The sequence below is a fragment of the Shewanella sp. SM73 genome (genome assembly GCF_025653795.1).
In the GTDB taxonomy this organism is placed as follows: domain Bacteria; phylum Pseudomonadota; class Gammaproteobacteria; order Enterobacterales; family Shewanellaceae; genus Shewanella; species Shewanella oncorhynchi.
The window spans coordinates 115,343-173,013 of the sequence record NZ_JAKKRY010000003.1 but is presented as its reverse complement, the minus strand read 5'-3'; the positions used below and the strand labels follow the sequence as shown (position 1 = coordinate 173,013).

The 57,671-nt window shown below is 44.8% G+C and carries 49 protein-coding genes (1 of these 49 cut by a window edge); 23 read left to right on the top strand and 26 right to left on the bottom strand.

The features are described 5' to 3' along the window. The 3 genes from L5M51_RS06120 to L5M51_RS06110 all read left to right on the top strand — a co-directional run. A protein-coding gene (locus L5M51_RS06120) for a 3-deoxy-7-phosphoheptulonate synthase (protein ID WP_028759724.1) crosses the window boundary here: on the top strand, positions 1–335 show its final stretch. 730 nt of this gene lie to the left of the window's left edge; 335 of the gene's 1,065 nt are visible here — the last part of the coding sequence; its start codon lies off the left edge, out of view; it ends in the stop codon at positions 333–335. A gap of 180 nt (positions 336–515) precedes the next feature. Then, complete coding sequence (locus L5M51_RS06115) at positions 516–980, top strand: acyl-CoA thioesterase (RefSeq protein ID WP_173496827.1); 465 nt, start codon at positions 516–518, stop codon at positions 978–980. Positions 981–1,200: 220 nt separating this feature from the next. Beyond that, positions 1,201–1,863, top strand: coding sequence for a response regulator transcription factor (locus L5M51_RS06110; protein WP_028759722.1), 663 nt, complete (start codon positions 1,201–1,203; stop codon positions 1,861–1,863). Between the two features lie 63 nt (positions 1,864–1,926). Here the strand turns inward: L5M51_RS06110 and cysB are convergent, their stop codons facing one another. Then, a complete protein-coding gene (gene cysB / locus L5M51_RS06105; RefSeq protein ID WP_028759721.1) occupies positions 1,927–2,910 on the bottom strand; it encodes an HTH-type transcriptional regulator CysB in 984 nt (327 codons plus the stop codon). A 228-nt stretch (positions 2,911–3,138) separates the two neighbouring features. On the opposite strand from cysB, the gene zomB reads away from it, so the two are divergent. Continuing rightward, positions 3,139–3,918, top strand: coding sequence for a flagellar motor control protein ZomB (gene zomB, locus L5M51_RS06100; protein WP_028759720.1), 780 nt, complete (start codon positions 3,139–3,141; stop codon positions 3,916–3,918). A 242-nt stretch (positions 3,919–4,160) separates the two neighbouring features. Here the strand turns inward: zomB and topA are convergent, their stop codons facing one another. After that, on the bottom strand, positions 4,161–6,803 hold the full coding sequence (gene topA / locus L5M51_RS06095; protein WP_105252683.1) for a type I DNA topoisomerase: 2,643 nt from the start codon (positions 6,801–6,803) through the stop codon (positions 4,161–4,163). A 330-nt stretch (positions 6,804–7,133) separates the two neighbouring features. Here topA and astB point away from each other — a divergent pair, with 330 nt between their 5' ends. After that, positions 7,134–8,468: an N-succinylarginine dihydrolase gene (astB, locus tag L5M51_RS06090; protein ID WP_131523320.1), complete on the top strand. Its 1,335-nt coding sequence runs from the start codon at positions 7,134–7,136 to the stop codon at positions 8,466–8,468. 76 nt (positions 8,469–8,544) lie between these two features. Here the strand turns inward: astB and L5M51_RS06085 are convergent, their stop codons facing one another. Next, entirely contained in the window at positions 8,545–11,055 is a 2,511-nt protein-coding gene (locus L5M51_RS06085; protein ID WP_263171971.1) for a hypothetical protein, read from the bottom strand. Between the two features lie 222 nt (positions 11,056–11,277). On the opposite strand from L5M51_RS06085, the gene L5M51_RS06080 reads away from it, so the two are divergent. The 4 genes from L5M51_RS06080 to L5M51_RS06065 all read left to right on the top strand — a co-directional run bounded on the left by L5M51_RS06080 (position 11,278) and on the right by L5M51_RS06065 (position 15,328). Beyond that, on the top strand, positions 11,278–12,600 hold the full coding sequence (locus L5M51_RS06080) for a dicarboxylate/amino acid:cation symporter (protein ID WP_173496825.1): 1,323 nt from the start codon (positions 11,278–11,280) through the stop codon (positions 12,598–12,600). A 171-nt stretch (positions 12,601–12,771) separates the two neighbouring features. Beyond that, positions 12,772–13,131, top strand: a complete 360-nt coding sequence (locus tag L5M51_RS06075) for a hypothetical protein (RefSeq protein ID WP_028759715.1) — start codon at positions 12,772–12,774, stop codon at positions 13,129–13,131. A gap of 182 nt (positions 13,132–13,313) precedes the next feature. Continuing rightward, on the top strand, positions 13,314–13,988 hold the full coding sequence (locus L5M51_RS06070) for a response regulator (protein ID WP_028759714.1): 675 nt from the start codon (positions 13,314–13,316) through the stop codon (positions 13,986–13,988). Next, positions 13,979–15,328 carry a sensor histidine kinase gene (locus tag L5M51_RS06065; RefSeq protein WP_028759713.1) on the top strand — a complete coding sequence of 450 codons (1,350 nt, stop codon included), beginning with the start codon at positions 13,979–13,981 and terminating at the stop codon, positions 15,326–15,328. Before L5M51_RS06070 ends, L5M51_RS06065 begins: the two co-directional genes overlap by 10 nt. Before the next feature lie 15 nt (positions 15,329–15,343). On the opposite strand, the gene L5M51_RS06060 is transcribed toward L5M51_RS06065, so the two are convergent. After that, entirely contained in the window at positions 15,344–16,039 is a 696-nt protein-coding gene (locus L5M51_RS06060) for a 2OG-Fe(II) oxygenase (protein ID WP_173244477.1), read from the bottom strand. Positions 16,040–16,157: 118 nt separating this feature from the next. On the opposite strand from L5M51_RS06060, the gene L5M51_RS06055 reads away from it, so the two are divergent. Continuing rightward, entirely contained in the window at positions 16,158–17,420 is a 1,263-nt protein-coding gene (locus tag L5M51_RS06055) for an HD-GYP domain-containing protein (RefSeq protein WP_168825389.1), read from the top strand. Positions 17,421–17,609: 189 nt separating this feature from the next. Here L5M51_RS06055 and corA read toward each other — a convergent pair whose 3' ends face one another. The 4 genes from corA to cobB form a co-directional block, all read right to left on the bottom strand. Next, positions 17,610–18,557, bottom strand: a complete 948-nt coding sequence (gene corA / locus L5M51_RS06050) for a magnesium/cobalt transporter CorA (protein ID WP_028759710.1) — start codon at positions 18,555–18,557, stop codon at positions 17,610–17,612. Positions 18,558–18,684: 127 nt separating this feature from the next. After that, positions 18,685–19,056, bottom strand: a complete 372-nt coding sequence (locus L5M51_RS06045; RefSeq protein ID WP_028759709.1) for a hypothetical protein — start codon at positions 19,054–19,056, stop codon at positions 18,685–18,687. 320 nt (positions 19,057–19,376) lie between these two features. Beyond that, the gene (locus L5M51_RS06040) at positions 19,377–19,826 is read right to left on the bottom strand and encodes an ATP-binding protein (RefSeq protein ID WP_173496823.1); all 450 of its coding nucleotides are present in this window, start codon (positions 19,824–19,826) and stop codon (positions 19,377–19,379) included. Then, a complete protein-coding gene (gene cobB, locus L5M51_RS06035) occupies positions 19,823–20,554 on the bottom strand; it encodes a Sir2 family NAD+-dependent deacetylase (protein ID WP_028759707.1) in 732 nt (243 codons plus the stop codon). Before cobB ends, L5M51_RS06040 begins: the two co-directional genes overlap by 4 nt. 257 nt (positions 20,555–20,811) lie before the next feature. Between cobB and fur the strand changes: the two genes are divergently transcribed. Further along, positions 20,812–21,243 (top strand): ferric iron uptake transcriptional regulator, encoded by a 432-nt coding sequence (fur, locus tag L5M51_RS06030; protein WP_028759706.1) that lies wholly within the window; start codon positions 20,812–20,814, stop codon positions 21,241–21,243. Between the two features lie 83 nt (positions 21,244–21,326). Here the strand turns inward: fur and L5M51_RS06025 are convergent, their stop codons facing one another. The 10 genes from L5M51_RS06025 to sdhC all read right to left on the bottom strand — a co-directional run bounded on the left by L5M51_RS06025 (position 21,327) and on the right by sdhC (position 32,362). Next, complete coding sequence (locus L5M51_RS06025) at positions 21,327–21,824, bottom strand: GNAT family N-acetyltransferase (protein ID WP_113940522.1); 498 nt, start codon at positions 21,822–21,824, stop codon at positions 21,327–21,329. A 95-nt stretch (positions 21,825–21,919) separates the two neighbouring features. Continuing rightward, complete coding sequence (rnk, locus tag L5M51_RS06020) at positions 21,920–22,327, bottom strand: nucleoside diphosphate kinase regulator (protein WP_028759704.1); 408 nt, start codon at positions 22,325–22,327, stop codon at positions 21,920–21,922. A gap of 400 nt (positions 22,328–22,727) precedes the next feature. Then, positions 22,728–23,600 (bottom strand): succinate--CoA ligase subunit alpha, encoded by an 873-nt coding sequence (gene sucD / locus L5M51_RS06015; RefSeq protein WP_028759703.1) that lies wholly within the window; start codon positions 23,598–23,600, stop codon positions 22,728–22,730. After that, positions 23,600–24,766: an ADP-forming succinate--CoA ligase subunit beta gene (sucC, locus tag L5M51_RS06010; RefSeq protein WP_006081976.1), complete on the bottom strand. Its 1,167-nt coding sequence runs from the start codon at positions 24,764–24,766 to the stop codon at positions 23,600–23,602. The genes sucD and sucC overlap by 1 nt, the downstream gene beginning before the upstream one ends. A 105-nt stretch (positions 24,767–24,871) precedes the next feature. After that, positions 24,872–26,062 carry a 2-oxoglutarate dehydrogenase complex dihydrolipoyllysine-residue succinyltransferase gene (gene odhB / locus L5M51_RS06005; RefSeq protein ID WP_006081977.1) on the bottom strand — a complete coding sequence of 397 codons (1,191 nt, stop codon included), beginning with the start codon at positions 26,060–26,062 and terminating at the stop codon, positions 24,872–24,874. Between the two features lie 31 nt (positions 26,063–26,093). Further along, positions 26,094–28,925, bottom strand: coding sequence for a 2-oxoglutarate dehydrogenase E1 component (gene sucA / locus L5M51_RS06000; protein ID WP_263171970.1), 2,832 nt, complete (start codon positions 28,923–28,925; stop codon positions 26,094–26,096). A 214-nt stretch (positions 28,926–29,139) separates the two neighbouring features. Continuing rightward, positions 29,140–29,847 (bottom strand): succinate dehydrogenase iron-sulfur subunit, encoded by a 708-nt coding sequence (locus tag L5M51_RS05995; protein ID WP_028759701.1) that lies wholly within the window; start codon positions 29,845–29,847, stop codon positions 29,140–29,142. Positions 29,848–29,858: 11 nt separating this feature from the next. Next, positions 29,859–31,625, bottom strand: a complete 1,767-nt coding sequence (gene sdhA, locus L5M51_RS05990; RefSeq protein WP_011847025.1) for a succinate dehydrogenase flavoprotein subunit — start codon at positions 31,623–31,625, stop codon at positions 29,859–29,861. Continuing rightward, complete coding sequence (gene sdhD, locus L5M51_RS05985) at positions 31,626–31,973, bottom strand: succinate dehydrogenase, hydrophobic membrane anchor protein (RefSeq protein WP_028759700.1); 348 nt, start codon at positions 31,971–31,973, stop codon at positions 31,626–31,628. Next, positions 31,967–32,362 carry a succinate dehydrogenase, cytochrome b556 subunit gene (gene sdhC, locus L5M51_RS05980; RefSeq protein WP_012089416.1) on the bottom strand — a complete coding sequence of 132 codons (396 nt, stop codon included), beginning with the start codon at positions 32,360–32,362 and terminating at the stop codon, positions 31,967–31,969. Before sdhC ends, sdhD begins: the two co-directional genes overlap by 7 nt. 414 nt (positions 32,363–32,776) lie before the next feature. On the opposite strand from sdhC, the gene L5M51_RS05975 reads away from it, so the two are divergent. The 4 genes from L5M51_RS05975 (at position 32,777) to L5M51_RS05960 (ending at position 41,734) form a co-directional block, all read left to right on the top strand. After that, a complete protein-coding gene (locus L5M51_RS05975) occupies positions 32,777–34,063 on the top strand; it encodes a citrate synthase (protein ID WP_105252697.1) in 1,287 nt (428 codons plus the stop codon). Positions 34,064–34,361: 298 nt separating this feature from the next. After that, positions 34,362–35,426 (top strand): efflux RND transporter periplasmic adaptor subunit, encoded by a 1,065-nt coding sequence (locus tag L5M51_RS05970; RefSeq protein ID WP_105252698.1) that lies wholly within the window; start codon positions 34,362–34,364, stop codon positions 35,424–35,426. 12 nt (positions 35,427–35,438) lie between these two features. Then, positions 35,439–38,690 (top strand): efflux RND transporter permease subunit, encoded by a 3,252-nt coding sequence (locus L5M51_RS05965; protein ID WP_263171969.1) that lies wholly within the window; start codon positions 35,439–35,441, stop codon positions 38,688–38,690. Then, a complete protein-coding gene (locus L5M51_RS05960) occupies positions 38,687–41,734 on the top strand; it encodes an efflux RND transporter permease subunit (RefSeq protein ID WP_219252114.1) in 3,048 nt (1,015 codons plus the stop codon). Before L5M51_RS05965 ends, L5M51_RS05960 begins: the two co-directional genes overlap by 4 nt. A 124-nt stretch (positions 41,735–41,858) precedes the next feature. On the opposite strand, the gene yqfB is transcribed toward L5M51_RS05960, so the two are convergent. Then, entirely contained in the window at positions 41,859–42,176 is a 318-nt protein-coding gene (gene yqfB / locus L5M51_RS05955) for a N(4)-acetylcytidine aminohydrolase (protein ID WP_113940516.1), read from the bottom strand. 338 nt (positions 42,177–42,514) lie between these two features. Here yqfB and L5M51_RS05950 point away from each other — a divergent pair, with 338 nt between their 5' ends. Further along, a complete protein-coding gene (locus L5M51_RS05950; RefSeq protein WP_028759693.1) occupies positions 42,515–42,712 on the top strand; it encodes a DUF2986 domain-containing protein in 198 nt (65 codons plus the stop codon). 243 nt (positions 42,713–42,955) lie between these two features. On the opposite strand, the gene L5M51_RS05945 is transcribed toward L5M51_RS05950, so the two are convergent. Together L5M51_RS05945 and L5M51_RS05940 are read right to left on the bottom strand one after the other, a co-directional pair. Further along, the gene (locus L5M51_RS05945) at positions 42,956–44,497 is read right to left on the bottom strand and encodes an MATE family efflux transporter (RefSeq protein ID WP_219252113.1); all 1,542 of its coding nucleotides are present in this window, start codon (positions 44,495–44,497) and stop codon (positions 42,956–42,958) included. 45 nt (positions 44,498–44,542) lie between these two features. Continuing rightward, on the bottom strand, positions 44,543–45,400 hold the full coding sequence (locus L5M51_RS05940; protein WP_263171968.1) for an ion transporter: 858 nt from the start codon (positions 45,398–45,400) through the stop codon (positions 44,543–44,545). Positions 45,401–45,572: 172 nt separating this feature from the next. Between L5M51_RS05940 and L5M51_RS05935 the strand changes: the two genes are divergently transcribed. From L5M51_RS05935 to L5M51_RS05925, 3 genes are all read left to right on the top strand, one after another. Continuing rightward, complete coding sequence (locus tag L5M51_RS05935) at positions 45,573–46,085, top strand: murein L,D-transpeptidase family protein (protein WP_028759690.1); 513 nt, start codon at positions 45,573–45,575, stop codon at positions 46,083–46,085. 174 nt (positions 46,086–46,259) lie between these two features. Continuing rightward, positions 46,260–46,961, top strand: coding sequence for a VOC family protein (locus L5M51_RS05930; RefSeq protein ID WP_263171967.1), 702 nt, complete (start codon positions 46,260–46,262; stop codon positions 46,959–46,961). 293 nt (positions 46,962–47,254) lie between these two features. Continuing rightward, a complete protein-coding gene (locus L5M51_RS05925; RefSeq protein WP_006081993.1) occupies positions 47,255–47,515 on the top strand; it encodes a DUF5062 family protein in 261 nt (86 codons plus the stop codon). A gap of 154 nt (positions 47,516–47,669) precedes the next feature. Here L5M51_RS05925 and L5M51_RS05920 read toward each other — a convergent pair whose 3' ends face one another. Beyond that, positions 47,670–48,527, bottom strand: coding sequence for a M23 family metallopeptidase (locus L5M51_RS05920; protein WP_263172139.1), 858 nt, complete (start codon positions 48,525–48,527; stop codon positions 47,670–47,672). A gap of 379 nt (positions 48,528–48,906) precedes the next feature. After that, positions 48,907–49,779: a 6-carboxytetrahydropterin synthase gene (locus L5M51_RS05915; RefSeq protein ID WP_219252111.1), complete on the bottom strand. Its 873-nt coding sequence runs from the start codon at positions 49,777–49,779 to the stop codon at positions 48,907–48,909. Between the two features lie 469 nt (positions 49,780–50,248). Here L5M51_RS05915 and L5M51_RS05910 point away from each other — a divergent pair, with 469 nt between their 5' ends. Continuing rightward, positions 50,249–51,247 carry a cytochrome-c peroxidase gene (locus tag L5M51_RS05910; RefSeq protein ID WP_263171966.1) on the top strand — a complete coding sequence of 333 codons (999 nt, stop codon included), beginning with the start codon at positions 50,249–50,251 and terminating at the stop codon, positions 51,245–51,247. Positions 51,248–51,404: 157 nt separating this feature from the next. On the opposite strand, the gene yejK is transcribed toward L5M51_RS05910, so the two are convergent. After that, on the bottom strand, positions 51,405–52,433 hold the full coding sequence (gene yejK / locus L5M51_RS05905) for a nucleoid-associated protein YejK (RefSeq protein WP_006081997.1): 1,029 nt from the start codon (positions 52,431–52,433) through the stop codon (positions 51,405–51,407). Positions 52,434–52,510: 77 nt separating this feature from the next. Here yejK and L5M51_RS05900 point away from each other — a divergent pair, with 77 nt between their 5' ends. Next, on the top strand, positions 52,511–52,729 hold the full coding sequence (locus L5M51_RS05900; RefSeq protein ID WP_011847036.1) for a YejL family protein: 219 nt from the start codon (positions 52,511–52,513) through the stop codon (positions 52,727–52,729). A gap of 66 nt (positions 52,730–52,795) precedes the next feature. Continuing rightward, positions 52,796–54,583, top strand: a complete 1,788-nt coding sequence (locus L5M51_RS05895; RefSeq protein WP_263171965.1) for a DUF3413 domain-containing protein — start codon at positions 52,796–52,798, stop codon at positions 54,581–54,583. A 260-nt stretch (positions 54,584–54,843) separates the two neighbouring features. Here the strand turns inward: L5M51_RS05895 and L5M51_RS05890 are convergent, their stop codons facing one another. Continuing rightward, positions 54,844–55,950 carry an NADH:flavin oxidoreductase/NADH oxidase gene (locus L5M51_RS05890; RefSeq protein ID WP_263148935.1) on the bottom strand — a complete coding sequence of 369 codons (1,107 nt, stop codon included), beginning with the start codon at positions 55,948–55,950 and terminating at the stop codon, positions 54,844–54,846. Between the two features lie 117 nt (positions 55,951–56,067). Between L5M51_RS05890 and L5M51_RS05885 the strand changes: the two genes are divergently transcribed. Beyond that, entirely contained in the window at positions 56,068–56,934 is an 867-nt protein-coding gene (locus tag L5M51_RS05885) for a LysR family transcriptional regulator (protein ID WP_263171964.1), read from the top strand. A gap of 82 nt (positions 56,935–57,016) precedes the next feature. Here the strand turns inward: L5M51_RS05885 and trmY are convergent, their stop codons facing one another. After that, positions 57,017–57,613 (bottom strand): tRNA (pseudouridine(54)-N(1))-methyltransferase TrmY, encoded by a 597-nt coding sequence (gene trmY, locus L5M51_RS05880; protein ID WP_263171963.1) that lies wholly within the window; start codon positions 57,611–57,613, stop codon positions 57,017–57,019. Between the last annotated feature and the right edge of the window lie 58 nt (positions 57,614–57,671).

The following is a 57,671-nucleotide window of genomic DNA, read 5'->3' as shown; positions in this document are numbered from 1 at the left end:
AAGATATCGAAGAAGCGCGTCAACAGCTTGCATCTGTTGGGGTAACTCAACGTATGGTTATCGATTTCAGCCACGGAAACAGTGAGAAGAACCATCTCAAACAGCTGATGGTCGCCGATGAAATTATGACTCAAATGCGTGCTGGCAGCACTGCCATCGCAGGTATTATGGCTGAAAGCTTCTTACAAGAAGGTAATCAAAAAGTCGTTGAAGGCCAGCCACTCTGTTATGGCCAAAGTATCACCGACGCTTGCTTGCATTGGGATGACTCTGAAATCCTGCTACGTAAGCTCGCAGCGGCTTCCCGCGAAAGAAAAGCACTATTAACCAAATAAATCTGAAGTAAAATAAATCGTCCAATAAAAAACCGATCTCATTTCGGTTTTTTTATTGGAAGCATGACATTATCCTCAGTCATATGCCTACTGCACCTTAAAGCCTGTAGTTTTCTATCTTTAACCACCATAAATCTTTATAATTCGAGCTTATTTCGCTGCATTACCTTAGGTTGCTGTATGTCGCTTACCCCCATGTCCACAAACACCGAAAACACCTCACGAATCGAAGCCGCTGCCCCCCCCTTTCCTGACGCGATTCAAACTCGAATTGATTCCTCAGAAGCGCGCGTGATTAAAGCAGTATTCCCCTCAATCACCAACCATCACAATACGTTATTTGGTGGCGAAGCTTTAGCGTGGATGGATGAAACAGCCTTTATTGCAGCAACTCGTTTCTGCCGTAAAACCTTAGTCACAGTGAGTTCCGATAGAATTGATTTTAAAAAGCCTATCCCAGCAGGCACACTAGCAGAACTCATCGCTCGTGTGATCCATGTAGGTAATACGTCATTAAAAGTTGAAGTCAACATCTATGTAGAAGACATGTATCAAGACCGTCGAGAACATGCTATACGTGGTGTGTTCACCTTTGTTGCGGTTGACGAACAACGAAATCCCACAAAAGTGTGGACATATGGGTAGTTTTTAGACGATTTTAAAGTATAGGTTAGCCCGTACTTTCGGGCTTTCAATTGAAACTATACGGTCCATCTTTTTCCTTGTAAAACACCGACCAAAGTCTAACAACCAGAAACATATCAAAATTTTGTCCTTATTCCTGAATAAAGCAATAGGATCCTTGATTACTTTTCTGTTACATTGAGTTCAATCTTCACGCGCACCGAACATAATCATAAAAGCCATGAAGCTAGAAAACTTAAATATTATTATCGCAGACGATCATCCATTGTTCAGAAATGCACTACGTCAAGCGCTGACCAGCGCTTTCGAACATGCACAGTGGTTTGAAGCAGACAGTGCTGACGCACTGCAATCTGTATTGGATGTTCGAAGCGTCGATTACGATCTTGTACTGTTAGATCTGCAGATGCCCGGGTCCCACGGCTATTCCACGCTTATCCACCTACGCTCACATTATCCTGAGTTACCCGTTGTGGTGATTTCAGCCCACGAGGATATCAATACCATTAGCCGTGCGATTCATTATGGCAGCAGTGGTTTTATCCCTAAATCAGCTTCAATGGAAACCCTAAAAGAGGCGCTAAGTGCGGTGTTATTCGGTGATATTTGGTTGCCTAAAGGCACTGAGATTATTGCTATCAATGACGATGCCATTGATAAAATGGCCAGCAAGTTATCCGATCTCACGCCGCAACAATATAAAGTGTTGCAGATGTTTGCCGAAGGGTTATTAAATAAACAAATAGCCTACGATCTTGGCGTGTCTGAGGCGACCATCAAGGCGCACGCGACTGCCATATTTAGAAAACTTGGCGTTCGCAACCGCACTCAAGCAGTTATTGCCCTTGCGCAACTCGAGATGGATAAAGTCGATTTATCTTAATCGCTAAACCCATAAAAATGCCGCTTTTATTAGCGGCATTTTTATGTTTGTAAATCATCCAAGTTAACGCATTGGCAGATTTTTATCGGCAAACATTTCATCTATGAGCTGTTGATCCCGTAATGCTACGGCTTTCTCCACCACATCACGGGTTAAATGCGGCGCAAAGTGCTGAATAAAATCATACATATAACTGCGCAAGAAACTGCCCTTCCTAAAACCAATTTTAGTCGTACTGTGGGCAAACAAATGACCGGCATCAATAGCAACTAAATCTTTATCAACATTTGGATCAATGGCCATAGACGCGATGACGCCCACGCCTAATCCTAAACGAACATAGGTTTTAAGCACATCGGCACTGGTCGCACTAAAGACAACACGCGGCTCTAAATTGGCCCGATTGAACGCTTTTTCAATTTCAGAAGCACGGTCAAAACCAAAGACATAGGTCACTAAGGGGAAACGGGCTAAATCTTCGATACTAATCAAGCTGCCTTGATTGCGGGTCGCAAGAGGATGGTCTTTTGGCACAACGATAGAGCGGTTCCAGTGGTAACAAGGCAACATGATCAGATCTGAATATAAATGCATTGCTTCGGTCGCAATAGCAAAATCTGCATCACCGCGAGCTGCCTGTTCGCTGATCTGCGACGGTGTCCCTTGGTGCATATGCAAGTTCACTTTAGGATAGCGATCAATAAACTGACGAATTATCGTCGGTAATGCATAGCGTGCCTGAGTATCTGTTGTGGAAATATTTAACTCACCTTGATCTGGCTTAGTATATTCTTCAGACACTTTTTTGATACTTTCAACTTTACCTAAAATATCATTGGCAATGCTGATCACTTGCAAACCCGCAGGTGTGACATGGGTTAAATGCTTACCGCTACGACCAAATATTTGGATCCCCAACTCATCTTCAAGCATACGAACTTGTTTACTGATCCCAGGTTGAGAGGTATACAAGTTTTCAGCTGTCGCCGATACATTGAGGTTATGTTTTACGACCTCAGCAATATACCTGAGTTGTTGCAGTTTCATCTTATTTCCTTGTCTCAAACACGCAAAATGCCATTAACAACTGAGCCCTCAAAGCACTCTCAGCTATAATCAATCGTTATAGTATATAGTAAAAATTAAAGCAAATAGGAATATAGAGCACAAGTCTACAGATTCATACGACAGAAATGATAACCTAGGCTAAGATAACTATGCTAGTTTATTGATTTATTGTAGCATTAGCTCAATTGGATAAATAATGGAACATCTATGTCATTCACCTTGGTTCTGATCCTCATCGGTGCGCTTTTACTGCTTGTTATCGGAATTAACGTATTACAGCAACAAAAAGAACGTGTAGAGGCTGAGCGTCGCATTGAATTTGCCCGTCAAAGAGCAATTATCGATGAAACTGAAACTGTGTTATCAAACACAGGAATGATGCCTTGTAGCACGAATATAGTATTGGTTTTGTACCGGCGTGTACAAGATGCCTTGCAGTCTGCAACAGCGATCAGTAATGGCCAACAACAGTCTGACTACCAACGTCGCTTAGCCGATATTAATAATCAAATAACAAGCTTACAGTCTGGACAACCTCAAACTCCTCCAATTGAGAATTTCAGACTACCCGATAATGACAAACAAATTTTAGCGCTTGTTCAAACCTTAAAAAAATTAAAGGCGATACTCAGAGCCGAGCATAATAAAGGTAAAGTCGATCCGAGCATTTTTGCTCAAGAAGAAAGCCGCATCGACAGTTTACAGCTCAGAATTAATGTCGATTCTATGCTTTCTCGTGCCCGCGCGGCCAGTTTTATGAAGCAATATGGCTCATCAAAACAAATGGTAACCAAAGCCCTATCAACATTACACGCCATTAAGGCACAAACGCCTAATGATCCCTTCATTGGGCGTAAAGTCGATGAGGCTAAACAATTACTTGATGAAATTATGGGGGCACAGAAACAATCTGAGCCCAGTGCGCCTAGACCTAAAAATGAAGAAGATGATATCGATATGCTGTTTCAACCTAAAAAGAAATGGTGATCAGTCTCTATTTGCTTACCGTTAAGTTGAATTAGCGACACATTTGCCACTCATGCTACCGCGTCATTGTGAGTCAGTTTGTATCTGTAAGTGTAAAGTACTCAGTAAGTGTAAAGTACTCAACATGTTTGAATTATTATCTATAGCAACAAATTGATATCGAAAATGCAAACAAAAAGCCAAGTCATATCTGACTTGGCTTTTTTGTTGTTCTCTTAGCGTTAAGCTAGCTTAATCCGTCGCTATGCGCCTTTCTTGGCCTTCTTGGTAGATTCACTCACCCACTTCCCATTGACGTAATGCGCAGACCAACCCGTGGCTTTGCCATCGACTTCAGTCGCAACGTATTGCTCTTTCGTCTTACGGCTAAACTTCACCGCAGCCTTATTGCCTTCATCATCAGTGACTGGCGCATCCGCTAAATACTGATACTTAGGCCATAGCAGCTCACGGTATTGAACCAGTTCCTCAACCAAAGGCGCACGGGTTTCACGTGATTTAGGAAAAGTACTAGCCGCTAAGAAGATACCCGCCGCACCATCACGTAATACGAAATGGGCATCCGATTTACTGCATTTCAGTTCAGGTAAATAAATAGGATCTTCTTTTGGCGGCGCCGCCTCACCATTTTTCAGTAATTTACGGGTATTCTTACACTCTTCATTGGTACAGCCAAAGTACTTACCAAAACGACCATTTTTCAGTTCCATATCGTGACCACAGCGATCACACTCAATCAGTGGACCTTCATAGCCTTTGATCTTGAATTGGCCTTCTTCGACTTCATAGCCTTCACAGATTGGATTGTTACCGCAGACGTGTAACTTACGCTTCTCATCGATCAGGTAACTGTCCATTGCCGTGCCGCAAATACTACAACGGTGCTTCGCACGCAGTGCATCTGTTTCGGCATCTTCACTGTTTTCGCTAATCGCCTCAACGCCAGGCGTGAGGTTCATCGTCGTCTTACAGCGTTCTTTAGGGGGCAATTCATAACCAGAGCAACCAAGGAAAACACCTGTCGTTCCAGTGCGGATCCCCATAGGACGACCACAAGTTGGGCACTTGATATCCGTCATCACCATTTGGTTAAGACGCATACCACCTTCTTCAGGATCCAGCTCTGCTTTTTCTAATTGCTTAGTAAAGTCAGCATAGAAACCATCAAGTACTTTTTTCCAGTCTAACTCGCCCCGAGCCACATCATCTAATGTTTGCTCCATGCTGGCGGTAAAGTCATAGCTCATCAAATCAGCAAAACTGCTCACCAATCGTTCGCTGACAATTTCACCCATTTTTTCGGCATAGAAACGACGATTTTCGACTTTTACATAACCACGATCTTGAATCGTTGAAATGATGGTTGCGTAGGTTGAAGGGCGGCCAATACCGCGTTTTTCTAATTCTTTTACTAAAGAAGCTTCGCTGTATCGTGCTGGCGGCTTAGTAAAATGTTGTTTAGGCTGCAATTCTTTTAATGCTAATACATCGCCCTGAGCCACGAATGGTAACGTATTGTCTTCTTCGTTTTTCTTCTTAAGCGCTGTTTGTACGCGAGTCCAACCATCAAAACGTAAGGTACGTCCCGTGGCTTTGAGCTCATAATCGCCCGCTTTTACGGTCAACTTAGTGGCATCATATTGTGCAGGTGTCATTTGACATGAGACAAACTGGCGCCAAATCAGCTCATATAAGCGCTGAGCGTCACGTTCCATGTCAGATAAGGTCGCTGCTTGCACTTGAACGTTTGATGGGCGAATCGCTTCGTGAGCTTCTTGTGCGCCTTCTTTTGATCCGTATCGAATCGGTTCGGCGGGTAGATACTTATCACCAAATTCTTTGGCAATCATATCGCGCAAGTTTTCAACGGCTTCTTGACTCAAATTGGTCGAGTCGGTACGCATATAAGTGATATGACCAGCTTCGTAAAGTCGCTGCGCCATCATCATGGTCTTCTTTACACCAAAACCTAAACGTGTACTCGCGGCCTGTTGCAGTGTCGACGTAATAAAAGGAGCCGATGGTTTACTTTGAGTCGCTTTATCTTCGCGGGCCAGCACAGTAAAACTTGCCGCAGATAACGCTTGAACCGCAGCCATCGCTTGCTGTTCATTGATAGGATTAAAGGCAGCATCTAGATGCTTAACCACTTCCATCCGCAAAGCTTCTTGAGCGGGCGTATTGAGCTCTGCGTGTACATCCCAAAATTCTTCAGGCACAAAGGCTTTGATTTCGCTTTCGCGTTCGACCACTAAACGCACGGCAACCGACTGCACTCGCCCAGCGGATAAACCACGAGCGACTTTTTTCCACAGCAGAGGCGACACCATAAAACCGACAACTCTGTCTAAGAAGCGGCGCGCTTGTTGGGCATTAACCATGTTAGTGTCGAGTGTCGACGGTTTACTAAAAGCATCTTGAATCGCAGACTTAGTAATTTCGTTGAAAACAACACGTTGATACCGTGAAGGATCACCACCAATCACCTCTTGCAAATGCCAGGCGATAGCTTCTCCCTCACGGTCTAAGTCGGTTGCGAGATAGATTTGGTCAGCAGAATCGGCAAGTGCCTGTAACTCTTTAACGACTTTTTCTTTACCCGGTAAAATTTGGTACTTAGCCGCCCAGCCCTTTTCAGGGTTTACGCCCATACGAGACACTAGCGCTTGCTGATCTTTCACCTTTTTATATTGAGCTTTTTCTTCTGGCGACATCTTCTTAACTTCGGCAGCGGATTTAACCTTTTCATTGCCTTCTGAAGTCGATGATGTCGGCAGATCACGGATGTGACCTACGCTCGATTTAACGATGAATTCTTTGCCAAGATATTTATTAATAGTCTTAGCTTTGGCCGGTGATTCGACAATAACTAGCGATTTACCCATAGTTTAATTTGCGCCAAAAAATCTCAAGAAGGTGGAAATTGGCACCATATATAGAGGGTTGTACTGATAGTTTCAAGTTAATCCCTCTTTTATATGTACCAGCGAGTCACTTTTTAATCAAAGTTGAAAAAATGTAAAAATATAATATGCGTAATTAAAAACTAATATTTCATTATTTGCCAGCAAGCAAGAAATAGTTATGCATTTATCGTGAAAAAGTCGCTTTGAGCACAAAACCGTCCGCTTGTGCACTCGAAAAGCTTCAGTATACTGGGTTCCCTCAGGGACCATATGAACAAATAATAACTTTCCCTATCACAAGGATAAGCAATGAAGCACTTTGAAGCGAATTTTGATGGACTCGTTGGACCAACACACAATTACGCAGGGTTGTCTTTTGGCAATGTCGCCTCACTTAGCAATGCCGCCTTAGTTTCCAACCCCAAAGCTGCTGCAAAACAAGGACTCCAAAAAGCCAAAGCACTAGCCGATATGGGCATGGTTCAAGGAATATTAGCTCCTCAAGAGCGCCCAGACCTCTATACATTGCGCCGAATTGGATTTTCTGGCTCTGATGCTAATGTATTAAAACAAGCGGCAAAAGAAGCGCCCATATTACTTAATGCCTGTTGCAGTGCTTCCAGTATGTGGACAGCCAATGCCGCTACCGTCTCACCAAGTGCAGATACACGTGACGGCAAACTGCATTTTACCCCAGCAAATTTAGTCGATAAACTGCATCGCAGCATCGAGCCTTTGACAACGGGGCGCATATTAACAGCAACTTTCAGTGATCCCCACTATTTTCATCACCATAGTCACTTACCTGAGCATAATAGCTTCGGTGATGAAGGTGCCGCAAACCACACTCGTCTCTGCAATGAATACGGCCATGCTGGTGTTGAGCTGTTTGTTTATGGACAAGAAGCCACCAATCCCAACGCACCTAAACCGCAAAAATATCCAGCAAGACAAACCTTAGAAGCGTCGATGGCAGTCGCACGCTTACACCAGCTGGAAGACGATAATTGCGTCTTCATCCAACAGAATCCTGATGTAATTGATCAAGGTGTATTCCATAACGATGTTATCGCAGTAGGTAATCAAAATGTCCTGTTCTACCACGAACAAGCCTTCTTAAATACCCAGAATAAGATCGATGAAATTAAACGTAAACTCGACACTGAGCTGTATTTCATTGAAGTGCCCACCGCGAAAGTAGCAATTAACGACGCAGTCAAAAGCTATTTATTCAATACTCAAATTATTACATTGCCATCCGGTGAAATGGCAATTATTGCCCCAACGGATTGCCAAGAAAATCCCGCGGTATTTGCCTATTTGAACGAATTACTCACGTTAAACACGCCGATTAAGCAAGTGCTTTATTTCGACGTAAAACAAAGCATGCAAAACGGTGGCGGCCCTGCCTGTCTTCGTTTACGTGTCGCCATGAATGAAGTGGAAGTCGCAGCGGTAAATCAACACACTCTGATGAATGATGCTTTATTTACTCGTTTAAACCTTTGGGTAGACAAACATTATCGAGACAGATTAACCACCCAAGATCTTGCAGACCCTCAGCTAATCATCGAATCTCGAACAGCTCTGGATGAACTGACACAGATCATGAAACTAGGTAGCGTGTATCAGTTCCAGCGTTAATGAATAAATATAATTCCAAAGACTAGATACTAAAAAGCGCACAATTAAGTGCGCTTTTATTCGTTTACCTTAAAAATTATAAGATATTTACAGCTATCGAAAGCACCTCTGTAACCGTATTATTAGGTGTCGTCACAGTGACAAGTAATGTACCAGAATTAGGCTTATCTTCGCCTTTTAATGATACGGTAAAATCACGACCGCCATTATGATTAGAGCTTGGCCAAGTATATTGACTTGAGCTAGTGACAGAACCAGCACTTGTTGTAAAACTCACAATTGAACCTGCAGGCATTTGCTGATTATGAACATCTGAAATAGTAAAAGATACTGAAGCGACTCCCTTACCGAAGATTTGAACTGCGCCACCCAAATGCTCATTCGCCACGATCACAGTGATAGGCTTACCATCAGCATCAACAGCAGGTACTTTTTCTTGATCAATGATTTTTACATCACGCTTATCAGTTGCATAGGCGGTGCTACCCGACATAACCATGACAATACTTCGACGCACATAAAGCGACTTCGATTGACTTATGCCATCAGCACAACCAGCATGAACAGGATCAGAACATAATACACCATTATATTTATCGTCTTTTACATCAAAGACCCCATTCGAATTAAAATCAATTAATTCTTCTAGCTCACCACCTAATTGCCCACTGGCCTGCTGCGGATTAAAAATACCATCTTCATTATAATCGTTAAATGCATCATTTAAATCAAATGATTGGCCCGTAACATCCTTACCCGTAAGAAATGTTGTCATTTCGCTAGCATCAAAACGACCATTACCGTTCAGATCAGGAAATGATTCCTCACCAATAGCGGTTGCTGTAATAGTTGCTCGTCCACCGTATTTCTGACCATAAAAATTCCCATAAACGCCTAATGCCGGATATTCAACCATATCTGCTTTAGGGTTTAGAATCATCTCTCCGGCACCATCAATAATAACCTTACCCTCTGGTCGTGGTAATTGACTAGTCCATTTAACAGAACATGCCCCTTTTATCGTTTGGCACGCATCCTCTATTGAGCCCCCCTCTGTCGTAAAGGAAACCGTGGTGCCATTAGGCACTGGGTTATTAAACGCATCCGCTAAACGTGCAGTAACTAACACCTCAGTGCCATCCCGATTCCATCCCTCTGCATTTAATACTTCTGCTGATAATGAAAGACTGTCTTGATCAGGAATACCCGTCGAAATAATCAATTGACTCGATTGACTTGATATTGCAGGAATAGAATTATCATCGACTGTCGCCGTTACCCTTAAAGATGTGGCAACCGTTCCTGTAGTCACGACTGTTTGCACCAGCCCTTCATTATTAGTCGTGGCCTCGAGTGGTGCTAACTTGACACCACCCACGCCAGTATTTAAATTAAACTTCACATTCTGATTACTTACAAAGTTACCATTCTTATCTAAAACTCTAAACTTAACCACTGACGATTCAATACCACCAGTGCCAAGAATACTGATATTTTCTGGGATTGCAGATACGAATACTATACTTCCTATCTCAGACCGTAAAACATTAATCTTTCCGACCGCCGACAAACTAATACCACCCGCATTCGCTGTCACATTAATTTGGTCTTCTCCTACACAGCCTTGTGCTAAATAGGTTGAAGTTGCAACACCATTACTGGATGATACTGGCGAACTTATTTGTGCTTGAGCTGGTATTTTAGTTGCACAGGTTGAAGAGAAATTCACATCCACAGGTTGTGTAAATGGATTACCTAGATCATCTTGAATTAATACTGAGATACTTGCTGTACCACCAGCAGAAACTGTTGTACTACTTATGGCAGCCTGACCTTTAACAAATGGAACTCCACTACCCATAACTACATTTGTTGCACCTACCACCACTATCGTATTACCTAGCTCTCCCGATGCTAGCGAAGCAGTAACCTCTCCAGCACCTAAGGCACTGCCAGCATAAATATCAACAGTTGCTTTGCCTTGATCATTAGTTACTGCAGTTTTAATCGGTAAGTCGCCTATTGGACTAGAGAATGTCACTATTGTAGGCTTACTAATACCTGTTACTGTTGCTACTAACTTTCCTGGTAATAGCGTACTAATAGACTTAAGAGGAGACCCATTTGAATCTGTTAAAACTAATGAAACTTGAGCACCGCCTCCAGCGACACCTCCATCACCTTTCATCTTAAAACCTATTTTCCCGGACTCGCCACTATCAACTTTTGCGGTAACAGTTCCGGCACCAGCAATGGTAGCTGTCACGAGTTGCATTCTTGCAACACCGTCAACCCCAGTTAAATCTGTTCCGATAGAGGGAGAAAAAGAACCAATATTGCTATCATTTAGTGAGAAAGTAACTAAAATACCAGCAAGAGGGCCAAGTTTAGAATCGACAACTTTAGCCGTTACTTCGGCTGGTGCAATCGCCGAAATCTCAGTGTTTGAAATACCCATAGTTACGGTAACAACAGATGGCTTAGGCGTTGTTCCTCCGCCATCATCAGAGATACTGCCTCCACCACCACATGCTGATAATAAAAGCGAACACAATCCTGCGAGAAAAACCTTATACGCTGACTTCATTGTCAGGCTCCCTGTTACTCTGATGATGATACTTAAGCGAGATGCTTATTACTTATAGGCTAACACTACACAATTTTCACCAATTTTGCTCACTAGAACCTTATTTTATTTCACAAATAACACAAATATTTTAACGCTATTTGCCATTTCATCTTCGCGCTTTTCTTGCTAGTCTTGTGAGCGCCAAAAAATAGAATGTATAAAAAACACACAGGACTCTCTATGGCAATTTCTATAAAAAATAAACTCGGCCTTACAAGTAAAATTCTGATCGGTATGGGAACAGGTATTGCTTTAGGCCTCTTTCTCCGCAATGCCTTTCCAGAAAGCGATATAGTAAAAGATTATATTACCGAAGGTTTCTTGCATGTTATCGGTACTATCTTCATCTCCAGCTTAAAAATGTTAGTCGTTCCTTTAGTCTTTATTTCATTAGTTTGCGGAACTTGCTCACTGAGTGAACCTTCAAAATTAGGCCGCTTAGGGGGGAAAACCCTCGCCTTCTATTTATTCACAACCGCCATTGCCTTAGTGATTGCGATTGTCAGCGCAGTCCTTATACATCCTGGAAACGCCTCACTGGCGTCAGAAAAAATGGAGTACGTCGCAAAAGAAGCCCCAAGTCTTGCTGATGTGCTGATAAACATAGTGCCCACCAATCCAATGCAGGCATTGAGCGAAGGTAATATGCTGCAAATTATTATTTTTGCGGTCATTTTTGGCTTTGCTATTGCCCATATTGGTGAGCGCGGCAAACGTATTGCGGCGTTGTTTGAAGATTTAAATGAAGTCATCATGCGTGTCGTGACACTGATCATGCAACTCGCGCCCTATGGTGTATTTGCGCTGATGGCAAAACTTGCATTAACACTCGGTTTAGAGACCTTTGGTAGTGTGGTGAAATATTTCTTCGTGGTCTTAGGTGTATTACTGATCCATGCGTTTGTTGTTTACCCTACACTTCTAAAACTTTTCTCAGGCCTCAATCCCTTAATATTTATTCGTAAAATGCGCGATGTGCAGTTGTTTGCTTTTTCAACCGCCAGTTCAAATGCCACTTTACCCATTACCATAGAAGCGTCTGAACATAGATTAGGTGTCGATAATAAAATCGCCGCTTTTACGCTACCGTTAGGCGCTACCATTAATATGGATGGCACAGCAATCATGCAAGGCGTTGCCACTGTGTTTATTGCGCAGGTTTTTGGCATTGAGCTCTCACTAACCGATTATGCCGTTGTTGTTGTGACAGCCACATTAGCATCAATTGGTACCGCGGGTGTTCCAGGTGTCGGACTTATCATGCTGGCCATGGTGTTAAATCAAGTTGGCTTACCAGTGGAAGGGATTGCCCTGATTATCGGTGTCGATCGCTTACTCGACATGGTACGTACTGCTGTAAACGTCACAGGTGATTGCGTAGCAACTGTAATTATTGCTAAATCAGAGGGCGAATTTAACGAGCAAGTGTTTAACAACACTCAAGCGGGTAAAGTTGCTAGAAGTTTTGATGAGCAAGTTCATCATTTAGATAAATCGAACTAAACCTCACAAAGACCAAAATGACGCCCAGCTTCAGTGTTGGGCGTTTTTGTTTGAACGCAATACAGTTAACATGTCTATTGTTAACAAAATGTGAACTCACCAATAGTACGGAAATTTGTTTTTAGATACATTATGTTTACTATTTTAATACGTTTAATGGGAGGGGTATAAATGTGGTGGAGAAGTCTTTGGATCCTGATTGCATGCTGGCTATTGAGTGCCCACTTCGTACGTTACGAACAAATTAACTTTGCCATTCCTTTTGCACTTGCGCCTTTGGTCTTATTTTTTAACTCAGTTTACTTACTTCGTTTATTACAAATTTTATTATTTATAAGTGTCTTTGCCGTATGGGGCGTCACAACCATTGAAGCGGTACATCTGCGATTAGCGCAAGAAATGCCTTGGTTGAGATTGTCTTTTATCATGATGGCGGTGATGTTATTTACCTTAGGCGCGATTATGTGTGGCAACGGCATTTTGCGGATCAGAAAACAAAAATCGCCTTGGGGAAATTCCCCGATACGCTAACACTTTAACGGCAAAACCTTCTTATTCAACAATAAATTAGTACTTATTTTGACCACAAGTTCAACTCGGTCAGCAAAGGTTAAGTTCAACTAAGATATGCTGATCCTCTATTTGGTTATCAGTGTGATTTTACGTAGACTAGTTTGCTAAAGCTTAGCTCATACACTTTAAGGCATTATATTATGAGAATTTTGGTTGTTGAAGACGATCCTATTTTATCCCACCACTTAAAAGTGCAATTAAGCGATCTCGGCAATCAAGTTCAAGTGGCACTGACTGCCAAAGAAGGTTTTTATCAAGCCACTAATTATCCCATCGATGTCGCCATTGTCGATTTAGGGCTACCCGATCAAGATGGTATTAGCTTAATTCAACAGCTCCGTGAAGCCGGTCTTAAAGCACCAATATTAATTCTCACGGCACGAGTTAATTGGCAGGATAAAGTTGAAGGCCTAAACGCCGGAGCCGATGACTATTTAGTGAAACCCTTTCAAAAAGAAGAACTTGTCGCAAGACTTGATGCCTTAGTACGCCGTAGCGCAGGTTTTGTTAAACCTGTGATTTGCAGTGGAGAATTGAAACTCGATCTCGCCGCCAAGCAAGTCACTCTGGGCGACGAAGTCATGGAAGTCACAGCCTTTGAATATTTAATCCTCGAATATTTGATGCGCCATTGTCATGAGGTTGTCGCCAAGCAACGTTTACTCGATGTGATTTATGGTGATAAGGAAGGCGATCCCAATACGATTGAAGTCATGGTCAGCCGCCTGCGTAAAAAACTGACCCGAGATGGTATCGATAACCCCATAGTGACCATCCGCGGCCAAGGATATAAATTTAACCTGCCATGCAATTAAGATTAAAATTCAAGAAACGTCTGCTGACACGGATGTTTCTCACCTCGCTATCAATTATTACCTTAGTGGGTTTTGGTCTCGCATGGATGGTTAATATTCTGCATGCGCAAAATAGTTATAACGAAGAAACCGCCCAACTCATTGCCGAAATTCCCCAAGTCGCCGCCGAATTACGGGAGCACGATCTTATCCCCGATACCAGTGCTTGGTTGGAAGAAAATAATAAACAAGAGCGTTATGTGATAGCGAGTTGCGATGACAAATTTAAGCAGGTTTGGACCTCATCCCTCGCAGTAGATCGTGGCTTATTTGATACCTGTGAGCGTTTTAACGAAATCCGTAACGACTCCCCGCCCTACTACCTCACCATGGCTGACGATAGAGGATATTTCGTCTATTTGCTCGCGGTAGAAATTGCCAGTGTGCATTACAACCTCCTCGTCATGAAAGATGCCGCCAAACTGGAGCAAGAATACAGTAAGTTCAGTAAACGTACTTATATTCGTTTAGCCATGGTATTGGCCTTAGCCTTAATTCTATTGGTCAGCGCCGCCTATTGGGGCATGCGTCCCTTGGTACGGATGCAAAATGAACTGCAATCAATTAACCAAGGGAAGAGTAAATCACTTTCTGAGGGCTATCCTGTTGAACTTGAAGGCGTAACGCAAGCACTCAACCAGATGTTGCAACAATCGAGTGCCCAACAACAGCGCTATCAAAATGCTATGAATGACTTGGCACACAGTCTTAAAACCCGCTTAGCCGCCGTGCATGCCATTACAGATGACGCCAGTTTGAGTAAACAATCGGCAAGCGAAAAGATCATGGAACAAGTCAGCCAAATGGATCAGCTGGTCAAATACCAATTAAAACGGGCCATGTTAGGCCGACAAGGCCTGAAGCAAGAACAAACTGTTATTGCGCCCTTAGTCGATCAATTAGCACAAATGTTGTTTAAAATTTATCGAGAAAAACAAGTGCAGTTCTCGGCCAACATATCCCCCTCTTTGATGTTCCCCGGCAACAAGGGTGACTTAATGGAGCTGTGTGGCAACCTTATGGAAAATGCTTTCCGCCTGTGTATCAGCCAAGTGCATGTATCGGCTAAAATTAACTCACAAGGTGAGTTTGAACTCATTGTTGAAGATGATGGCCCAGGTGTTGAAGAAAGCTTAAGACAGAAGATTATCCAACGTGGCGTGCGTGCCGATACTCAGTCCCCAGGGCAAGGGATCGGATTAGCTGTCTGTGATGAAATCGTTCACAGCTACGGTGGCAGCTTAAAAATTGAAGAAAGTCGCTTAGAAGGGGCGCTCTTTAGGATCCGTATCCCAGTGTAAGAAACTGGGATACTATCATGCAATCACCGCATATAGCTGTTCGGCTCGATTAAACATGATCCAAGAAGTGGCAATATATTTGTCACCACTCACAGGTTTATTTCCCCGATGTGAATGAGTAAATCCCGCAGGCGCTATCACCATAGTGCCTTTTTTGGGGGAGATTTTACGCTGTTGATAATAAAATTCGGTTTCGCCGCCCTCTTCCACATCATTTAAATAAAACATATAAAGCACGACGCGATGCAGAGCTTCATTGTGGCCATTCTGCGGGAATTGCTCCGAATGCCAATGGGGATAACCGCCTTTATTTTGCTGATACTTTTGAATATTAATACTGCCACTGCGATACAAATACTTCACTAAGCCATCGGCCCTAGGCGCACCCAGCGTCGCAAAATTAGTCGGAGTTAGCGTTACAGGTTGGCCCTGCTCATCACTCACTGACACAGCAACCGCACCCATTAATGCCATTGAATACTTTGTGAAATAATCTACCGCGCCCTTTAAGGTATAACCTAAGAGTTCGTTTCTGATGGGCTGCAGGTCGACGAAACTATCTAAGGTCAAATCGCGGCTGATCTTCTTCTCCAGATCGACGCCATTGCCCGTTTGTCCATCAACAACGCCAGCATGTTGCTCAAATGCCAGAATGAGACGGTCACACAAGTCATTCGGCAACGCATTAGGGTATACTTCAATAAAGTCCATACTTCCTCAATGGAGTGGCTATTTTCTAGGCTTACTATGCTGACATGTTAGTTAAGTAATTGTAAAGCAGCATCATTGAGATAAAATAACCCACATTACGCTTCACGATAACAAGAATATGAAAAAAAGCTGTAAAGTCTCAGTCCATCAACTTCAAGTCGGCAACTTTGTGCGTTTGCCCGTGGCTTGGAAAGATCATCCCTTTTTATTCAGTAGCTTTCATATTAAACAAGCTGCGCAAATCGAGTTGATTAAAAATCTGGGCATCGAACATGTCATCGTCGATTTAGAACGCAGCGACGTCGCCCCGATACATGCTGATGCGGTCAACCCTATCAAATTGCCGCCAAGTGCTGAAATCAATGTGCTTAAAAACGACATGGATCAATACAAGGCTGAGCAAATCGAAGTGCAAAAAAAATTACGCCGTGACATTAATAAAACTGAGCAAAATTTTACCCGCTCAGTAGCCATGATGCGCAGCCTCATCTCTAAGCTACGTAATCGCCCCTTAAATGCGGTCGATGACGCCAAAGATTTGGTCCACACCATAGTCGAACAGTTGCTCAACTCAGATAACTTAGTGCTGCATTTGATGAGTGATGCTAAGCAGGATGAAAGCATTTACTACCACTCCTTGAATGTTGCGATCCTCTCTATGCTGATCGCCAAAGAAATGGAATGGGATAGAAGTGAAATCGAAACGGTCGGTCTCAGTGCCCTGTTCCACGACGTGGGTAAATTAAAAATCCCACCACAAATTCTAAAAAAATCGGCACCTTGGTCAGCACCAGAGCTTAATTTTATCAAACAGCATCCATTACTTGGGATTGAACTGCTCAAATTAGCCGATAATTTTCCCCAAGCAGCCTTACCTGCAATCACCAATCACCACGAGTTTCTCGATGGCAGTGGTTATCCCAAAGGCCTAAAGGAAGAGGCTCTCGACAAGGTATCGCAACTGATTGCGGTAGTGAACGAATATGACTCCTTGTGTTACCCAAGCCAACAGGGCAAAGCCAGAATGCCCTACGCCGCACTGGGGCATTTGTATAAGCAATACAAAACTAAGCTAAATCAAGAGTATATTGGCAAGATGATCAAGATGCTGGGCATTTATCCCCCAGGCAGTGTGGTGGAATTATCCAGCGGTCAATATGCCATGGTGATGTCGGTTAACTTAACTAAACTGCTATGCCCTAAGATATTGGTTTACGATGCGTTAGTTCCTAAAGACCAAGCACCTATCGTTGATTTAGAGATTGAAGGGATCAGCATAGTGCGCTGCTTACCACCTGCGGCGCTTCCTGAAAAAGTCCACGAGTATCTAAATCCGCGCGAGCGAGTGAGTTACTACTTTGGCGGCGATAGTCGTAAGTAGTTGATTAAGAAACTGGCTTAACGATTATGTCTAACGAGCTTCACTCATTTAAGCAAAGTCATCGAGTCTCACTCATTGAATAAAAGTCATTGAATGAACATGATTAAATAAAAGTGATAAAAATAAGGGTCGAATATTGCATTCGACCCTTATTTTTAATTCGAGAAATCAACACAGCTAGCGCCAGACTTATAACCAATGCTTACGTTTAAAGAAGAAGTAAGTACCTGCGGCACTGGCTAACATCATCACAATCGCCATAGGGTAACCGTATTGCCACTCAAGCTCAGGCATGCTGGTAAAGTTCATCCCATAACTACTGGCAATTAAGGTCGGTGGTAGAAACACCACTGCGGCAACCGAGAAGATTTTAATGATTTTGTTCTGCTGCAGACCACTGAACCCCATGGCCGCATCGAGCAGAAAGTTTAACTTATCGAAAATAAACTGACTGTGGGGCATCAGCGACTCGATATCCGACAACATTTCCCGCAAGTCCTTTAAATGTTCATCGGATAACTGGCCACGATAATAACGCTGCATATAACGCAGTGAGCGCTGAGTATCGAGCAAACTTAATCGGATTTTACCATTAGAGTCTTCTTGCAGAGTGATGAGTTTAAATACATCGTCAAGTTCGTCGTTATCAAATACTTGCTCACCGACATTTTCAAGTACAGTGTAAACGTCTTCAATTAAGTCAGATAGATAATCCACTTTCAGATTAAATAACTCGAGAAACAATTCCTGCGGTGTCGATACTTCTAACCGCCCTAAACGCAAATAGTTACGCAGCAAACGGATAAGACCTACGTCTTCTTCACGAATTGTCAGTAAAAAATTGCTACGAAGGTTGAAGGAAACGTTAACGCCGCGCACATCTTGGCCGACACGCTGTGGGAATAACGAATTAATATGCAAGCCGTCACTGTTTTGATAAAAACGTGCTGAGGCCTCAATTTCATTGATATCTTCTTCGTCAGGCACTTCTTCAACAGAAAAATGACTTAACCACTCTCGCTCCTCATCATCGGGTTTATACAGATCTAACCAAATGGTCGACGCGGGAATACTATCCAGTATGCCGAGCTCTGTCACAGTAAGGTGACGATTATCATAGACATAAGCAGTAATCATTTGTCCTCCTGAAAAAAAACTTAAGTTAACGATTCCACTTAAGTGCAGGCTAAAAAATTGTCGCTAGTTTACCGCATAAGTTGGCAATGAAAAGGCGTGCAAGGTAATTTAGTAAAATAAATATGCCTTAATCGGTTTCGATAATTGCCAACCGTTCTTGGGTCGAAAAGCGAATATGGATGCCATCGATAGTGACCATTTTCGAGTCTGAGATATCCCCTTTTCGCACACGATACTCGCCGTTATTGTCGGCATTCGGTGACACAATTCTCACAGTGACAATTCTATGCTGATCGCGCCAATACCAAACACTGTAACTCAGCAGGCTAAATCCAATCACCACAAACACACCCGTCAACAGGTATCGGCGCCACAGCGGTTCACTAAAACGCTTTGAACTGAGATTAACAGCCTGAGGTTCAATCTGACGCTTGCGTTTCACCAGCAAAAACCAAGCGCCAGCAATAACTAAGACTGTTAGTAAAATTTTAATGAGCATGGCTCTTTCCTCTGATAAACGTCCGCTTGTGCTCAATGGTATCGATCAAGCCAGCAGCAATCTTGCATTGGCCCTTCAATGCCACACAAGTTAGCGCATTATACGCAGACTTATATGGATAAACTGTCTTTGGGATCAAGCTTAAAGTGCACAGTCAAATAGATAAGGCGAATGTATGAGCCACACACATGCACATAGACAAAGCAGAACGTTGAAACAGAGTACAACAGACTTATGACAGGGCGAAAACACTGCGGGACCCATGCTTAAAATTGATTGCTACAGATCACAATACTCAACAATTAAGTAAGTACCTGACATTAAAAATCTTCAAATCCCTTCGCCATCCGCTGAATTTGTGCCAAAGGAACGCCATGGCGATTACGTTTCGCGCATTCCTGCTGATGAGCCAGACTGCTTGGTTCACCCACAAGCACAATTCTAACTTGATAACCTAAGGCTTTTGCCGCCGCTTCATAGGCCATGTATTCCCAGTGGCACAGATTGGTATTATCACAAATCACCACAGGCTCGCTTGAAGAAAGTGCCTGAATAAACCCCGTCAAATTACATTGATGAAACTCAGGTAATTTCTTGGCATCGAAACGGTATTCATCTTCATGGTAGAAAAAACTATCAGTCGAAAATACGCCACGTTGCCGCACGCCAATGGCTTTTTCTAAAGGAAGGGACAGAATGTAAGTTTCAACCCAATGTGACTTACCACTGCCCGGTAAGCCACGCATTATAATCGCAACTTTTTCGCTCATGTGTTCGACTCACTGCCAATCACTCGACCCGCTAAAATGGTATCAACCAACTGAGGCACTAACTCCCCCGCTTTTCCTGTGAGGTGATATTGAAACTGACTGTGTCTATCGGGTGCCATCATATTCACTTCGACTGTTTGAGCCCCATGATGGTTAGCTGTATCCACAAAGCCCGCGGCAGGATACACAGTGCCAGAGGTGCCAATGGCAATAAACAAGTCGCAGTTATCGAGCGCATCGTGAATTCGATCCATCCCTAAGGGCATTTCACCAAACCACACCACATGGGGGCGTAATCGCTGAGCCGGAATACAACAAGTACAGCAATTATCGGCACCAAAGGGCTCACGTAAAATAAAGGTCTGACGTGAGCGCGGACAACGGCCTTTGGATAATTCACCGTGCATATGCAATAAGCGGCGCGAGCCCGCACGCTCATGCAGATCATCAATATTTTGTGTGATGATAAGTAATTGACCTTTAAAGTCCGCTTCCAACTTTGCCAAGGCCACATGCGCTGCATTGGGTTCAACCGTGCCACTGTGCAGTTGCAACCAACGACTATTGTAAAATCGCTCTACCAATTCAGCATCACGCTCATAACCTTCTGGTGTCGCAACGTCTTCAATATGATGCTCTTCCCACAGACCATCTTGATCGCGAAAGGTGCGTAAACCCGACTCAGCAGAGATCCCTGCGCCGGTTAACACCACAATTTGCTGGTACATGCCGATTCCTTATTATTTTATTTATTTGAATTATTCTCACTGACTTTGGCAGCCGTGAATATTATTCCTTGGTATAACCATACAAAAACTATGCTTGAATTGCCGCAAAATATTGTGATTTAACGCCTATTGACACAATTTATCTGCATATCGCCCTAGAAAGCCAGAACAAAGGTTTAAGTTTTCAACCTGAGCACCTATAATGGCAAACACTATCCACGGATGAACCTATTGGTTCTGCAATCAAGAGATTAGCAATGACAGATGGAAATCAAGCGCTAAAAAAAGCGGGTTTGAAAATTACCCTGCCACGAGTCAAGATCCTAGAACTGATGCAAGGACCTGAAAACCAACATATCAGTGCAGAAGATTTGTACAAGAAGCTGCTCGATATCGGTGAAGAAATTGGTCTAGCCACCGTCTACCGTGTGTTAAACCAATTTGATGATGCAGGTATTGTCAGTCGCCATCATTTTGAGAGCGGTAAAGCCGTTTTCGAACTATCGACTCAGCATCATCATGATCACTTAGTTTGCCTATCGTGTGGCAAAGTGATTGAGTTTTCAGATGAAGTCATCGAACGTCGTCAAGATGAAATTGCCATGAAACACAATATTAAGCTGACTAATCACAGCTTATATTTGTACGGCACTTGCACCAACGATACCTGTGAGCATAACGACGCCTAAGTCGGCCATTGTGTTTATAAAGCATTAAGCAAAAAACCAGCCTAAGGCTGGTTTTTTATTGGATGATGTTTACGGGTAAACCGCTATAACACCTTGGCGTAGATATTCACTTGATGGCCCATAAACTCATTTTGCTCACGCCAATGCATGCCCACACGCTTAGCCACACCTTCAGAACCGAGATTCCCTGCTAAGATAAGTGCAATCGTCTGATCAATACCAAAACGTTTAAATTCGGCTAATGCAGCAAATGCGGCCTCAGTACCAATTCCTGTTCCCCAATACTCAGGGAAATAACGATAACCCAGTTCGACTTCGCTGAATTCTGGAATAAATTTCGGACCACAAAAACCAATCACCCGCTTATCGGCTTTATGCTCTACCGCCCAACGACCAAAACCATGTTGCTGATAATCGACTTGGATCACCTTGTGAAACAACTCAACCGCCTGCTCGCGAGCTGTAAATGCCGCGGTGGGAATGTACTTCAGCATCGCGGGATTACTGTTCATCAAATAAAGCGCTTCACAATCTTGCTCAGTAAATGGTCGAATAATTAACCGTTCAGTTTGGGTTATCATCTTTGCTCCTTCAAAAATGGCACTTAAAAATCAACCAATGGTTCGCTTAAAGTGCACTGGCGTAACGTCAACGACACTACGCCAATACCTCAAACTTAACGGTGGAAATCACCACTGCGTTCAGGCTGATACAGGATTTCTTCAATACGCACTTTTACCATAGAACCACCCGGACCTGGCCATTCAATTTCATCACCTTGAGAGAGCCCTAATAATGCGCTGCCCACTGGCGCCAAAATAGAAATCGTGCCCGCGCCGTTCACGTCTTTTGGATACACTAAACGTAAACAGAAAGTCTCATTACTAGATGAAACGCTAAACTTCACTTCTGAATTCATGGTCACCACATTCGCGGGCACCTGTGATGCAGGCACAATATCGGCTCTGTCTAATTCAGCCTCCAATGCCGCTTTGCCCGGAAACGCATTTGCCGGCAGTGACTCCAATAATCGCTCTAGTCTTTCTAAGTCAATTTCCGAAATAATGATTTTAGGTGTTTTCACAGTTTTTCCCTCGTAAAAAAATGTGATGTTTAAGCCGTTACTGTGGCTAACATCGACTCTGTTGCTTACCCTCCCCCAATGCGATAAGCCCCATAAAACAAATACGCTCGCAACGATAGACTGCAACCGTGTTAAATAAATTTGAGTTCAAGATTTTTTGCAGAACAGCACTGAAGCCATAAGCACTTAGCTCATGGTTAATGGCTCTACTCACATTATCCTCGCCAATGACACAGACGAGCGCGTAGTAGAGAAGCATCAATCTAACCCGTAGAAGAAAAAATATCTAGTCTTCATGGTGTTAGCTCAATCCCATTCCTGTCATTTACAGCGATTCGCTGCCGAAATTACAGCCAATAAAAAAGGCGCCTTAGGCGCCTTTTATATTCGAAAGGTTAGCTTACCAACCTGTACGAATACGCAGCGCTTTGCCGATATCAGCAAGCGAGCGGACAGTTGTTACGCCCGCTGCTTCTAATGCAGCAAATTTGTCTTCTGCAGTACCTTTACCGCCAGCGATAATCGCGCCAGCATGGCCCATACGCTTACCAGCAGGTGCAGTGACACCCGCAATATAAGACACAACAGGTTTAGTCACGTGTGCTTTAATGAAAGCCGCCGCATCTTCCTCAGCGTTACCACCGATTTCACCGATCATAACGATCGCTTCTGTCTGTGGATCGTTTTGGAACATTTCCAGTACATCAATGAAGCTAGTACCTGGAATTGGGTCACCACCAATACCTACGCAAGTAGATTGGCCAAAACCTTCATCCGTTGTTTGCTTAACCGCTTCATAAGTCAGAGTACCTGAACGAGAAACGATACCCACTTTGCCTTTTAAGTGGATGTGACCTGGCATGATGCCGATCTTACATTCACCTGGGGTGATAACACCTGGGCAGTTAGGGCCGATCATGCGAACGCCAGTTTCTTCAAGCTTCACTTTAACTTGCAGCATGTCCAGTGTAGGAATGCCTTCAGTGATACAAACGATAAGCTCGATGCCACCGTCGATAGCTTCAAGAATGGCATCCTTACAGAAAGGAGCCGGTACATAGATCACAGAAGCAGTTGCGCCAGTCGCAGCCACAGCGTCTTTCACAGTGTTGAACACTGGAAGACCTAAGTGAGTTTGACCACCTTTACCAGGAGACACGCCGCCCACCATTTGCGTACCATAATCGATAGCTTGTTGTGAGTGGAATGTACCTTGACCGCCAGTGAAACCTTGGCAAATTACCTTGGTATCTTTATTGATTAAGACAGACATTATTTGCCCTCCGCAGCTTTAACTACTTGCTCAGCCGCGTCAGTTAGACTGGTAGCTGCAATGATATCTAGACCTGATTTAGCTAATACTTCACGGCCAAGTTCAGCGTTAGTACCTTCTAAACGAACCACAACAGGTACTTTAACGCCCACTTCTTTAACAGCGCCGATAATACCTTCTGCGATCATGTCACAACGTACGATACCGCCGAAAATGTTAACCAGAACCGCTTTCACATTGCTGTCAGACAGAATGATTTTGAATGCTTCAGCTACACGTTCTTTCGTCGCGCCGCCGCCTACGTCTAAGAAGTTCGCTGGCTTGCCACCGTGCAAGTTAACGATATCCATAGTACCCATCGCAAGACCAGCACCGTTCACCATACAGCCAACGTTACCGTCTAATGCAACGTAGTTCAGCTCGAACTTAGCAGCGTGAGCTTCGCGGGCATCATCCTGTGATGGATCGTGCATGCCTTTGATTTTTGGTTGACGATAAAGTGCGTTACCGTCGATACCGATTTTACCGTCTAGGCAGTGTAGGTTGCCTTCAGTGGTAATAACCAGTGGGTTGATTTCAAGCAATGCGAAATCATGATCAACGAACATAGTCGCCAGACCCATGAAAATCTTAGTGAACTGCTTCATTTGAGTTGGGTTTAAACCTAACTTGAAGCCAAGATCACGTGCTTGATAACCTTGTGGGCCAGTCAAAGGATCGATGATTGCAGTGTGGATGAGTTCTGGCGTTTCTTCTGCCACTTTCTCAATTTCAACACCACCTTCAGTCGACGCCATGAACACAACACGACGAGTCGCGCGGTCAACAACGGCACCTAAGTACAGTTCGTTAGCGATGTCGGTACAGCTTTCTACTAAAATTTTAGCAACTGGCTGGCCTTTCTCATCAGTTTGATAAGTCACCAGATTTTTGCCTAACCAGTGTTCGGCAAAGGCTCTGATTTCTTCTTTATCGCCAGTGACTTTAACGCCACCTGCTTTACCGCGGCCGCCTGCGTGTACTTGACACTTAACAACCCATAAATTTCCGCCAATATGGCCTGCCGCTTCTACAGCTTCTTGGGCTGTATCACATGCAAAACCTTCTGACACTGGTAAACCATATTCGGCAAATAAGGATTTTGCCTGATACTCATGCAAATTCATGATGATCTATCCGTATACTTCTAATCAAATCCAACTGGCCCGTTTGGGCCAGTCACGAGGGTATGTCTGGCTATTTCTTTAAACGCAATCTCTTATCGAGTTGTGTTACAGATCAAGCAGCAGACGAGTTGGGTCTTCTAGGAAGTCTTTAATCGCAACCAAGAAACCAACAGACTCACGGCCATCAACAATACGATGGTCATATGAGAGTGCTAGGTACATCATGGGCAGGATTTCAACCTGACCATTGACTGCCATTGGGCGATCTTTAATGGCATGCATGCCTAAAATCGCACTTTGTGGCAGGTTAAGGATCGGTGTAGACATCAGTGAACCGAAAACACCACCGTTAGTCACAGTGAAGTTACCGCCAGTCATGTCAGCCACAGTCAGCTTACCGTCACGGCCTTTAAGGGCTAAGTCACGAACGGCTTTTTCGATTTCAGCTAAGTTCATGGTATCTGTGTCACGTAACACTGGTGTTACCAGACCACGTGGTGTTGATACTGCGATGCTGATGTCGAAGTAGTTGTGATAGACGATATCATCGCCATCAATAGACGCGTTGACTTCTGGGAAACGTTTCAGCGCTTCAGTCACGGCTTTGATATAGAAAGACATAAAGCCTAAACGGATACCGTGGCGCTTTTCAAAGATATCTTGGTATTGCTTACGGATATCCATGATGGGCTTCATGTTCACTTCGTTAAACGTCGTGAGCATAGCGGTAGAGTTTTTAGCTTCTAACAAGCGGTTTGCGATTGTCTTACGCAGACGTGTCATTGGCACGCGCTTCTCGCTACGGCCAGCCGCTAACGGAGCTACAGCAGGTGCTGCTGGCGCCGCAGCTTTAGGGGCAGACTTAACGAAGGCTTCTACGTCTTCTTTCGTAATACGACCACCCACACCAGTGCCTTTTACTTTGCTGGCATCAACATTGTGCTCAGCCAGTAAACGGCGTACAGATGGGCTTAACGCATCACTGCTTTCATCGCTGGTTTCAGCTGCTGGTGTTGCCGCTTCAGCTTGCGCTTTGGTGACTTCTTTGCCAGATACAGCACCGGCGATGAATTTAGCGATCACTTGTTCACCCAGAACAGTGGCGCCTTCTTCAAACAAAAACTCGCCAATGTGGCCATCTTCTGGCGCAACCACTTCAAGAACCACTTTATCGGTTTCAATATCAACCAGGTTTTGATCACGAGAAACTTGCTCGCCCACTTTCACATGCCAAGTGGCAATCGTGGCATCGGCAACAGATTCTGGTAGTACGGGTACCTTGATTTCGATACTCATGAAAAACTATCCTTTTATAAAATGTCTATTACTACAGTGTGATTGTAAGTTTCAGGGCACTGTTCACTAAAGATTCTTGCTGATGTGTGTGCAACTCAGGGTAACCACACGCTGGTGCAGCTGACGCTTCACGACCAGCATAAGTTAACTGTGCACCTGCAGGAACCGCGGCCCAGAAATGGTGTTGACTAGAGTACCAAGCACCTTGGTTCTGTGGCTCTTCCTGACACCAAACAAAATCTTTCACATGTTGGTAATCAGCCAAAGCAACGATCATTTCATCATGTGGGAACGGATATAACTGTTCGACACGGATTAACGCTACGTTAGTGATATTTTCTTTACGACGTTTTTCCAGCAGTTCGAAGTAAACCTTACCACTGCAGAAGACAACTCGGTCAACCTTGCTTGCTTCCAACGTATCGATTTCACCGATCACATTTTGGAAACTGCCATTGGCTAATTCTTCCAAGCTTGAAACCGCTAATGGATGACGTAGTAATGACTTAGGCGACATAACGATAAGTGGTCGACGCATAGGACGCACCACTTGGCGGCGCAACATATGGTAGACCTGTGCAGGTGTTGAAGGCACACACACTTGCATATTGTGGTTAGCACACATCTGCAAGAAACGCTCTAAACGGGCGCTTGAATGCTCAGGGCCTTGACCTTCATAGCCATGGGGTAACAACATAGTCAGACCACATAAACGGCCCCACTTCTGCTCACCCGATGACAAGAACTGATCGATTACCACTTGGGCACAGTTAGCAAAGTCACCAAACTGCGCTTCCCAAATAGTCAATCCACCGGGTTCTGCTGTGGCATAACCATACTCAAACGCCAGTACTGAGGCTTCAGATAATACTGAGTCAGTAATATCAATTGGGCCTTGTTCATCAGCAATATTGCGCAGTGGCATGTAAGTCGTGCCATCGTTTTGATTGTGCAATACAGCATGACGATGGAAGAAAGTACCGCGGCCAGAATCCTGACCCGTAATACGTACACGCTTGTTGTCTTCCAGAATCGAGGCATAAGCCAGCGTTTCTGCAAAACCCCAATCGAGTGGCTTCTCGCCTTTTGCCATCGCTAAACGGTCGCTATAAATCTTAGCAACCCGTGATTGCAATGGATGACTTTCAGGTACATAGCTCAGTTTGTCAGCCAGACTTTGTAAACGCTCAGCCGACATAGAGGCTTGATACGCTTCGTCCCACTCACGACCGATATACGGTGTCCAATCAACAGAATGCAGCGTCATTGGGCGCCATTCTTTAACTACACAATCACCTTGATCTAATGCATCACGGTAATTATTGATAAGACCAGTCACATCATCAGCAGCAATCACGTTTTCAGCGATTAACTTGTCTGCATAAATCTTACGTGGCGTTGGGTGTTTCTTGATCTTGGCATACATCAGCGGCTGAGTTGCACTTGGCTCATCGGCTTCGTTATGGCCATGACGGCGATAACACACTAATTCAACCACCACATCACGTTTGAACTCGTTACGATAATCAACGGCTAACTGCGACACAAAAGCAACGGCTTCGGGATCATCAGAGTTAACGTGGAAAATCGGAGCCTGAACCATCTTAGCGATGTCAGTACAGTATTCAGTCGAACGAGTGTCCGCATGGTTAGACGTCGTGAAACCCACTTGGTTGTTCACTACGATGCGAATACTGCCGCCGACTTTAAAGCCACGGGTTTGAGACATGTTGAATGTCTCTTGTACTATCCCTTGACCTGCAATTGCAGAGTCACCGTGAATAGTAATAGGCATGACTTGTAAGCCATCCTTACAACCGCGACGGTCTTGACGGGCACGTACAGAGCCAATCACCACAGGGTTAACGATTTCAAGGTGCGATGGGTTAAAGGCCAGTGCTAAATGCACATTGCCGCCCGGCGTTTCAAAATCAGAGGAGAAACCTTGGTGGTACTTAACGTCACCAGAACCGTGGGTATCAGCATGCTTACCCGCGAACTCGTCAAACAGTTCAGCTGGACGCTTACCTAATACGTTCACTAATACGTTCAGACGACCACGGTGAGCCATACCGACGACGATTTCTTTAGTACCGGCTTCACCTGCACGATAAATAATTTCGCGCATCATAGGCACTAACGCATCACCGCCTTCTAACGAGAAACGTTTCGCACCAGGGAATTTAGCACCTAAGTATTTTTCAATACCTTCTGCGGCGTTAAGGCCTTCAAGAATGCGTGTCTTAACACTTTTATCGTAGTTAGCTTTACCTAAGGAAGGTTCGAGACGTTGTTGGATCCAGCGTTTCTCATCGGTATCGGTAATGTGCATATATTCAGCACCGATAGAACCACAGTAGGTGGCTTTCAGCGCTTTTACCAAATCCGCGAGCTTCATGGTTTCGCCACCATGAGCAAAAGAACCTGTATTAAACTCACGTTCCATGTCTTCTTTAGTCAAGCCGTGGAAGGCAGGATCTAAATCAGCTACAGGTTCACGTTTCCACAGTTCGAGGGGATCAAGATTAGCACCTTGGTGACCACGGAAACGATGGGCGTTAATTAATTGCAGGACTTTAACTTGCTTAGCATCCATTTCAGGATCCGTCACACGAGCTGAGCTCTTATGGCGACCTTCTAACGCTAAACTGCGAAAATAATCACGTACTTTTGAGTGAGCAGCTTCAGGCGCATCAACAGAGGCACCGTTCACAGGAGGGAGATTATCAAATACCGCACGCCAATCATCAGCGACTGACTGTGGGTCTTCTTGATAGGCTTCATACATCTCTTCTACGTAGGTCGAATTTGCACCACTTAAGTGAGATGATTCGAGCCAGGCTTTCATGATGCCTTGGTGCATTTCTATTCCTTTCAAACTTTATACACGTGCTTAGCCATAGTATTAAATATGCAGTCTGTAGAGATTACCTTCGACGCATAATTTCTGCCGCCCCTAGATGTCCAGATATACGGCGCGTTGTCTTCCATTACATACGCAAAAGAGTCACCTTCTGCTACCAGAAAGTGACTCTTCAAGAGCTATATTATTATTGGTTTCAGCTCGGGTTCTCGCATTACACTGCTCGCTTCAACAGCATGGACTTAATATGACCAATTGCTTTAGTCGGATTAAGACCTTTTGGACAAACGTCAACGCAGTTCATGATGCCATGGCAACGGAACACGCTATAGGCGTCGTCCAGCTCAGATAAACGTTCTTCTGTAGCTGTATCGCGACTGTCGATCAAGAAACGATATGCATGAAGCAGACCGCTTGGACCGATAAACTTATCAGGATTCCACCAGAATGATGGGCAAGCCGTAGAACAACAGGCACACATGATACATTCGTACAAACCATCTAAATGAGCACGCTCTTCAGGGGATTGTAAGTGTTCACGAGCAGGTTGTTTCTCATCATTGATGAGGTAAGGCTTAATCTTCTCATACTGCTTATAGAACTGAGTTAAATCAACAACTAAGTCACGAACAACTGGCATACCTGGTAATGGACGTATTTCTAATTTCTTACCTTTAAAGGTTGAAATTGGGGTAATACACGCCAGACCATTCTTACCATTCATGTTCACGCCGTCTGAACCACACACGCCTTCACGGCATGAGCGACGGAATGACAAAGTCGGATCTTGCTCTTTCAACTTGATCAGTGCATCGAGCACCATCATGTCAGAGCCTTCAGCCACTTCTAAGCTGTAATCCTGCATATACGGTTTAGTATCTACGTCAGGATTGTAGCGATAAACTGCAAATGTCAATTTCATCTTTGCAACTCCTAGTAGGTACGTTTCTTCGGCGGGAATGCTTCACGTAACTTAGGTGCCATGTTCACTGCACGACGATCCATCGTTTCAGTGATTGGGTCAAATAAGCTGTGGCATAACCAGTTCTCATCATCACGCTCTAAATAATCTTCACGTGAGTGAGCACCGCGACTTTCGGTACGGAAGTTAGCCGCATAAGCCGTGGCGATTGCCGTTGCCATCAAGTTATCTAACTCTAAACATTCAATACGTTGAGTATTGAATTCACGAGAGTTATCAGACAATTTAGCATTTGCAAGACGTTCACGAATCACTTTCAACTGCTCTAACCCTTCAGCCATAGCATCGCCACGGCGGAATACAGAGAAGTTTAATTGCATACACAGTTGCAGATCCTTACGGATTTGCGCTGGGTCTTCGCCATCTTTGTTGCTTTCCCAACGATTCAGACGCGCCAGAGAGGCTTGAATATCCGCATCGCTAGCGTCTTTTGGATCGTCAGTCTCATCCAAAGCTTTACCTAAATGCTGACCCGCTGCGCGGCCAAAAACCACTAAGTCAAGCAGTGAGTTACCACCTAAACGGTTTGCACCATGTACAGATACACAGGCAATCTCACCCACAGCGAACAGACCAATAACATCTTGTTCAGTGCCGTCTTCATTCTTACGAATAACTTGACCACTGACCTTAGTTGGTAGACCGCCCATCATATAGTGACACGTTGGTAGTACTGGAATTGGACCATCGGCTGGATCGATATGGGCAAAAGTACGAGACAATTCACACACGCCTGGTAAACGTGCTTCTAATGTTTCTTTACCTAAGTGATCAAGCTTCAGTAAACAGTGTGGGCCTAATGGACCGTCTAAACCACGACCTTCGCGGATTTCAGTCATCATTGAACGTGCTACCACGTCACGTGATGCCAAATCTTTCGCGTTAGGGGCATAACGCTCCATGAAACGCTCGCCGTCTTTGTTCAGCAGATAACCGCCTTCACCACGACAACCTTCAGTCACAAGTACACCCGCGCCGGCGATGCCAGTTGGGTGGAATTGCCACATTTCCATGTCTTGCATTTGCACGCCAGCACGCATTGCCATACCTACGCCGTCACCGGTGTTGATATGCGCGTTAGTCGTCGAAGCGTAAATACGCCCTGCACCACCCGTCGCAAGAATCGTTGCTTTAGCTTTGAAATAAACGATATCGCCCGTTTCAATTTCAATCGCAGTACAACCCACAACGGCGCCATCATCGTTTTTAACGAGATCTAATGCATACCATTCTGAGAAGACTTGCGTCTTATGCTTAACGTTTTGTTGATATAAACAGTGAAGCAAAGCATGACCAGTACGGTCGGCAGCTGCCGCAGTACGCGCAGCCTGCTCGCCACCAAAGTTCTTAGATTGACCACCAAATGGACGTTGGTAAATCGTACCATTTTCGAAACGAGAGAAAGGCAAACCCATTTGCTCAAGTTCAATCACGGCTTCAGGACCGGTTTTACACATGAACTCGATCGCTTCTTGGTCACCGATAAAATCGGAACCTTTCACGGTATCGTACATGTGTTGTTCCCAATGATCTTCATGGGCGTTACCTAACGCAACAGTGATACCACCCTGCGCAGATACGGTATGAGAACGGGTTGGGAATACTTTTGATAAAAGCGCGCAACTTTTACCTTCTTTGGAAATCTGCAGCGCTGCACGCATACCAGCGCCACCGGCACCGATCACTACAGCATCAAATTCGCGTACTGGAATACTCACTTAGACACCCCACACAATAACAATGCCGGCCGCTAAATAACAAAATACGGTAACGACAAAGGTGAACTGTAAAACACCACGTAACGACGTGCACTTAACGTAATCTGTCAGCACTTGCCATACACCAATCCAAGCATGTACTAATAAGGCTACCAGCGTCAGAAGTGTAAACACTTTCATTGGCAGAGCACTAAATAGGCCATGCCAGACGTCGTAGGTGAGAGGGGAACTACATGCAATAAAGCCAACCAAGAAAATGGTGTAACAGGCGAGGATCACTGCACTAGCGCGTAGTAGAATATAGTCATGAACACCACTGCGTCCAAAACTTGCTGCATTGGTTACCATACCCAGATCCCCGCTATGATTGAAAAGGCTACCGTTAAGGCAAATACAGCTTTCGCTGATGCGGCACCCGATGACAATTCTTCCCAACGACCGGTATCCATTACTAAGTGGCGCAGGCCACCAAACAAGTGATACGCCAGTGCAGTCATAATGCCCCACAGGATAAACTTCATCACGAAGTTATCGAATAGAGACTGTACGCCAGCGAAACTTTCAGCTGATGCTAAAGATGAATTTAGCAACCAAATGAGAATGCCAACTGCGAACAGCATGATGACACCGGAAACACGGTGAAGAATTGACACAATCGCTGTTGCAGGAAAGCGAATGGTCTGCAGATCTAAATGGACAGGTCTTTGCTTTTTCACGTTCTGCTCACTCAGCTCCATTGAGCATTTTTTTTGTTATGTGAACCGCTTTTGTACAAACTTTAAACAGGAGGTTGATCACTGCAAAAGTAAACACAAAAGCAAAGTTTAAACAAACAGTTAACTATCTGAGCACGCACTCATTTAACATGTAAACAAAGGGTGCTTTATAATCGTTGTTTGCGGCCCTTATTGGGCGAGGCAAGTATACTCGCGGCAAATGTCAAATACAAACATCACAGAATGCAAATTATGTTTTTTTGACTATTTTTTACTGTAAGTGCCAGTTACAAATAGAAAAGTAAAGGCTTTTATACCATGGTCTAACAAATTTAAACGCTTATTTAAATTGAAATGTGATCTAGAATGGCTGTAAAGTAATGGCGGTTTGACATGCCGCACTCACAGATAAGAACTAAGTAAGGAGAACGGGGTATGGCTGATTTAAAAGCCAAATTAGAATTACCAGGGAACGACTCGATAGAATTGCCAGTAAAGCAGGGAACCGCTGGTTTTGACGTAATCGATATCAGTAAACTTGGCAGCAAAGGTTACTTTACTTTTGATCCAGGTTTTCTTGCGACTGCCTCCTGTGAATCTGCAATTACCTATATTGATGGTGATCTGGGTATATTGTTACACCGTGGCTATCCAATCGATCAACTTGCCGTTGACTCCGATTACCTAGACCTGTGTTATTTGCTGCTTTACGGTGAACTACCGACCAAAGCGCAATATACTGAGTTTGTACATACAGTTAAAACCCACACTATGGTTCACGAGCAGCTAGCCTTCTTCTTTAGAGGTTTCCGTCGTGATGCTCATCCTATGGCCATGTTATGTGGTGTGACGGGTGCATTATCTGCATTTTACCAAGACTCTCTGGATGTTAACGATCCACGTCACCGCGAAATCGCCGCTTATCGCTTAGTCTCAAAAATGCCTACGATAGCAGCCATGTGCTACAAGTATTCTTCAGGCCAGCCATTCGTGTACCCACGTAATGACTTAAGCTATGCAGGCAACTTCTTAAGCATGATGTTTGCTGTACCGTGCGAAGAATACGTCGTGAACCCTATTGTTGAACGTGCAATGGACAGGATCTTCATTTTACATGCAGATCATGAGCAAAATGCATCGACTTCAACAGTACGTTTAGCCGGTTCTTCAGGTGCAAACCCATTTGCGTGTATCGCAGCGGGTATCGCATCTCTTTGGGGCCCTGCACACGGCGGCGCTAACGAAGCCTGTTTGCAAATGTTAGAAGAAATCGGTTCAGTAGACCGTATTCCTGAATTCATTGAACGCGCTAAAGATAAAAATGATCCTTTCCGTCTGATGGGCTTTGGACACCGTGTTTACAAAAACTTTGACCCACGAGCCAAAGTGATGCGTGAAACTTGTCATGAAGTGCTGAAAGAACTGAAAGTACAAGATCCACTCTTGGATGTGGCAATGGAGCTTGAGCGCATTGCACTTGAAGACGAATACTTCATTTCTAAAAAGCTGTATCCAAACGTCGACTTCTACTCTGGCATCATTATGAAAGCCATTGGTATTCCAACCAGTATGTTCACTGTGCTGTTCGCACTGGCACGTACTGTAGGCTGGATTGCTCACTGGAAAGAAATGTTAGATCAACCAGGCCACAAAATCAGCCGTCCACGTCAGTTATATACTGGTGAAACTGCGCGTGATTTCGTCGCACAAGACAAACGCTAAGTCCCACGACTTACGCATTAAAAAGCGCCTAAGGGCGCTTTTTTCATTTCAAATAATCCTCTTTTAGACTTCCTTCTCCTGACAAAATACATTGTTGCAATTGCGCACTTGTGTAATCTTAATTAACCGCGTTTAGTTATTCTCATCACTTTTTAAACCTTTTGGCTACATTTGGTAAGAATCACAAATCACACTTAGCCAAAAATACGACTAATAGACTGAAATTAAACAAATTTAAACATTGGCATGGTTTCTGCTATCAACTGGCATCACAATAAAGACAACAGGTAACATTCTTATGGAAAAGTCAAAAATTGCTCAATTCACCCTGCCACTGCTAATGATTTCGATGCTAGCAGCCTGTGGTGAGGAAGAAGTGGTCAAAAAAGAAGAAAAATATGCCATTCCCGTCGAAACCACTACAGTGATGCAAGGAAACGTTTCATCTTTTTACAGTACAACTGCCACCTTAGAAGCGCCACAGGAAGCCAATGTAGTGAGTCGTATATCAGGGCTCATTGAATCTCTCGCTGTTGAAGAAGGTGACCGCGTTCAAAAGGGACAAGTGCTGGCTGTTATTGATGCCAAGAGGCAGCAATATGATTTAGACCGCTCAGAAGCCGAAGTCAAAATCATCGAGCAAGAATTAAATCGTCTGAAGAAAATGAGCAACAGAGAATTTATCAGCGCGGATTCAATGGCCAAACTTGAATATAACTTGCAAGCCGCTATCGCTAAAAAAGATCTCGCTGAACTGCAAGTAAAAGAAAGCCGCGTACTGTCCCCTATCAGCGGTGTAGTTGCTAAACGCTATGTGAAAGCTGGCAATATGGCGAAGGAATTTGGCGACTTGTTTTATATAGTCAACCAAGATGAACTTCACGGTATAGTTCATTTGCCAGAGCAACAGCTTGCGAGCTTAAAACTCGGCCAAGAAGCACAAGTGTTTAGTAATCAACATAGCAAGAATGCTATCCACGCCAAAGTGTTGCGCATAAGCCCGATTGTGGACCCACAAAGTGGCACCTTTAAGGTGACACTTGCTGTGCCGAATCAAGAGGCGCGCCTTAAAGCTGGCATGTTTACCCGAGTTGAGCTCAAATACGACACCCACGAGAACGTGATTACCGTTCCCTACAGCGCCTTGATTAACCAAGACAACAAACAAGCGCTTTATGTTATTGATGGTACCAATGCGAACCGTCGTGAAGTCGAAATTGGCTACCGTGAAGGTGATTCGGTAGAAGTGATTACAGGTATTAATCCCGGTGAACAAGTCGTGACCCGTGGCCAGCAAAACTTGAAAGACCAATCCTTAGTCGAAGTGATCACCCCACTCGATCTTGCTTCCGCTAAGAACTGATAGGAGCCTTTCATGTCAATTATCAGCACTTCTGTTAAACGGCCAGTCACGGTATGGATGTTCATGCTGGCGGTGATTTTATTCGGTATGGTGGGATTTTCCCGCCTAGCGGTGAAGTTACTGCCAGACTTAAGCTATCCCACGTTAACCATTCGCACTATGTATGACGGTGCGGCGCCAGTAGAAGTTGAACAGCTCGTCTCTAAACCAATTGAAGAAGCCGTTGGCGTGGTCAAAGGCTTACGTAAAATCAGTTCTATTTCGCGCTCCGGCATGTCAGATGTGGTGCTTGAGTTTGAATGGGGCACAACAATGGATATGGCGAGTTTAGATGTACGTGAAAAGCTCGACACTATCGCTCTGCCACTTGATGTTAAAAAGCCCTTATTACTGCGTTTTAACCCCAATCTCGACCCCATTATGCGTCTTGCGCTGTCTGTGCCCAATGCCTCAGAAGCCGATCTCAAACAAATGCGCACCTATGCAGAGGAAGAGCTTAAGCGTCGTTTAGAGGCGCTATCTGGGGTCGCCGCCGTGCGTTTATCTGGCGGCCTAGAGCAAGAAGTTCATATTCAGCTCAATCAAGAAAAACTGTCGCAGCTCAATCTCAATGCCGATGATATTAAACGTCGTATTAATGAGGAAAACATCAACCTCTCTGCGGGTAAAGTGATCCAAGGTGATCGCGAATACTTAGTACGAACGCTAAACCAATTCAACTCATTAGATGAACTCGGCCAAGTGATCGTCTATCGCGATGAGCAAGCTTTAGTCCGTTTATTCGAAGTTGCTACCATCACAGATGCCTACAAGGAGCGTAGTGATATCACCCGCATCGGCAGTCAAGAATCGATTGAACTGGCCATTTATAAAGAAGGTGATGCAAATACTGTCGCTGTCGCCAAAAAACTGCGCGATGAACTCGTCAAAATCAATCAAGACCCTAAGCAAAATAAGCTCGAAGTGATTTACGATCAGTCTGAGTTTATCGAAAGTGCGGTCAGCGAAGTCACCTCTTCTGCGCTGATGGGCAGCTTGTTATCTATGCTAGTGATTTACCTGTTCTTGCGTAATATCATCCCGACACTGATTATTTCTATCTCGATTCCCTTCTCAGTCATCGCCACCTTTAACATGATGTATTTTGCCGATATCAGCTTAAATATTATGTCATTAGGTGGTATCGCCCTTGCCATAGGTCTCTTGGTCGATAACGCCATTGTGGTATTAGAGAACATTGACCGCTGCCGTAGCGAAGGAATGAGTAAATTAGAAGCCGCTGTGACGGGGGCTAAAGAAGTGGCAGGCGCAATTTTTGCCTCAACACTCACCACTCTTGCGGTGTTTGTGCCGCTAGTATTTGTGGATGGGATTGCCGGCGCCCTCTTCTCAGACCAAGCGCTAACGGTCACTTTTGCACTGTTAGCATCGCTATTAGTCGCGTTAACGTCCATTCCAATGCTGGCATCACGTGAAGGCTTTAAAACCTTACCCGCGCTGATAAAAACGACACCTAAGGATAAACCCACCACTAAAATGGGCAAGCTTAAACACTATAGCGCGACTGTGTTTTCCTTTCCTATTCTATTAATTGTTAGTTACTTACCCAGTGCACTACTGACCTTAGTGTTGATTTTAGGCCGCTTTTTCTCATGGCTTATTGGTCTAGTGATGCGCCCGTTAAGCTCAGCATTTAACTTTGTCTACCACAGTATTGAGAAGGTTTATTACAAGCTTCTGGCCTCGGCGCTGCGCCAACAGAAAGCAACACTGTTACTCACGATTGCGATAACAGGCGCTTGTATTAGCTTGTTACCGCGACTTGGTATGGAGCTTATTCCGCCAATGAATCAGGGCGAGTTTTACGTGGAGATCTTACTGCCGCCGGGTACGGCAGTAAGCGAAACCGACAAGATATTACAGCAACTTGCACTGTCCATTAAAGACAGAGCCGAAGTTAAACATGCTTATAGCCAAGCCGGTAGTGGCGGTTTGATGACTTCGGATACTGCCCGCGGGGGTGAAAACTGGGGCCGCTTGCAAGTGGTGCTTAACGACCACAGTGCCTATAACGCAGTCACTCAAGTATTACGTGATACTGCGCGCCGCATTCCTGAACTTGAAGCGAAAATTGAGCAACCTGAGTTATTCAGCTTTAAAACGCCACTGGAAATTGAACTCACAGGTTACGATTTAAACTTGCTCAAACGCAGCGCAGATAGTCTCGTCAAAGCATTATCCGCATCGGAGCGTTTTGCCGACGTGAACACCAGTCTACGTGATGGTCAACCTGAGCTAAGTATCCGTTTCGATCATGCAAGGTTAGCGGCTCTAGGAATGGATGCGCCAACGGTTGCGAACCGTATCGCCCAACGTGTTGGTGGTACTGTTGCCAGTCAATACACAGTGCGTGACCGTAAGATTGATATTCTGGTGCGCAGTGAACTCGCGGAGCGGGATCAAATCAGCGATATCGATGCCTTAATCATCAATCCGAATAGCAGTCAGCCTATTGCATTAAGCGCAGTTGCAGAAGTTTCATTGCAATTAGGCCCATCTGCGATTAACCGCATCAGCCAACAACGTGTGGCTCTCGTATCAGCTAACCTCGCCTATGGTGATTTAAGCGATGCGGTTGCACAGGCGCAGCAGATACTATCGCAACAAGTGTTACCCGCATCGGTTCAGGCCCGTTTTGGTGGTCAAAATGAGGAAATGGAGCACTCATTCCAATCACTCAAAATTGCCCTTATCTTAGCGATTTTCTTAGTATATTTAGTCATGGCGAGTCAGTTTGAATCACTATTACATCCCTTGCTTATCCTCTTTGCCGTACCTATGGCATTAGGTGGCAGTGTACTTGGGCTTTATATCACCCAAACTAACTTGAGTGTGGTGGTATTTATTGGCCTTATCATGTTGGCGGGGATCGTCGTGAACAACGCGATTGTGCTTGTGGATCGGATCAATCAACTGCGTAGCGAAGGTGCTCAAAAACTTGATGCCATTCGCGATGCAGCTAAATCGCGCCTACGCCCGATTATGATGACAACCCTCACCACGACCTTAGGCTTATTGCCGATGGCGCTAGGTCTAGGTGATGGCTCAGAGGTGCGCGCACCGATGGCGATTACGGTGATCTTTGGTCTGAGTTTATCAACACTACTGACCTTAATTGTGCTCCCAGTGCTCTATGCCCTGTTCGACCGTAAAGAATACGCCGTAACTGGCTCACATGTAAACGTAGAGGAGGCTCGCCCATGAACCTCACCCGTTTAGCCATTAAGCGCCCCGTAACCACCAGCATGTTTTTCTTTGCGATCTTGCTGTTTGGTCTCGCCTCGAGTCGCCTATTACCGCTGGAAATGTTCCCTGGTATTGATATCCCACAGATAGTGGTGGAAGTGCCTTACAAAGGCTCGACCCCTGCTGAAGTGGAACGCGATATAACCAAAGTGCTGGAGGAATCCCTCGCTACTATGGGTGGGATTGATGAGCTTGAATCAGAATCCTCCCAAGAAGGCGCCGAAATCGAAATCAACATGAAGTGGGGGGAAAACGTTGCCACTAAGAGCTTAGAAGCGCGGGAAAAAATCGATGCTGTACGACATTTACTGCCCAAGGATGTGGAGCGGGTCTTTATCCGCCAATTCTCCACCGCCGACATGCCTGTGCTCACCATACGCATCTCAAGTGATCGTGAGCTTTCAGGTGCATTCGATCTACTCGATAAACAGCTCAAGCGTCCACTTGAACGTGTTGAAGGTGTCTCTAAGGTCAGCCTGTACGGCGTTGAGCAAAAGCAAATTGAGGTACGCATCAATGCCGACCGCCTTGCCGCCAGTGGATTTTCAGCCACTGATTTGCAACAACGTCTCGGCAGAGAGAACTTTGTGCTGAGCGCAGGTACACTCAGGGCCAGTAATATCGTTTATCAAGTTTCACCTAAGGGTGAGTTTAGAAACCTTGAAGATATCAAAGCACTAGTACTGCTCCCCGGATTGACCTTAGGCGATATCGCCGATGTGCAATTTGCCCTACCTGAACGTATCGAAGGTCGACATTTAGATAAGCACTATGCCGTGGGTTTGGATGTTTTTAAGGAATCTGGCGCTAACTTAGTCGAAGTGTCAGACCGTGTAATGAAGGTGATTGAGCTTGCGAAACAGGACCAACAGTTCCAAGGTATTCGCCTATTTATCATGGAAGATCAAGCCTCTGGAGTAAAATCTTCACTAATGGATTTGCTGCTTTCAGGGTTAATCGGTGCACTGCTGTCCTTTGTCGTGCTGTACTTATTCCTGCGTAATTTGAAAATGACTTTAGTGGTTGTGTCATCCGTACCTATTTCAATTGGTATGACGCTCGCCGCTATGTATCTACTCGGTTACAGCTTGAATATTCTGTCTATGATGGGGCTCCTGCTCGCCGTCGGTATGTTGATTGATAATGCTGTGGTTGTCACTGAGAGCGTACTGCAGGAAAAACAAGGTAAACACCCTAAAGACAATGAAGAGTCAGTCATGACGGGGGTCGATAAAGTGTCTCTGGCGGTATTGGCAGGCACAATGACAACCGCCATTGTATTTTTACCTAATATTTTTGGCGTAAAAGTCGAGATCACCATTTTTCTAGAGCATGTTGCTATTGCGATTTGTATCTCACTCGCAGCGTCGCTATTGGTCGCAAAAACCTTAATCCCTTTGATGTTGACTAAGTTCCACTTCGACATCGCCCCCGAAAAGGATGCGGGTAAATTACAACGTTTCTACAATAATACCCTAGATTGGGTATTGCTCAGACCTTGGCGCTCAGGTGTGATTGCTGTAGCGATCCTCGCATCCACCGCCCTGCCGCTATCTATGGTTAAACAGGATCAAGAAGACAGCGAGAGCAATGAACGAATCTACATTAACTACCAAGTAGAAGGTCGACATAATCTCAATGTCACTGAGGCGATGATCAACCAAATGGAAGAATATCTTTATAACAATAAAGAGGAATTCCATATTGATTCTGTCTACAGCTATTATGCCTCTGACGATGGCTCATCAGTGATCCTCCTAAAGAAAGATTTGCCTATGTCAGTGGATGAGTTAAAAAAGAAAATCCGTAGCGGCTTCCCGAAGTATTCCATCGCCAAACCGCAATTTGGCTGGGGCAATGACAACTCTGGCGTGCGAGTCACACTGACAGGGCGTTCAACCTCTGAGCTGATTAACTTGAGCGAGCAAGTTATTCCTTTGTTGCAAAACATCAAAGGATTGCAAGATGTTCGCTCCGAGCTTAATGGCGCTCAGCAAGAAGTGATTATCCGCATTGATAGACAAATGGCGGCGCGGTTAGATTTAAAACTCAATGAAATTGCCTCAAGTATCTCGATGGCACTGCGCGGTTCACCGCTACGATCCTTCCGCCACGATCCTAATGGCGAGCTGCGCATCGAAATGGCCTACGAGAAAGAGTGGCAAAAGTCACTTGAGAAACTCAAGCAGTTACCCATAGTACGCCTCGACCAAAGAGTGTACACCTTAGATAATCTGGCGAAGATTGAGATCCAACCCCGCTTCGATACTATCAAACACTTCAATCGCCAAACCTCGCTGTCGATTGGGGCTAACTTAGAAAACCTCACCACAGAAGAGGCGCAAACTAAGATTAAGCAAGTGATGGAAAATATCCGTTTCCCCGATGGTTACGACTATTCACTCCGTGGTGGCTTCGAGCGCCAAGATGAAGATCAGAACGTGATGGTGACTAATATGCTCTTGGCTGTCGCGATGATTTATATTGTTATGGCGGCGTTGTTTGAATCTCTACTGTTACCAACGGCGATTATTACCTCGATCCTATTTTCCATCACAGGTGTATTCTGGGCGCTGTTTATCACAGGCACCCCTATTTCTGTGATGGCAATGATAGGTATCTTGATTTTAATGGGGATAGTGGTGAACAACGGTATCGTTCTGGTGGATCAAATCAATCAGATGACACCGGATCTCGACAAATTGTCTGACACCATTCGGGAGGTGTGTATCACCCGTTTGCGGCCAGTGTTAATGACAGTAGGTACAACAGTACTGGGATTAGTCCCACTGGCAATGGGTGATACCCAAATCGGTGGCGGCGGCCCGCCATATTACCCCATGGCAATCGCCATTATCGGTGGCTTATCGTTCTCGACAGTGACTAGTTTGTACTTAGTCCCCCTGTGCTATCAAGCATTTTATCGGATGCGTCACCGCGCAGCGATTCGCTTAGGCCAAGCCGATCACTTTGCCAAAAAACTGTTACCTTGGACGGTTTAGTTGTCTTGGATAGCTGATGTTCTTGAACAGTTCAGCAATCTTCGACAACTTAATATGCCATTGAATTTGTAATAAAAAGGCTGCTGTGCGGCCTTTTTTATTTTACGAATTACGCTCTATACTTTTACTGCGGTAAAACCCTAAACTGGATCATAAACAATTGCTCAAGACCGGGATAAATTTCTGCAATCACATCACGTAACTGCGGCAACGTCATATTCTCTTGCTTAGCATGAATGTCTGAGAGCTCGGTTAAGGTCACTGGCACGACATCAATAATATGGATATCACAAAACCAGCGGTCGGTTTCGAAGGTTGAAACGGGAAGCGTTTGACCTGCAATCACATGGGATTCCGTTTCATCACGCAATGTAATGGTTTTAGTGCCACTTAATATATCGTGCTCAAAGCGCTCAAAAAAAGTGATTTTAGTTAATAACACACATCTTCCTCAACTCAGGATATGAGCAATAAAATAACAGTAGAGTCAATTTTTCAAACTCATAATGCTAGGCAATATAATGGCTTTTGATCCACACTGACAGCCTACACCGCAGAATTTGCAGCATTTGTCGTGTGAAATACTAACAGCACCGTTTGAGTCAAATGGTTATGCTAACGCCATATAGCAAAACTAGTTCCCAAAGAGTGGCCGTTGTTTTCGACAAAATTCAGCAAAACATGGTCAGTTCGTTCAGATTGAGTTAGAATCCCGCCTCAATTGAGCCCTTGGCCTCATATTCCTGCGCGTAGCGGGTGCGAAACGAAATTAGAGACGTCATGAACAAGAAACAAAAGATCATCAAGAAAATAGCTAAACGCGCTAAGGCCAGACTGAATAAAGTCGACCCAGTGACTATCGGCTCACCTGCAAAATCAGGTTACATCTCTAAGGCTGATCGCGCAAAAATGGCAGCATCAGAAGCCGCGACTGAACAAGTCGAAGGCCAACAAGACACGCCAAGTATTGAAGAATAAGCAGTAACGAAGAATAAGAAGCTCAGCAGAATAGTCTTTTAACAGCGTATTTTGGCATTGTTAACTTAACTAAATGAAGTGCAAACGCCGTTTCAAACAAAATGCCACAAGCAATCTTGTGGCATTTTGTTTTTCAGCATTCCTATCATTAGCAGCTTTCTGACTTCTCCTCATTATTAAGAGCTCATCTTTATCTGCGTTCTTGCCCACAGCTTCTACACGGCGCAGCTAAGCCACATAACGTCAATTAGGCTTTTTACCCTCGTCTAAATAGGGTAATACGGGCTCATTCTCTTGCTCCTCCGTTAATTGCGCCATCTGCACGCACGAGGATGACAGCGGATTGGTCGCACTCGGTAAGTTCTGTGCAACACAATTAGCGATTTCCTCTTCCTCACTCAGTACGACATTACGGGGGATAGCATTCGCAGCATCAAGATTAGCCGCGGCGGAAAACTGTGCCTGCGCCGCCACTTTATCCACTAAACGATAGGCAACCCACACACCTAATATACCAAACAAAATAGACCCTAAAATTTGCCCAATCAATACACCGTAAACACCACCCCAAAGTGCACCAAAATACACAAAGGGCACAGTGCCTACAGTGGCTTTACCTACGTTAAATAGCGTGGAATATTTGGCCTTGCCAAGATTATTAAAGGACGCATTCGCCACGAATAAAATCCCCGAAAAGATAAAGAATACTGCGATATAACTGCAGAAAAAGTGAATAAGATCAGCGCTGTCGCCCTTCATATCGAACACACTGACCAAATGTGACTTAAGCATAAACAGCAACAAAGACATTACCAGCACATATACAGTACAAAACTGAATCGCCCGCGTTAAACTCTCACGTACTCGGTCAAATTGACCTGCGCCAAAGTTTTGCCCAACAATAGGTCCAATCGCGCCAGAGAGTGCAAAGATCATCCCAAAAGCCACAGGGATTAAACGCCCCAATACTGCCCAGCCTGCCACATAAGCGTCACCGAAATCGGCGATCGCTCGGGTCACAAAGGCATTTCCGATGGGAGTTGCCACATTGGTTAACATCGCTGGACCTGCAATGGCAAAGATGGGCTTAAGATCGGCGACAAAATGTGCCTTATCAAAATGGCCTAACAACTTATGCTTAACCACCACACCGCGAGCGGCAATCACAAATACCGCCACCCTCGCTAAAACGGATGCCAATGCAGCGCCTTCAATCCCCATGGCGAACATGAAGATAAAAATCGGATCGAGTACTGCATTAACGCCGCCTCCCGCTAAGGTCGACATCATAGATAACTTTGCATCACCCACGGCGCGCAAAGCCCCGCCGAGCGCCATCGCAAGACAGATAAAAGGCAAGGAAGGCACGAGAATATACAAATAGCTCGCAGCAAGCTCTGCCGTATGACCACTCGCGCCGACTAAGGCAACTAGCTCAGGAATAAAGATGGTGACCACTGCCGCCACCAGCACACTGATCAGTGTCGTCACAACCGCGCTATTGAGTAATAAGCGCTTTGCCAACACCACCTCTTTTGCGCCAATCGAGCGAGACACTAAAGCCCCTAATGCAATCGATAAACCAATTCCAATCGATGTGGTAAAAAACGAAATACTCCCCGCATATCCCACAGCCGCCGCGAGTTCATGCTCTCCCAATAGGCTCAGGAAAAAGATATCCAGTAAATCCACGACAAATAAGGCAGAAATCCCTACCGCTGCGGTCGAACTCATCACTAAGATATGGCGTAATATGGGGCCTTCAACAAACTTGGCTTGCGTCATACGTGTCTTTTACCTACAAAAAATAAAAAGTGTTCGCCGAAGTCATCATGAAACGCCTTTATCAACGGGCACATCTAGGCTATCTAGCTCACATCCACAACGACTACAATACATGGCATCAATATCATGACCTGTCTTATGGCATTGATTACACGAGCGTAAATCTCGATGACGCCCTACTTCTTGGGATATCTCGGCGGTTAAAATCCCCGTTGGGATTGCGATAATCGAGTAACCAATTAGCATAGTAAAAGCCGCAATCGCCTGACCTAATCCGGTTTTCGGGGTAATGTCGCCGTAACCGACTGTAGTAATAGTCACAATTGTCCAGTACACAGATTTAGGGATTGAACTGAAACCATTATCAGGCCCTTCAACCACATACATTACTGAACTCAGTACCATAACGATCAAACTGACCGAGAAGAAAAACAAAAAAACCTTACGACTCGACTGCATCATCGCCCTAAGTAGAACATTTCCTTCACTCAAATAACGCAGTAATTTGAGTACGCGGAAAATCCTAAACAGCCTAAGTATCCGGATGACTAAGGTGAAGTTAGCGCCAGGGATCAGCAACGCCAGATAACTTGGCAATACCGATAACAAATCCACTAAACCATAAAAGCTGCGAGCATATAACACAGGATGATTCGCGCAGTACAAACGTAGGCCATATTCAATCGTAAAAATAATGGTAAATACCCATTCCAACACAGACATAAGCTGGCCGTATTCGCGATGGAATATCTCTACTGTGTCGAGGAACACTAAGCCGACACTCAACACAATACACACCATGAGGGCGATATCAAAATAGCGGCCAGCGGGAGTATCAGTGCCAAAAATAATGGTACGTAATTGACGTTTTAACGGACTTTCGGATTCGATATTCTCAGACATAAAAGCTTTTACTTCCTTGCAACAAACTGACTAACACAGGGATTACAGTATAAATATGCCACGAGTCTGCCATGCAATTGCACCTAGCTCAAAATTATCTACTCACAGTAGGATAAAATTGCGGTATGATGCCGAAAAAAGCCAACAACCTGTGTTTATTTTCGAGGACTTCATGCGCGCCACCCTACTTTCCACATTGACATCTCTCACTGTGACTATCGCGGCTCTCGTTTCACCCGAATTACATGCCTCTGGCATGGGTAAAGTGGATCTGGTGGTGATCACTAAATCCGAATCCAGTATGGCTTTATTACGCGATGGCAAAGTGCTCAAACAATATCGCATCGCCATGGGTGACCTACCCGCTGGACACAAATTAAAGGAAGGCGATCAACGCACACCACAGGGGCGTTATACCCTAGATTATAAAAAGCCTGATAGTGCTTATTATAAATCGATCCATATTTCCTATCCTAATGAAGAGGATAAACTCAGAGCCAAAGCCTTAGGCATTAGACCCGGAGGCATGATCATGATCCACGGCCAAAACCCTAAGTCGTCACTGCCGCCAGAACAAGCCCAGCAATACAACTGGACTGACGGCTGTATCGCGATTACCAACGCCGAAATGGATGAAGTGTGGAAAGTGGTCGATGAAGGAACACCAATTGAGATTTGGCCTTAATCTTAGCCCGCTTCCTAATGGCAAAATGCCAAATAGATAATTGAACGATATCAAACACGCCCAGCTTAATGGGCGTTTTTATTTAACCTTTTAAAGCATGATGTTAGTTGTAATAGTCTCGGTCATTTACTTAAGGGATAAAACTAACGCCAATAGAAATGCCTTGGAGTATTTATGCCTAAATTCAACGAGCCTGTTGCGCCGCACAGTGCAAACCTCAGCTATGAGCAATTAATCCAAGGCTGGCCCGCCTTCGAAGCACAGATTTTAGCCTTGCTTGAAACCTTAGACTTAGCAGATAAAGCACTGGTTTGCGACCATGTCGCGCTGCGCGTCAATTCCATCGCCAGCGCCAATGCCCTGAAAGACGCCTTTAGCCGCGTAGGAAAAATCATTTCAGACAACATTATCAATGGCCGTACGATTCTGATCATCGAGCTAGACACGCCACTCACACTCGGTCAATTTAGCATTGCCTGCGTCGAACTTCCCTATCCTAGTGATAAAGTTTATCCACTGGAAGGCTGGGAGCACATAGAATTAGTTATTGATTCTAAAGCTAAAGATTGCGATACCTTGAGCCAAGACTTACTGGTCTTATGTCCAACACTCCGCCCTTTACTCAACCTAGGACTGAGTCCATTGCCGCAATCTGAGCAGACAGCTGAATCAGAGCAGACAGCTGAATCAGAGCAGTCAAGATTACCAGACTTGCCATCCCTTGCTGAGATTAAAGTCAAAATGAGCTCGCCCAAAGGCGATAAAGAACGTTTAGCCAATCCAACTATCGCCTTTAAACGCGGCAATGTGTGCATTAAAGTGCATCCCCATGGCATAAAAGCGGTCATCGCGAGCGAACAAGTATCTGAATGTTAAGTCAGACTTAAACTCAGGCAGATAAAACTGAGCTTAGATTTTCATCGGCACTTGCCTTAGCTAAAACCTACGACAGTAACTGAGTTAACATCTGAGTTGATGACAATTTAATCAGATTCAATATTCTCGTTATTTTTAGGTCAGTTTTTTTGGTGGTTTTGTCAAAAATCGCCAAAATTAAATCTAAAAAATAGCATATTTAGCGTAACTTAGGACATATAACTCGCAGATGCCATCAGGCACAAATTATCGTGTCCAGTAGATGGATGCTATGTGCAAACAGAGGATCGCCAATGAAGCCACACAAGAACGAAGCACAAATATTGAAGTTCGCCATGGAAATCGGCGTGGGCTATGCCAAAAAACGCGGATATGCAGACTTCGACAAAGGCATCTCACCCAAAGACAAAGTGGAATGTATTTACCGTTTATTGGTCACCGACAACTTGATTCAGCCACTGGCCAAAGATAAAGAAGATGGGCCAAACATGAAACACAAACTGATTTTATGGATCACCCGCCAGTTGCCTGCTGATCATCCACTGTTGAAGTAATCTTTTTAGGCGACTCGGTTAAAAATGATTATTGGCAAGCGGACATTTGAAGCTAGCCTAGAAAGAAGCCAACTCGCTAAGTGTTCACGATAAGGATCACCATTAAATGGCGCATCATTGCGCCATTTAAGTGAGCCAGAGTTGAATATCGAACCTAGCCCTTTTTGGCCGCTTTATTGGCCTTCTCATTCGCTAGCACTGTTGCCATTTGCGGCACTATGGTCGTAGGGTCGAGGCGCATTTGATACCAGTTCACTCGCCAATCTAAGTGTGGACCATTTGCACGGCCTGTTGCGCCCACCTCTGCAACAGCTTGGCCTTGCTTAACCGCTTCACCCGCGTTGACGTACAGCTTACTCAAGTGCAAAAAACTCGAACTCACGCCATAACCATGGTCGATCACCATAGTCCCGCCCGAATAAAACATGTCAGGTACAGAAAGACTAATAACACCATCGGCGGGGGCGACCACTACAGTGCCGGTTTTCGCCGCCACATCCACCCCAAAGTGTGGATTACCGGGTACATCGTTATAAATACGCTGGCTACCGTAAACGCCTGAAATACGCCCCGTCAGCGGCCAAATAAACGCCTGTAAAAATGCAGTTTGCTCGCTAAATGTTGCCCGCGCCGCTTTTACCTGCGCCGTGTCTTTCGCCGCTCTTTCCTGCGCGACAGGATCGGGCTTCATAATCTTCGAGCTAATGCCCTTTACACTTTGAATATCGTACTCTCGCTTGGTTAAGGTTAAAGGCTTAACCTCAGTCAAGCCATCGGGATAAACCAAGGTTAGCTGCTGGCTCAATTCACCGTCGCGATCAAAACCAAAGGCAAAATGACCATCAGGCGTGACCTTGATGGCTTCACCATTTAAGCTAATCTGAGTGCCCGCAGGCGCTTGACCCCGCATTAATGCGCCTTGCTCTAACTTACCCTGTAAACTCACCTCAGCTTGTACCTGAGGCGCAATGAGCACTAGGCCCAAAGTGAATAATGCCGATAAGCAGCGCATTGGATTTGAACTTAGGGGGGCTCCATCGTGAGATAAAAATTGCGATACTTTATTTCTCAACATCTTATTATTTTCCAGCATCTTAGTTTCCAATATCCTAGTTTCTAACATCTTCAAAAAATCCTTATCGATGGGCAATAGGGATCAAGACCCACTAAATACATTCATCGCGACACAAAACGCAGCCGAATTCAATCAATGCCACGTTAACCTAACGCACCATAAAAATCGATTCTGCAAACCCACATCCCTGTCATAATCTCAGTTCAGCCTATGCTAAAAACAAACAAAAAAGCCCCGATAATCTACCGAGGCCTATTAAATCCGTGATTAAAAGGTGAATAGTTTAAGTCCATTCACTTATATCAGCTCGTAGTGCCTATCCCTTCACGACGATCGCGCCCTTGCCAACACCTTCAAACGCCACCACTTTAAACTGACTTCCTGGTACTTTAGCGACTAATGTCGTGGCAATATAATCAGCTAACAACTCAACCGTCGTGTCGTGGGGAATTAAATCACAGCATTCCTTTGGCATTGCCAATTGGAAATCCCCTTGGGGGGCTTGGTAATGAAAACCATAGTGGCTGTCATCGGTTATCCGCGTTTGCAGCGAAAGATTAAGAGTCTTAACTGAAACCAAGTCCTCTTCACTGCCTAAATAAATATCATGCCAACGTTTGGCCCAATACTCATCCCACTTAGGTGCTGGACTGCCATTTTCATAAACATGAATAGGACTACGATGTCCATGGGCGATACGCTGACAATTACCATCATGTTTACGTAAACCATGGCTGTAATGGTAATAAGGCGTATCGAGGATTTCATGCCTCAAGGTGAGCGTGATCCCTTCGACATTCTTAGGTAAAGCTTCGCGCAACGCTTTCTGTAAAAAGGCATTCACGCTGGGAATATCAATCTCTTCGGTCGGCACTAGGGCAAAGGCTTGTGAAGGACAGGCCAAATGAATTTCACCTAACTGACTATCAAAATCCATCCATACTCTATCGCCCTGCTGTTGCCATCGCACACTGCTGCAGGCCGTAGGCACTAATAAACGATGATCGGCCACCGCATCTATGGTCTGCTTAATCGTACGTTTGACTTTAGCAAAATCGAGTACCATGTTTTGCTCGTCTAATCCGCCCTCTAGCAGAACATCAACAATCCAACTCTCCCCCACCATGCCACGCTTTGGGCACAAATAGGAAAAATCGATCACAGTTAAATCTTTGACAAACAATTGCATTAACGCTCCTCGGCAGAAAAACAGTCCGCCTATGTAATTTTATAGCACCGCTTGGCGATGGCCGAGCATGCTAACTTGAGGCACTCAACACGAGTTAACTCAACATGAATGGAGATTCTAATCAATTCCGTCTATTGTCGCGACAAATGAATCCACTCGGCCCAATATTTTGTATCACATGTTTGTATCAGGTTTTCTAAAATCCAGCAATTCGACTCATTGCAACCATCAGGTACCTATAGGCAGAAAGCAACAATGCATCGACCTTGTCGATTAACAGATAAAACCTTAACAGAAATACCACTCAACCTAGCAAAATAACAACGTAAAAACAGCGAATTAGATCGCAAAAGCTTAATCCGCAACAGCGATAGACCCAATCGAAACAAAGCATTATCACTCAGCATTATTAACCGCTAGCATCCCTGTTAAACCATACAAAAACCAAGGTTATACAGGGAGAAATAAGATGACCAAACTTACATCTATCGCCATTTTCATCGCAGGTATGTTAGCCAGTACCCATGCTATCAGTGCAGAACCCATCGAAGTCATTACAGCAGCCAAGATCACTGAGCATGAAAAAGTTGAATTAGGTAAAATGCTGTTCTTCGAACCCAGACTGTCTAAATCTGGTTTTATCTCTTGTAACTCTTGCCATAATTTATCCACTGGTGGTGTCGATGCACTGCCAACGTCCATTGGTCACCATTGGCAGGAAGGCCCAATTAACTCGCCCACAGTGCTAAATGCCGACTTTATGCTGGCTCAATTTTGGGATGGTCGTGCCAGTGATTTAAAAGAACAAGCCGCGGGCCCTATCGCCAACCCGAAAGAGATGGGCTTTACCCATGAACTCGCAACTGAAACTATCGCCTCTATGCCCGCCTACCGAGCGCACTTCGCCAAGGTCTATGGCGATGAAAAAGTCACAATTGACCGTTTAACCGATGCGATTGCCACCTTTGAAAAAACCTTAGTTACCCCTAATAGCCCCTTCGATCAATTTCTTCTGGGCAAGCAAGATGCCATCAGCGCGAATGCCAAAGCGGGTTACCAACTCTTCAAGGATAAAGGTTGCGTGAGTTGCCATAACGGCCCCGCAGTTGGTGGAACCATGTATATGAAAATGGGACTCATCAAACCGTTCCACACCAATAACCCAGCAGAAGGTCGTAAGGGCGTCACTGGTAAAGAAGCTGATAAATATGTGTTTAAAGTGCCGACACTACGCAATATTGAACTCACCTACCCCTACTTCCATGATGGCAGCGTCTGGACCTTGGAAGAAGCGGTGAATACCATGGCAGACATTCAATTAGGGCAAAAACTCTCTGACCAAGAAGTGAAAGAAATGGTCGCCTTCCTTGAGTCCTTAACGGGCGAACAGCCGCAAATCACGCTACCTATTTTGCCACCATCGAATAAAGATACGCCACGTCCTGTGCCATTTAGTTCCAATAACTAACATAGGCAACGAGTCACTGACTAAGAAGTACTCACTTAGCTGTACTCACTTAGCATAGACACTAAGTCAGCGCGACTTAGCACAGCAAAAAGGCCGAGAGTAAAACTCTCGGCCTTTGGTTATTCGTTCGCTTAAAAAACGATGGATGAATTAAGTGCTATTCGCCTTTAAGACGACGATCAAGCTGATCTTTTAAGTTTGCTGGCACACCTTTGATTAAAATCGTGTCCGAGATGGGATCGTAAATCACCCGTTGACCTAAGTGGCCGCCATCAAAACTTAACGTTACGCCGCCACCCGTACCAGAAAACTTCTTCAATTGGCGCAGGGTTGATTTGTCGGCCGGAAACTCTTCATCAAGATCATAACTGCCGCCACGAGCAAAATCATAGAAGGAGTCCATGCCTTGATCGGCTAACTCATCGGCCAAGTCTTTGATCTCAATGTCAGCGCCTTCATCGAAACGCTCACTACAGTATTCAAACACTTTATTGCGGCACTGCTGACGCTCGTCTTTCGTCAACTCACTGCTGGCAACAAAATCTTCAACCGCATTCATTAAGGTTTTGTTTTGCGCCTTAGTGTTGACGCCTTCTACGCAGCCCATAAAGTCGAGGAAAAAGTCGGCGACTTTGCGTCCCGCACGGCCACGGATAAAGGAGATGTACTTGCGAGAATCCTTATCGGCTTGCCACTCAGTTAAATCGATACGCGCCGCGAGTTGGATGTTATTTAAATCCAAATGGTTATTTTGCGACAGTTCCATATCGTCTAATACTGTCATTGACGACTTCGCACTTAATAAAGCCACAAACAAATAATCGCTGGTGATGCTGGTATAGCAAGACATCAACAGGAAACCGCCTTGACTGAAGTCGTACTTTGACAATTCTTCTTGCAGTAATTTACTGGCTTGACCGGAAAACTCCACAAACCCTAAATCACCGCCACGGTATTGAGTTAGCGCATTGGCAAAGGCGGGGTTCGCCTCACCGTCGTCACCATGGATACCAAAATAGCCAAAACCTTTACCGGCCTTTCCCGTATATGTCTGATGCAACTCGTCGAGCATCACCTCGACCGCCTGACCGTTCAGCAGAGGTTGAGGACGTAAACGGCAGCGTAATTGCCCCTGACTGTCCTGAGAAATCTCGTGAATAATTGCGTGTTCGATGTTAATACTCATAAGCCCTGATAGTGATACTGGGATAAATCCGCTATTATATGCCGCTAATCCATTCCAAAGTGAAACATTTTTTGATTATGGCAATCCAATCGAAATACTCAAACACCCAAGTTGAATCATTAATCGCCGAAATATTGGCTGTGTTAGAAAAGCATAAAGCACCGACTGACCTGAGCCTGATGGCATTGGGTAACTGCGTGACTAACCTGCTAGAACGTAAAGTGCCCAGCGAATCGCGCCAAGCCGTGGCCGAACAATTTGCAAAAGCACTCGCACAATCGGTTAAATCCCAGTAAGTTAACTGGGTAATAATCATCAAAAGAATATAAGATACAAGGCCTTTTAGGAATAAGCGGATCACTATGGTCGAGCGAAAAAAGCAAATGAGCCGCGATCGGGTTTCCCGGCTCATCAACTGGGGGCATTGGTTCGCCTTCTTCAATGGCTTATTAGCCATGATAGTCGGAAGCCGATACCTTGGCAGCGTAGGTTATCCAGAAACTTGGTATGGCTGGTTTTATCTGAGCGTCAGCACTATTGGTCAGTTTAGCTTTCTCGCCTTTATCGCCTATTTGATCTGCCTATTTCCACTAACCTTGATATTGCCCTATTCAAAGATATTAAGAGGTGTCGCGGCGGTGATCGCGACCCTAAGTCTTTGTATCTTATTGTACGATACCATTGTTTACGCCGATTACGGCATGCACTTGAGCCCCTTCGCCTTCGATTTAGCTTGGGCGGATCTCAATGCCCTGCTCCGTGGTACTTCTTATATCGTCACACCGCTGGCCATCATCGCCATTGAACTGACCATGGCGAACTTTTTGTGGAAACGCATAGAGAAAATCCAAAAACTCAATTTAGGCAATAAAGTTATCACCTTAGTGTGTATCTGTTTTATCAGCAGCCACTTGATCCACATTTGGGCCGATGCCGCCGATATCACAGAAATTACCCGTTTCGACGATACTTATCCTTTATCTTATCCCGCGACTGCTCGCTCCTTTATGGAAAGTCACGGTATCGATGGTTCATACCAAGGCGATGACGTCAATCACAACACCAGTGTACTCAGTTATCCAGAGCAGCCACTCACCTGCCAGGCCGATACGAAAATCAACGTGTTGATGATTACCATCGACAGTTTACGGGCGGATATGGTCGATGGCAAAAGCATGCCATTCCTACACCAATACACTGAAAATAATCAATCTTTTACCCAGCATTTCAGCGGCGGCAACCAATTTAGAACGGGCATGTTTTCGCTACTCTATGGCCTGCAAGGCAGTTATGGCGATGCGCGAATTTTTAATAGCACCAGTCCTTTACTGACCAGAAGCTTTCAACAAGCAGGCTATGAATTGGGGCTTTTCCTCCCAGAAACCAATCTCAATTTGCGTTCATCACAGGCGATGTTTAATGACTTTAATCCTGTCATAGCCAAAGAAACCAATGGCAGTGCCGATGCCGATTTGCACACAGTGGCCAGTTTTAACGAGTGGCACAGCATCCAACATAAACCTTGGTTGGCGCTCGTTAACTTAAAAGCGCCAGAAAATTTTGATACTCCCGTGGGTTTTCTGGGTATCGAAACAGTGAAAGCCAATACCGACCTGATGCCAGCGCAAAAAGTACTGTTTAATCAATATCGCCAATCTCTGTATTTTGTCGATCAACAACTCAAGGCGATGCTGGCCAATGTGTCCAACGACACCTTAGTGATTATCACTGGGGTCAATGGCAAAATGTTCACCAGCAATAGTGATGAAGCGAATCGCAACCTGTCACCACAGAGTGTCAAAGTGCCATTAGTGATCCACTGGCCGAATACGGGTGCTTCTAAGGTCAAATACCGCACCAGCCATTACGGCATTGCGCCGACTTTAATGACCCACGTGCTAGGTTGCACCAATAACACGACAGATTACAGCGCTGGCCGCAGCCTATTACAACCTGACAAAGAAACGTGGATCTATATAGGTGATAGCCGTATTTTTGCTATCTATCAAGAAGCAGAAGTGACAGTGATTGACCGCCACGGTAAATATCGTATTTACGATGAAAACTATGAACATAGGCTCAATAAAAAAATGAGCGCGCCTGAATTGATTGAAGTGATGCGTGAAGGTCGACGTTTCTATAACCACTGAGCTTCATCATCTTAGTTAAAAAAGCCCCATTCCCGCAGGATTGGGGCTTTTTTATTCCCTCGCGACTGGATGAATACGAAATGCACGAAGCTTGGATTTAACTGTGTGGGTTGAAGAGCTGCGTGGCCATTATCTTGAAGCTAGTCTCTTGTAGCTAGTCTCTTATGATGGACCTTACCTGCCACTAAAGCCAAAAGCCGCTATCTTTAGATAACGGCTTTTTAAGGCTTAGGTTTAAATCAACTCAAGTCACTCTACAATCAATCGGCTTTAACCGTAGAGTAGCGTGCTAACCAATGGGCGTAGGAAGCGGGTAATACCCAAGATGGGCGCGCAATTTTCAAGGTTTGCGCCGCTTGATACGGCCAATGTGGATTCGCTAAAAACGCTTTACCTATCATCACTAAATCCATTTGTTCATCTTCAATGGCCGCATTAGCTTGATGTGGATCATCCATACCCCAAGACGTCGCAACAGGGAACCCCACTTCTTGACGAACCCGCGCTGCAATAGGCGCCAAAAATGCCGGACTCCATGGAATATTTGCCGTTGGGGTCGAGAAGCAAATGCTGACGTTCAGCATATCGAGCCCCGCTTGCTTAAATTGCTTCACCAAGGCTATCGATTCCGTCAGTGTTTCTTCATCTTTATGGTCGAATTCAATCACACCAAATCGCGCCGTTAAGGGTAAATGCGATGGCCAAACGTCTCTTACCGCGGCAATGGTTTCTAACAAAAAGCGCCCCCGCCCTTCGGCACTGCCACCGTATTGGTCGGTGCGTTGATTGGCATAGGTTGAAAAGAAACTTTGGGCTAAATAACCGTGGGCGAAATGCAGTTCTAACCATTCAAATCCTGCCGCTAAAGCACGCTTTGCTGCCGCCACAAAGTCGGCTTTAACCCGCTCAATGTCCTCAATCGTCATAGCGGTAGGCACTTTAGGTAAGTTTGCGCCAAATGCGACAGCTGATGGTGCAATCGGTTGCCAACCTCGCGCGTCATCATCGGCAATATGGTCATCCCCTTCCCACGGGATATTCGCACTCGCTTTACGGCCTGCATGACCAATCTGAATGCCTGCAACAGCACCCGCATTTTTAATCGCGCTGGCGACCTTAGCTAGGCCTTGGGCTTGTTCGTCATTCCATAACCCAAGGCATTTGGGGGTAATACGTCCTTCGGGAGAAACCGCAGTGGCTTCAACCACAACAAGACCGGCACCGCCACGGGCAAGGCTAGTGTAATGCACCTGATGCCAGTCGTTGATGAGTCCGTCCGTGGCTTGATATTGGCACATGGGCGCAACGGCAATACGGTTTTTGAGGGTGATGTCTTTAAGTTTGAAGGATGAAAATAGATCGGCCATGGTGTTTCCTGTGTCTATTAAGATCAAAAGGTATTTTAATACTGAATGACGACAGACTAGTCTTATCGTGCCATAATTAAAAGCACGTACAGATTATAGATTTGATAAATTTTACTTATGATAAATCCACAATGGTTACACACCTTTAGCGTTCTGGTCGAGAAAGGCAATTTCACCCGCACCGCCGAAGCCATAGGTATCACCCAAGCGGCCGTGAGTCAGCATATCAGTCGCTTAGAAGAAACCTACGGCACACTGTTTTTACGCCGCACCCGCCAGCTTGAAATCACTCCCATTGGCGAAAACCTGCTGACCTACGTCAAAGAAGTTGAATGCGCGCAGAAACGCTTACAGCAGAAACTGATCCATGATGATGCCAATGTCGGTGATATTAGCCTTATCACTCCAGGTAGCATTGGTTTAACGCTTTTTCCGCTATTAATCGAATTACAACAAGCCTTTCCGGCGTTAAGCATTCGCCACCGTTTTGCACCTGACAGTGAGATAGTGGCCTCAGTGTTGGCCAATGAACATGAAATCGGCATGGTAACCTTAAAACCTTCCGATCCTCGTATTCACAGCACACATTTTACCGAAGAGCCGCTTGAACTTGTGGTACCTGCGAGCCATAAACAAAATGAATGGGCTGATTTACAACGACTAGGATTTATCTCCCATCCCGATGGTGAGGCCATGGCGACTCGGCTGCTTAGCCGTAAATATCCAGCTCACCCCGGCATTCAAGAGATCCCTTGCAAGGGATTTACCAACCAAATCAGCCTCATTCTCGAACCTGTCGCAAAAGGGCTAGGATTTACGGTTATACCGCAATACGCCCGCAAAGCCTTTGAACGACAAGAAGATATCTATGTTGTGGAATGTGGCAGCCAAGTTGTAGACACCATTTGGCTTATCCACCGCGCGGAATGGCCCTTGTCACGCAGAGCCCAAAAAGCGATTACATTTTTAAAGGGGAAAATATAAAACCCCATTAAAAAATGGGGTTCGACACACACGTTACCACAGGAATAGTCAGCGTTAGCAACGGATACATAAGACTCATAGGCTATTGATTAATATCCAATTCATTATGGATCAATACCACGCACTGAGAAGCAAACAACATCTTAGGCCCTAGGCTAATCTTTTGCGCGCCGAGTCGTTTCAAGGTATTAAAACTTTTCTTCGGCATAGGAATATGATCGGTCAGTAAAAAGCACGGATTGCCCACAAATTCTTGCTCACGGATTGACGTGCCCTTCTTATCCATCATAAACAATTGATAATCCACCGCGAGTTCCTGCACCAGCTTTTCAAAACTGATGGTACTGACACTGATGCCTTCGTCAACAACACGGGTTTGCTCTTTCGTCATGCCCCGTGAAATATCTAAAGCCTTAGCAATTTTCGTCAGCAAAGCTTGCTCGTGAAAACCGCCGATATGGCAAATATTTCGAGTATCGAAGCAGATAGTGCGGGAAAAATCCGGGGTACTTTCTAACACTAGATATACGACAACGTCATTTCGATGGGACTGAGCCACAAAAATAGTGTTCATCAGGGTATGAGCTAAAATCTCGGTGTGCGCCTCTTGGCCGACAGATGCCAATAATAACTGACTGTCAGTAGGTGCAGATCTGGCTCGTAAAACAAAAGCGCGCATAGGTAAATGTCCTACTCAATAATGTCTTTAATGCTAAATGGCGGATGCATCTAATTTG

What these genes read in the sequence shown, in the direction of transcription:
- L5M51_RS05935 (WP_028759690.1), top strand. Translation starts at nt 45,573, where the DNA reads ATGCGCGCCACCCTACTTTCCACATTGACATCTCTCACTGTGACTATC.
- L5M51_RS05925 (WP_006081993.1), top strand. Translation starts at nt 47,255, where the DNA reads ATGAAGCCACACAAGAACGAAGCACAAATATTGAAGTTCGCCATGGAA.
- L5M51_RS05960 (WP_219252114.1), top strand. Translation starts at nt 38,687, where the DNA reads ATGAACCTCACCCGTTTAGCCATTAAGCGCCCCGTAACCACCAGCATG.
- L5M51_RS06080 (WP_173496825.1), top strand. Translation starts at nt 11,278, where the DNA reads ATGGCAATTTCTATAAAAAATAAACTCGGCCTTACAAGTAAAATTCTG.
- sdhC (WP_012089416.1), bottom strand. Translation starts at nt 32,362, where the DNA reads ATGGAGCTGAGTGAGCAGAACGTGAAAAAGCAAAGACCTGTCCATTTA.
- L5M51_RS05975 (WP_105252697.1), top strand. Translation starts at nt 32,777, where the DNA reads ATGGCTGATTTAAAAGCCAAATTAGAATTACCAGGGAACGACTCGATA.
- L5M51_RS05940 (WP_263171968.1), bottom strand. Translation starts at nt 45,400, where the DNA reads ATGTCTGAGAATATCGAATCCGAAAGTCCGTTAAAACGTCAATTACGT.
- L5M51_RS05920 (WP_263172139.1), bottom strand. Translation starts at nt 48,527, where the DNA reads ATGCGCTGCTTATCGGCATTATTCACTTTGGGCCTAGTGCTCATTGCG.
- L5M51_RS05910 (WP_263171966.1), top strand. Translation starts at nt 50,249, where the DNA reads ATGACCAAACTTACATCTATCGCCATTTTCATCGCAGGTATGTTAGCC.
- corA (WP_028759710.1), bottom strand. Translation starts at nt 18,557, where the DNA reads ATGATTACTGCTTATGTCTATGATAATCGTCACCTTACTGTGACAGAG.
- L5M51_RS05915 (WP_219252111.1), bottom strand. Translation starts at nt 49,779, where the DNA reads ATGCAATTGTTTGTCAAAGATTTAACTGTGATCGATTTTTCCTATTTG.
- L5M51_RS05900 (WP_011847036.1), top strand. Translation starts at nt 52,511, where the DNA reads ATGGCAATCCAATCGAAATACTCAAACACCCAAGTTGAATCATTAATC.
- L5M51_RS06040 (WP_173496823.1), bottom strand. Translation starts at nt 19,826, where the DNA reads ATGAGCGAAAAAGTTGCGATTATAATGCGTGGCTTACCGGGCAGTGGT.
- yejK (WP_006081997.1), bottom strand. Translation starts at nt 52,433, where the DNA reads ATGAGTATTAACATCGAACACGCAATTATTCACGAGATTTCTCAGGAC.
- L5M51_RS06065 (WP_028759713.1), top strand. Translation starts at nt 13,979, where the DNA reads ATGCAATTAAGATTAAAATTCAAGAAACGTCTGCTGACACGGATGTTT.
- odhB (WP_006081977.1), bottom strand. Translation starts at nt 26,062, where the DNA reads ATGAGTATCGAAATCAAGGTACCCGTACTACCAGAATCTGTTGCCGAT.
- cobB (WP_028759707.1), bottom strand. Translation starts at nt 20,554, where the DNA reads ATGTACCAGCAAATTGTGGTGTTAACCGGCGCAGGGATCTCTGCTGAG.
- zomB (WP_028759720.1), top strand. Translation starts at nt 3,139, where the DNA reads ATGTCATTCACCTTGGTTCTGATCCTCATCGGTGCGCTTTTACTGCTT.
- L5M51_RS05995 (WP_028759701.1), bottom strand. Translation starts at nt 29,847, where the DNA reads ATGAAATTGACATTTGCAGTTTATCGCTACAATCCTGACGTAGATACT.
- sucA (WP_263171970.1), bottom strand. Translation starts at nt 28,925, where the DNA reads ATGCACCAAGGCATCATGAAAGCCTGGCTCGAATCATCTCACTTAAGT.
- L5M51_RS06060 (WP_173244477.1), bottom strand. Translation starts at nt 16,039, where the DNA reads ATGGACTTTATTGAAGTATACCCTAATGCGTTGCCGAATGACTTGTGT.
- L5M51_RS06045 (WP_028759709.1), bottom strand. Translation starts at nt 19,056, where the DNA reads ATGCTCATTAAAATTTTACTAACAGTCTTAGTTATTGCTGGCGCTTGG.
- L5M51_RS05965 (WP_263171969.1), top strand. Translation starts at nt 35,439, where the DNA reads ATGTCAATTATCAGCACTTCTGTTAAACGGCCAGTCACGGTATGGATG.
- L5M51_RS06075 (WP_028759715.1), top strand. Translation starts at nt 12,772, where the DNA reads ATGTGGTGGAGAAGTCTTTGGATCCTGATTGCATGCTGGCTATTGAGT.
- L5M51_RS05890 (WP_263148935.1), bottom strand. Translation starts at nt 55,950, where the DNA reads ATGGCCGATCTATTTTCATCCTTCAAACTTAAAGACATCACCCTCAAA.
- astB (WP_131523320.1), top strand. Translation starts at nt 7,134, where the DNA reads ATGAAGCACTTTGAAGCGAATTTTGATGGACTCGTTGGACCAACACAC.
- L5M51_RS06070 (WP_028759714.1), top strand. Translation starts at nt 13,314, where the DNA reads ATGAGAATTTTGGTTGTTGAAGACGATCCTATTTTATCCCACCACTTA.
- L5M51_RS05945 (WP_219252113.1), bottom strand. Translation starts at nt 44,497, where the DNA reads ATGACGCAAGCCAAGTTTGTTGAAGGCCCCATATTACGCCATATCTTA.
- L5M51_RS06025 (WP_113940522.1), bottom strand. Translation starts at nt 21,824, where the DNA reads ATGATAACCCAAACTGAACGGTTAATTATTCGACCATTTACTGAGCAA.
- L5M51_RS05950 (WP_028759693.1), top strand. Translation starts at nt 42,515, where the DNA reads ATGAACAAGAAACAAAAGATCATCAAGAAAATAGCTAAACGCGCTAAG.
- trmY (WP_263171963.1), bottom strand. Translation starts at nt 57,613, where the DNA reads ATGCGCGCTTTTGTTTTACGAGCCAGATCTGCACCTACTGACAGTCAG.
- L5M51_RS05970 (WP_105252698.1), top strand. Translation starts at nt 34,362, where the DNA reads ATGGAAAAGTCAAAAATTGCTCAATTCACCCTGCCACTGCTAATGATT.
- L5M51_RS05895 (WP_263171965.1), top strand. Translation starts at nt 52,796, where the DNA reads ATGGTCGAGCGAAAAAAGCAAATGAGCCGCGATCGGGTTTCCCGGCTC.
- fur (WP_028759706.1), top strand. Translation starts at nt 20,812, where the DNA reads ATGACAGATGGAAATCAAGCGCTAAAAAAAGCGGGTTTGAAAATTACC.
- sucC (WP_006081976.1), bottom strand. Translation starts at nt 24,766, where the DNA reads ATGAATTTGCATGAGTATCAGGCAAAATCCTTATTTGCCGAATATGGT.
- cysB (WP_028759721.1), bottom strand. Translation starts at nt 2,910, where the DNA reads ATGAAACTGCAACAACTCAGGTATATTGCTGAGGTCGTAAAACATAAC.
- L5M51_RS06055 (WP_168825389.1), top strand. Translation starts at nt 16,158, where the DNA reads ATGAAAAAAAGCTGTAAAGTCTCAGTCCATCAACTTCAAGTCGGCAAC.
- L5M51_RS05885 (WP_263171964.1), top strand. Translation starts at nt 56,068, where the DNA reads ATGATAAATCCACAATGGTTACACACCTTTAGCGTTCTGGTCGAGAAA.
- topA (WP_105252683.1), bottom strand. Translation starts at nt 6,803, where the DNA reads ATGGGTAAATCGCTAGTTATTGTCGAATCACCGGCCAAAGCTAAGACT.
- sdhD (WP_028759700.1), bottom strand. Translation starts at nt 31,973, where the DNA reads ATGGTAACCAATGCAGCAAGTTTTGGACGCAGTGGTGTTCATGACTAT.
- L5M51_RS06085 (WP_263171971.1), bottom strand. Translation starts at nt 11,055, where the DNA reads ATGAAGTCAGCGTATAAGGTTTTTCTCGCAGGATTGTGTTCGCTTTTA.
- L5M51_RS06110 (WP_028759722.1), top strand. Translation starts at nt 1,201, where the DNA reads ATGAAGCTAGAAAACTTAAATATTATTATCGCAGACGATCATCCATTG.
- L5M51_RS06115 (WP_173496827.1), top strand. Translation starts at nt 516, where the DNA reads ATGTCGCTTACCCCCATGTCCACAAACACCGAAAACACCTCACGAATC.
- L5M51_RS05930 (WP_263171967.1), top strand. Translation starts at nt 46,260, where the DNA reads ATGCCTAAATTCAACGAGCCTGTTGCGCCGCACAGTGCAAACCTCAGC.
- sucD (WP_028759703.1), bottom strand. Translation starts at nt 23,600, where the DNA reads ATGTCTGTCTTAATCAATAAAGATACCAAGGTAATTTGCCAAGGTTTC.